The organism is Gilliamella sp. X-46, from assembly GCF_057063525.1.
The window spans coordinates 57,672-115,342 of sequence record NZ_JBXSQH010000003.1; the positions used below are offsets into that span (position 1 = coordinate 57,672).

General features: G+C 35.5%; 49 protein-coding genes and 1 pseudogene (2 of these 50 cut by a window edge). 21 read left to right on the forward strand and 29 right to left on the reverse strand.

The window, feature by feature from the left end:
- The 3 genes from ACYIAJ_RS04645 to ACYIAJ_RS04655 all read left to right on the forward strand — a co-directional run.
- On the forward strand, window positions 1-391 hold the 3' portion of the coding sequence (locus ACYIAJ_RS04645) for a hypothetical protein (RefSeq protein WP_483560435.1). 53 nt of this gene lie to the left of the window's left edge; the window shows 391 of its 444 coding nt (coding positions 54-444); its start codon lies beyond the left edge, outside the window; its stop codon occupies window positions 389-391.
- Window positions 392-760: 369 nt separating this feature from the next.
- The gene (locus tag ACYIAJ_RS04650) at window positions 761-1,648 is read left to right on the forward strand and encodes an SDR family oxidoreductase (protein ID WP_483560436.1); all 888 of its coding nucleotides are present in this window, start codon (window positions 761-763) and stop codon (window positions 1,646-1,648) included.
- 143 nt (window positions 1,649-1,791) lie between these two features.
- On the forward strand, window positions 1,792-2,421 hold the full coding sequence (locus ACYIAJ_RS04655; protein ID WP_483560437.1) for a hypothetical protein: 630 nt from the start codon (window positions 1,792-1,794) through the stop codon (window positions 2,419-2,421).
- A 77-nt stretch (window positions 2,422-2,498) separates the two neighbouring features.
- Here ACYIAJ_RS04655 and ACYIAJ_RS04660 read toward each other — a convergent pair whose 3' ends face one another.
- The 7 genes from ACYIAJ_RS04660 to ACYIAJ_RS04690 form a co-directional block, all read right to left on the reverse strand.
- Complete coding sequence (locus tag ACYIAJ_RS04660) at window positions 2,499-3,707, reverse strand: aminotransferase-like domain-containing protein (protein WP_483560438.1); 1,209 nt, start codon at window positions 3,705-3,707, stop codon at window positions 2,499-2,501.
- Window positions 3,708-3,953: 246 nt separating this feature from the next.
- Window positions 3,954-5,195 (reverse strand): MFS transporter, encoded by a 1,242-nt coding sequence (locus ACYIAJ_RS04665; protein ID WP_483560439.1) that lies wholly within the window; start codon window positions 5,193-5,195, stop codon window positions 3,954-3,956.
- 185 nt (window positions 5,196-5,380) lie between these two features.
- The gene (locus tag ACYIAJ_RS04670; protein ID WP_483560440.1) at window positions 5,381-6,493 is read right to left on the reverse strand and encodes a ribosomal protein uL16 3-hydroxylase; all 1,113 of its coding nucleotides are present in this window, start codon (window positions 6,491-6,493) and stop codon (window positions 5,381-5,383) included.
- Window positions 6,483-7,268: a YchF/TatD family DNA exonuclease gene (locus tag ACYIAJ_RS04675; protein WP_483560441.1), complete on the reverse strand. Its 786-nt coding sequence runs from the start codon at window positions 7,266-7,268 to the stop codon at window positions 6,483-6,485. Before ACYIAJ_RS04675 ends, ACYIAJ_RS04670 begins: the two co-directional genes overlap by 11 nt.
- Before the next feature lie 13 nt (window positions 7,269-7,281).
- Window positions 7,282-8,460: a lipopolysaccharide assembly protein LapB gene (gene lapB, locus ACYIAJ_RS04680; protein ID WP_483560442.1), complete on the reverse strand. Its 1,179-nt coding sequence runs from the start codon at window positions 8,458-8,460 to the stop codon at window positions 7,282-7,284.
- A 13-nt stretch (window positions 8,461-8,473) separates the two neighbouring features.
- Window positions 8,474-8,779 (reverse strand): LapA family protein, encoded by a 306-nt coding sequence (locus ACYIAJ_RS04685; RefSeq protein WP_483560443.1) that lies wholly within the window; start codon window positions 8,777-8,779, stop codon window positions 8,474-8,476.
- 164 nt (window positions 8,780-8,943) lie between these two features.
- The gene (locus ACYIAJ_RS04690; RefSeq protein ID WP_483560444.1) at window positions 8,944-9,663 is read right to left on the reverse strand and encodes a phosphatase PAP2 family protein; all 720 of its coding nucleotides are present in this window, start codon (window positions 9,661-9,663) and stop codon (window positions 8,944-8,946) included.
- 101 nt (window positions 9,664-9,764) lie between these two features.
- Between ACYIAJ_RS04690 and ribA the strand changes: the two genes are divergently transcribed.
- On the forward strand, window positions 9,765-10,376 hold the full coding sequence (ribA, locus tag ACYIAJ_RS04695) for a GTP cyclohydrolase II (protein WP_483560445.1): 612 nt from the start codon (window positions 9,765-9,767) through the stop codon (window positions 10,374-10,376).
- A gap of 121 nt (window positions 10,377-10,497) precedes the next feature.
- Here the strand turns inward: ribA and ACYIAJ_RS04700 are convergent, their stop codons facing one another.
- The 4 genes from ACYIAJ_RS04700 to zipA form a co-directional block, all read right to left on the reverse strand.
- Window positions 10,498-10,686, reverse strand: a complete 189-nt coding sequence (locus ACYIAJ_RS04700; protein ID WP_267353069.1) for a 2-hydroxymuconate tautomerase — start codon at window positions 10,684-10,686, stop codon at window positions 10,498-10,500.
- A 9-nt stretch (window positions 10,687-10,695) separates the two neighbouring features.
- A complete protein-coding gene (luxS, locus tag ACYIAJ_RS04705; RefSeq protein ID WP_483560446.1) occupies window positions 10,696-11,211 on the reverse strand; it encodes an S-ribosylhomocysteine lyase in 516 nt (171 codons plus the stop codon).
- Window positions 11,212-11,277: 66 nt separating this feature from the next.
- On the reverse strand, window positions 11,278-13,308 hold the full coding sequence (gene ligA / locus ACYIAJ_RS04710; protein WP_483560476.1) for an NAD-dependent DNA ligase LigA: 2,031 nt from the start codon (window positions 13,306-13,308) through the stop codon (window positions 11,278-11,280).
- A gap of 230 nt (window positions 13,309-13,538) precedes the next feature.
- Window positions 13,539-14,438: a cell division protein ZipA gene (gene zipA, locus ACYIAJ_RS04715; protein ID WP_483560477.1), complete on the reverse strand. Its 900-nt coding sequence runs from the start codon at window positions 14,436-14,438 to the stop codon at window positions 13,539-13,541.
- 410 nt (window positions 14,439-14,848) lie between these two features.
- Between zipA and ACYIAJ_RS04720 the strand changes: the two genes are divergently transcribed.
- Window positions 14,849-16,045: an efflux RND transporter periplasmic adaptor subunit gene (locus ACYIAJ_RS04720; protein ID WP_483560447.1), complete on the forward strand. Its 1,197-nt coding sequence runs from the start codon at window positions 14,849-14,851 to the stop codon at window positions 16,043-16,045.
- A 19-nt stretch (window positions 16,046-16,064) separates the two neighbouring features.
- A complete protein-coding gene (locus ACYIAJ_RS04725) occupies window positions 16,065-19,274 on the forward strand; it encodes an efflux RND transporter permease subunit (protein ID WP_483560448.1) in 3,210 nt (1,069 codons plus the stop codon).
- A gap of 127 nt (window positions 19,275-19,401) precedes the next feature.
- On the opposite strand, the gene ruvC is transcribed toward ACYIAJ_RS04725, so the two are convergent.
- Both ruvC and ACYIAJ_RS04735 read right to left on the reverse strand, forming a co-directional pair.
- Entirely contained in the window at window positions 19,402-19,890 is a 489-nt protein-coding gene (ruvC, locus tag ACYIAJ_RS04730) for a crossover junction endodeoxyribonuclease RuvC (protein ID WP_483560449.1), read from the reverse strand.
- Window positions 19,890-20,633, reverse strand: a complete 744-nt coding sequence (locus tag ACYIAJ_RS04735; RefSeq protein WP_483560450.1) for a YebC/PmpR family DNA-binding transcriptional regulator — start codon at window positions 20,631-20,633, stop codon at window positions 19,890-19,892. Before ACYIAJ_RS04735 ends, ruvC begins: the two co-directional genes overlap by 1 nt.
- 527 nt (window positions 20,634-21,160) lie before the next feature.
- On the opposite strand from ACYIAJ_RS04735, the gene rbsD reads away from it, so the two are divergent.
- Genes rbsD through rbsR form a run of 6 tightly spaced genes read left to right on the forward strand, consistent with a single transcriptional unit; the run spans window position 21,161 to window position 26,983 of the window.
- Window positions 21,161-21,580, forward strand: coding sequence for a D-ribose pyranase (gene rbsD, locus ACYIAJ_RS04740; protein ID WP_483560451.1), 420 nt, complete (start codon window positions 21,161-21,163; stop codon window positions 21,578-21,580).
- A gap of 33 nt (window positions 21,581-21,613) precedes the next feature.
- Entirely contained in the window at window positions 21,614-23,128 is a 1,515-nt protein-coding gene (gene rbsA / locus ACYIAJ_RS04745) for a ribose ABC transporter ATP-binding protein RbsA (protein ID WP_483560452.1), read from the forward strand.
- Window positions 23,115-24,065 carry a ribose ABC transporter permease gene (gene rbsC / locus ACYIAJ_RS04750; protein ID WP_160431084.1) on the forward strand — a complete coding sequence of 317 codons (951 nt, stop codon included), beginning with the start codon at window positions 23,115-23,117 and terminating at the stop codon, window positions 24,063-24,065. The genes rbsA and rbsC overlap by 14 nt, the downstream gene beginning before the upstream one ends.
- Before the next feature lie 37 nt (window positions 24,066-24,102).
- Window positions 24,103-24,990 carry a ribose ABC transporter substrate-binding protein RbsB gene (gene rbsB, locus ACYIAJ_RS04755; RefSeq protein ID WP_483560453.1) on the forward strand — a complete coding sequence of 296 codons (888 nt, stop codon included), beginning with the start codon at window positions 24,103-24,105 and terminating at the stop codon, window positions 24,988-24,990.
- A gap of 55 nt (window positions 24,991-25,045) precedes the next feature.
- On the forward strand, window positions 25,046-25,975 hold the full coding sequence (rbsK, locus tag ACYIAJ_RS04760; RefSeq protein ID WP_483560454.1) for a ribokinase: 930 nt from the start codon (window positions 25,046-25,048) through the stop codon (window positions 25,973-25,975).
- A 15-nt stretch (window positions 25,976-25,990) separates the two neighbouring features.
- A complete protein-coding gene (gene rbsR / locus ACYIAJ_RS04765) occupies window positions 25,991-26,983 on the forward strand; it encodes a ribose operon transcriptional repressor RbsR (protein ID WP_483560455.1) in 993 nt (330 codons plus the stop codon).
- A gap of 113 nt (window positions 26,984-27,096) precedes the next feature.
- Here rbsR and fis read toward each other — a convergent pair whose 3' ends face one another.
- From fis to ACYIAJ_RS04790, 5 genes are read right to left on the reverse strand one after another with little or no spacing between them, the layout of a single operon-like run.
- Complete coding sequence (gene fis, locus ACYIAJ_RS04770; protein ID WP_034883623.1) at window positions 27,097-27,393, reverse strand: DNA-binding transcriptional regulator Fis; 297 nt, start codon at window positions 27,391-27,393, stop codon at window positions 27,097-27,099.
- A gap of 7 nt (window positions 27,394-27,400) precedes the next feature.
- Complete coding sequence (dusB, locus tag ACYIAJ_RS04775; RefSeq protein ID WP_483560456.1) at window positions 27,401-28,408, reverse strand: tRNA dihydrouridine synthase DusB; 1,008 nt, start codon at window positions 28,406-28,408, stop codon at window positions 27,401-27,403.
- A 36-nt stretch (window positions 28,409-28,444) separates the two neighbouring features.
- On the reverse strand, window positions 28,445-29,311 hold the full coding sequence (gene prmA / locus ACYIAJ_RS04780) for a 50S ribosomal protein L11 methyltransferase (RefSeq protein ID WP_483560457.1): 867 nt from the start codon (window positions 29,309-29,311) through the stop codon (window positions 28,445-28,447).
- Complete coding sequence (panF, locus tag ACYIAJ_RS04785) at window positions 29,286-30,737, reverse strand: sodium/pantothenate symporter (protein WP_483560458.1); 1,452 nt, start codon at window positions 30,735-30,737, stop codon at window positions 29,286-29,288. Before panF ends, prmA begins: the two co-directional genes overlap by 26 nt.
- Window positions 30,738-30,744: 7 nt before the next feature.
- On the reverse strand, window positions 30,745-30,981 hold the full coding sequence (locus tag ACYIAJ_RS04790; RefSeq protein ID WP_483560459.1) for a YhdT family protein: 237 nt from the start codon (window positions 30,979-30,981) through the stop codon (window positions 30,745-30,747).
- A 172-nt stretch (window positions 30,982-31,153) separates the two neighbouring features.
- On the opposite strand from ACYIAJ_RS04790, the gene ilvC reads away from it, so the two are divergent.
- Window positions 31,154-32,632 carry a ketol-acid reductoisomerase gene (gene ilvC / locus ACYIAJ_RS04795; protein ID WP_483560460.1) on the forward strand — a complete coding sequence of 493 codons (1,479 nt, stop codon included), beginning with the start codon at window positions 31,154-31,156 and terminating at the stop codon, window positions 32,630-32,632.
- A 248-nt stretch (window positions 32,633-32,880) separates the two neighbouring features.
- Window positions 32,881-33,453, forward strand: a complete 573-nt coding sequence (locus ACYIAJ_RS04800; protein ID WP_483560461.1) for a cell division protein ZapC — start codon at window positions 32,881-32,883, stop codon at window positions 33,451-33,453.
- Window positions 33,454-33,494: 41 nt separating this feature from the next.
- On the opposite strand, the gene ACYIAJ_RS04805 is transcribed toward ACYIAJ_RS04800, so the two are convergent.
- The gene (locus ACYIAJ_RS04805) at window positions 33,495-34,601 is read right to left on the reverse strand and encodes a YcbX family protein (RefSeq protein ID WP_483560462.1); all 1,107 of its coding nucleotides are present in this window, start codon (window positions 34,599-34,601) and stop codon (window positions 33,495-33,497) included.
- Window positions 34,602-34,667: 66 nt separating this feature from the next.
- Window positions 34,668-35,153 carry a transcription elongation factor GreB gene (gene greB, locus ACYIAJ_RS04810; RefSeq protein ID WP_091347290.1) on the reverse strand — a complete coding sequence of 162 codons (486 nt, stop codon included), beginning with the start codon at window positions 35,151-35,153 and terminating at the stop codon, window positions 34,668-34,670.
- 44 nt (window positions 35,154-35,197) lie between these two features.
- On the opposite strand from greB, the pseudogene ACYIAJ_RS04815 reads away from it, so the two are divergent.
- Both ACYIAJ_RS04815 and ACYIAJ_RS04820 read left to right on the forward strand, forming a co-directional pair.
- Window positions 35,198-37,364, forward strand: a pseudogene (locus tag ACYIAJ_RS04815) (Tex family protein); the annotation flags it as partial.
- A gap of 334 nt (window positions 37,365-37,698) precedes the next feature.
- Window positions 37,699-39,321 carry a hypothetical protein gene (locus ACYIAJ_RS04820; RefSeq protein ID WP_483560463.1) on the forward strand — a complete coding sequence of 541 codons (1,623 nt, stop codon included), beginning with the start codon at window positions 37,699-37,701 and terminating at the stop codon, window positions 39,319-39,321.
- 207 nt (window positions 39,322-39,528) lie between these two features.
- Here ACYIAJ_RS04820 and ushA read toward each other — a convergent pair whose 3' ends face one another.
- The 8 genes from ushA to ACYIAJ_RS04860 form a co-directional block, all read right to left on the reverse strand.
- The gene (gene ushA, locus ACYIAJ_RS04825; RefSeq protein WP_483560464.1) at window positions 39,529-41,211 is read right to left on the reverse strand and encodes a bifunctional UDP-sugar hydrolase/5'-nucleotidase UshA; all 1,683 of its coding nucleotides are present in this window, start codon (window positions 41,209-41,211) and stop codon (window positions 39,529-39,531) included.
- A gap of 29 nt (window positions 41,212-41,240) precedes the next feature.
- Window positions 41,241-42,542: a pyrimidine-nucleoside phosphorylase gene (locus ACYIAJ_RS04830; RefSeq protein WP_483560465.1), complete on the reverse strand. Its 1,302-nt coding sequence runs from the start codon at window positions 42,540-42,542 to the stop codon at window positions 41,241-41,243.
- A 95-nt stretch (window positions 42,543-42,637) separates the two neighbouring features.
- Window positions 42,638-43,033, reverse strand: a complete 396-nt coding sequence (locus ACYIAJ_RS04835; RefSeq protein ID WP_091347280.1) for a cytidine deaminase — start codon at window positions 43,031-43,033, stop codon at window positions 42,638-42,640.
- Between the two features lie 33 nt (window positions 43,034-43,066).
- Entirely contained in the window at window positions 43,067-45,040 is a 1,974-nt protein-coding gene (locus ACYIAJ_RS04840) for a bifunctional 2',3'-cyclic-nucleotide 2'-phosphodiesterase/3'-nucleotidase (RefSeq protein WP_483560466.1), read from the reverse strand.
- A gap of 29 nt (window positions 45,041-45,069) precedes the next feature.
- On the reverse strand, window positions 45,070-46,242 hold the full coding sequence (add, locus tag ACYIAJ_RS04845; protein ID WP_483560467.1) for an adenosine deaminase: 1,173 nt from the start codon (window positions 46,240-46,242) through the stop codon (window positions 45,070-45,072).
- Window positions 46,243-46,522: 280 nt separating this feature from the next.
- Window positions 46,523-47,776: a nucleoside permease gene (locus tag ACYIAJ_RS04850; RefSeq protein WP_483560468.1), complete on the reverse strand. Its 1,254-nt coding sequence runs from the start codon at window positions 47,774-47,776 to the stop codon at window positions 46,523-46,525.
- Window positions 47,777-47,905: 129 nt separating this feature from the next.
- The gene (gene deoD / locus ACYIAJ_RS04855) at window positions 47,906-48,622 is read right to left on the reverse strand and encodes a purine-nucleoside phosphorylase (protein ID WP_091347273.1); all 717 of its coding nucleotides are present in this window, start codon (window positions 48,620-48,622) and stop codon (window positions 47,906-47,908) included.
- Between the two features lie 48 nt (window positions 48,623-48,670).
- Window positions 48,671-49,903 carry a phosphopentomutase gene (locus tag ACYIAJ_RS04860; RefSeq protein ID WP_483560469.1) on the reverse strand — a complete coding sequence of 411 codons (1,233 nt, stop codon included), beginning with the start codon at window positions 49,901-49,903 and terminating at the stop codon, window positions 48,671-48,673.
- Between the two features lie 437 nt (window positions 49,904-50,340).
- Between ACYIAJ_RS04860 and murB the strand changes: the two genes are divergently transcribed.
- The 3 genes from murB to birA are packed head-to-tail and all read left to right on the forward strand — an operon-like array spanning window position 50,341 to window position 53,481.
- Entirely contained in the window at window positions 50,341-51,351 is a 1,011-nt protein-coding gene (gene murB, locus ACYIAJ_RS04865) for a UDP-N-acetylmuramate dehydrogenase (RefSeq protein WP_483560470.1), read from the forward strand.
- A 59-nt stretch (window positions 51,352-51,410) separates the two neighbouring features.
- Window positions 51,411-52,553: an MFS transporter gene (locus ACYIAJ_RS04870; RefSeq protein WP_483560471.1), complete on the forward strand. Its 1,143-nt coding sequence runs from the start codon at window positions 51,411-51,413 to the stop codon at window positions 52,551-52,553.
- On the forward strand, window positions 52,528-53,481 hold the full coding sequence (birA, locus tag ACYIAJ_RS04875) for a bifunctional biotin--[acetyl-CoA-carboxylase] ligase/biotin operon repressor BirA (protein ID WP_483560472.1): 954 nt from the start codon (window positions 52,528-52,530) through the stop codon (window positions 53,479-53,481). The genes ACYIAJ_RS04870 and birA overlap by 26 nt, the downstream gene beginning before the upstream one ends.
- Window positions 53,482-53,549: 68 nt before the next feature.
- On the opposite strand, the gene ACYIAJ_RS04880 is transcribed toward birA, so the two are convergent.
- On the reverse strand, window positions 53,550-55,874 hold the full coding sequence (locus ACYIAJ_RS04880; protein ID WP_483560473.1) for a zinc/cadmium/mercury/lead-transporting ATPase: 2,325 nt from the start codon (window positions 55,872-55,874) through the stop codon (window positions 53,550-53,552).
- 610 nt (window positions 55,875-56,484) lie between these two features.
- Here ACYIAJ_RS04880 and ACYIAJ_RS04885 point away from each other — a divergent pair.
- Window positions 56,485-56,631, forward strand: a complete 147-nt coding sequence (locus ACYIAJ_RS04885; RefSeq protein ID WP_483560474.1) for a hypothetical protein — start codon at window positions 56,485-56,487, stop codon at window positions 56,629-56,631.
- A 167-nt stretch (window positions 56,632-56,798) separates the two neighbouring features.
- Window positions 56,799-57,671, forward strand: the 5' portion of a protein-coding gene (locus tag ACYIAJ_RS04890; protein ID WP_483564415.1) for a hypothetical protein. 753 nt of this gene lie beyond the right edge of the window; the window shows 873 of its 1,626 coding nt (coding positions 1-873); it begins with the start codon at window positions 56,799-56,801; its stop codon lies off the right edge, out of view.

The following is a 57,671-nucleotide window of genomic DNA, read 5'->3' on the forward strand; positions in this document are numbered from 1 at the left end:
TTGTGATAATGTTAAGAATCCTTCGCAAAATGTGTCTGCTACGGACTCGCAAAATAGTGATCTTGATGATGCTCAAAATTCAGTGATTGAACCAATAAAAAAAGCGTTACCAATTGATATTGATGAGCTTACTACGTTAGTAGGTATATCAAGAGATCATGATACGATTAACTATACCTATAGTGTTAAAAACACACCTGAACAAGCTCTATTATTGCCAAGCACTATTGATACTATTCGCCAAAAATTACTCAAAGCGTATTGCAAAAATAGTGATGAAATGAAAGAGCTAAAAAACGATTTTCCTGATGGTGTTAACTATCACTACGATATTAATAATAAAGAAATTATAATAATCGAATTAAAATCAACAGATTGCAAGATTGATTAGCCATTTTTTTTATTCGAGATCGCTAGCTTAGTTAATTTTAATTTGCTACACTAAATCATATAAAAAATTATGCAGTATAAATGGCTTTGATATGACTAATTTCACCAATTTCACCAAGCCCAATCAAAGTCACCTTTCATGAATTTTTAGTCTTGATTTTTAATTTATTTAAAAATTTGGAGGATGTTACCAGGTAGCTGAATTCAGTTCTAAAAATAAAAGTCCCAACCTTAAGTCATATAATTTATTAAATTTATTAATTATTTTTAATATTGATATAAGTACACATAGGAATTTGTGAGTATTAATCGATTTTATTTAAATCATATGGAAGTATCATGAAAATATAGATTAAATTAGGAGCAAATTATGCGTAAACAAATCTATAATCCACTTACAAAATATCATCATGACAAGTTCCCAAAACAAAAACAAGTTGCACCAGCTTTACAGTGCGAAATGAATCCAATTCCTGATTGCGGTGAAAAGAGTTATGAAGGTCACGGTCGCTTAGAAGGGCGTAAAATGCTTGTGACTGGTGGTGATTCCGGAATTGGGCGTGCAGCGGCGATTGCTTATGCTAAAGAAGGTGCCGATGTCGCAATCAATTATCTTCCTTTTGAACAAAAAGATGCAGAAGAAGTTGCTAAAGTTATCGAAGCCGCGGGGCGTAAAGCCGTTTTAATTCCCGGTGATCTAAGTGATGAGGCTTTTTGTAAAAAATTAGTTGATGAAGCACACCATAAATTAGGCGGATTAGATAATTTGACATTGGTTGCAGGTAAGCAAACTGCAGTTGAAGATATTATGGAGCTTACCACCGAGCAAATTAAAAAAACTTTTGAAGTGAATGTGTTTTCACTTTTTTGGGTCACTAAAGCGGCTTTAGGATATTTAAAACCGGGTTCAACAATCATTACAACTTCGTCTGTTCAGGCTTATCAACCTAGTGGTAATTTATTAGATTATGCTGCAACTAAAACAGCTATTATCGCGTTTACTCGAGGCTTAGCTAAGCAATTAGCGCAAAAGGGCATTCGTGTAAATAGTGTGGCACCAGGTCCAGTTTGGACACCACTACAAATCTGTGGAGGTCAGCCAAGTGATGTTATCCCTGAATTTGGTAAACAAACTCCACTACAAAGAGCTGGACAACCGGTTGAGCTTGCTGGCGTTTATGTGCACTTAGCGTCAGAAGAATCAAGCTATACAACTGGCGAAACCTATGGTGTTACAGGTGGTATGCATATTAACTAATTAATATTTGTTAGCGCAAAATGGCTTGACTAAGTCATTTTGCTGACAGTGCTATATTCGATTAATTTATTTTAAATAAACGGACTATGATAACTTGATTCATTGTAGTCCTATATAAAATAGAAAACCAAAAGGATAATAAAATGAAACTTTTTAAAGTGATCACTTTAGCTGTGTTGGGACTTTTTTTAGTTAATTGTGATAATTCAAAATCAACAACTAATGATATGAAACAAAAAGCGGAACAAACAGGTTCAGGAATTAGCGATAAGACCAATCAAATGGGATCAGACGCTAGCGAAAAAGCCAAACAAGTGGCCTCGGAGCTTAGCGATAAAGCTAAGCAAACAAGCGCTGCCGTTAGTGATAAAGCCAAAGATTTGTATGAACAAACAAAATCGGAAAGCGAAGAAATTATGAACAAGCTAAAAGATGGCAATTATAGTTTTGCTCAAGATTTGGTGGTTAAAGCGATTAAAACAAAATTGCCTGTAGTTATTGATCAAAACACGACTTTAGTTGATGTGTCAAAAGGTAATAATGTTATTGATTATAAATATACAGTAAAAGATATAACTAAAGATGCGTTACAAACCGAAAGCAATCAAAAAAATATACGCACTAATTTGCTTGGGATTTATTGTAGTAATAATGCCAATATGAATACACAAAGGTTAGTATTCCCTGAAGGTGCTAGTCATAGTTACTATATTAACAACGAAAAAGTCTTGACGTTAGATGTAAAACCAAGTGATTGTGGTGCTAATCAATAATGATTGATTAATGACAAGAACGTTTAATTTATTGGTAATAAAAGGGCTCTATTTGAGCCCTTTTTTATTGGTATGAGTTACATTATGGTTGGGTTTTCTTCTAGTATGTCTGACCAGTTGGTTATTAATTTAGCTAGGATTTTGATGCCTTGTTCTATTCTTTCTTCTGGTACGGTGACAAAAGCAAGTCGCATACAATTAGTTTGAATAGCATTGGCAAAAAAGGTTTCACCGGGTACAAAAGCGACTTTATGTTCAATGGCTTCGCTGAGTAGTTCAGTTGCATTAATATTTTGAGGCAATTCAACCCAAATAAACATGCCGCCTTCGGGTTTGTTCCAAGCAACTGTGGTTGGCATGTATTTTTGTAATGCCTTTAACATTGCTTGGCAGCGATGGCTATATAATTCACGGATAGTGGGGATATGGCTATCAAGAAAACCATCTTTTATCACATGGTAAGCAATACGTTGAGTTAGGCTTGGTGTATGTAGATCGGCAGCTTGTTTTAGTTGTACTAATTTGTTGATTAATTTTTCATTGGCTACGATATATCCAAGGCGTAGTCCAGGTGCTAAAATTTTCGAGAAAGATCCTAAATAGATGGTATTTTCTGGTGCTAGTTTATATAAGCTTGGTAAACGGTGACCTTGATAATCTAACTCTCCATAAGGATCATCTTCGACCAAGGTGAGGTTGTTACGAATTGCCTTTTCCGCTAATTGTTGTCGTCGCTCTAATGATAAACGACGTCCTGTAGGGTTTTGAAAGTTAGGAATGATATACATAAAATTGGCATCGGATGCAGTTTTGTCGTTAAGTTTTTCTGGAATAATGCCTTTTTCATCACTTTCTAACGAAATATACTCGGGTTCATATTGGGTAAAAGATTGTAATCCACCTAAATAGGTTGGGGTTTCAACTAGGACTTTGCTTCCTTTGTCTATCAATGCTTTACCGATAAGATCTAAGGCTTGTTGAGAACCTGTTACAATCAAAATTTGATTAGGTTTAATGTTGGTGTGATCGCGTCGAGATAAATATTCAGCTAACCAGATGCGTAACGGTGCATACCCTTCAGTTGGACCATATTGCAAAGAGCCACTCATTTCGTCAGCAGTAATAATATGGTTAAAGGCATCTTTTATTTCTTGGATCGGAAAGGTATTTGGCGAAGGTAAGCCCCCAGCAAATGAAATTACATCAGGTTGTTCGGTGATTTTTAAAATCTCACGAATAGCGGAGCTTTTTAATGCTATAGCTCGGTTAGATAGTTTCCACAACATAAATACACACCTTAATTTTTATTGATAGTTAGTTTTATTAGTTCATCACTATATCTTGACCAATATGCTTCTGTTTAAAATGGTTTGAATATCGACAATATAATAGTCACAGTATCGTTTTAATCTTCACTATAATATCAGGTGTTTAATTTGTCATTAAAACAAATTAAACAATTTAAGAGTGTTTGAGGTAGTTAATGTGTCTGGCATAAAGAAACAGGGCAATTGCCCTGTTTGTTTCTAATTTTATTCGAGTTCTTTGCCTTTTGTTTCAGGTATTAAAAAGACAAATGCAGCGGCCGATAATAAATAAGCAGCTGATAGTAAAGCTAATGCGTAGCTAATTGAGTAAACGGTGGCTAAATAAGCAATTAGTACTTGTGATGCACCGGCAATGCCTCGACCGACATTAAAAATAATATTTTCAGCACTTGAACGAGCATCTGTTGGGTAATGTTCAGCAAGTAATGCGCCATATCCGCCCATCATGCCATTGACAAAAAAGCCAATTACTGAGCCAAAGATAATTAATATAAACATATCGGTTTGATGAAAATAGAACCAAATTGAAACAGCCGAGATGAATAAAAAGAAGATATAAGAAGGGCGACGACCAAACTTATCACATAACCAACCAAAAATTAGAATTCCTAATGACATACCTATAGTGGTTGAAATAGTCCAAAACATGGTATTTTTAAATGGCAATTTGAGCTCAGTTGCAATCATATTTGGCATCCAAATCATGAGTCCATAAAAACCGAAGTTTTGTACTGCACAAGCGATGGTTAATCCTATTGTGGTTGCTATGGTTCTTGGGTTTTTAAATAATTTGCCAACGGCTATTTTGTTTTTGTTTTGGTCTTTTAGATTTTGCCAGATTTCTGGTTCTTTTAGACCTTTACGTGTCCATGCAACAAATAGAGCAGGTAGCACACCCATCGCAAAAGCCCAGCGCCAACCATGAATTTCGCCAATAAAGTTGACCGTTAATGCAGCTAAAATAATGCCGACTTGAAAACCTAATGCAACAATAGAGGTTGCTCTTGAGCGTTTATTTTTAGGCCAGCTTTCAGAAACTAAAGTCATTCCTATCCCAAATTCACCGCCAAGTCCAAGTCCACTTAAAAAGCGAAATATTAAAAAGCATTCGTAATTAGGTGAAATTGCACATAATCCAGTAAAAAGAGAAAATATTAAAATAGTCCATGAAAAGACTCTTACTCGACCATATTTATCGGCAAGTATACCAAATAAAATGCCACCTAATACGGCGCCAAGTAAGGTTACTGAGGTTAAAGTGCCTAAATCTGTTTTTGTTAAGTTGAAGCTGACTGAAATTAGACTAAAACACACACCTAAAATCATCATATCCATGCCATCTAGTGCGTAACCAACGGTGGATGCAAATAGAGTTCTTTTTTGATATGGGGTTGTGCATTTGCTTTCACTTTCTGCTTGCAGGGCTGCGTTTGCTTCGGTTTTCATGTATACCTCTAGTTTTTAAAATTAGATAGTTACTTAAAATTTCCATTTTATGATGTTTAATTTTTGATTAAACGGCGGGTAAATTAAAGCGGGGCAAGTATATCCTTAAAAGTTAAAAAAAGCCAAGCTTAAAGCTCTAAATAGTCGTTTTATCTGCCGATTTTATTATCGGCAGAGATGTGATGTTATTCTTCGGCAAAGTACCAATAGCCTTTGTTAACAAGATCAAGCATGACTTGAAGCGTGTTTGTATCTTGTAACTGTTGGTAAGAGAGTGTTTCAGTTTTACAAAGAAGATCAATGACGGGCATTGGTAGATCAATTTTTTCGCCATGGATGTAGCCACAATCGCCCACCTTAAGGATTCGAATACTTTGTACTCGGTTTAGTTCTGCTCCATTTTTTAGTAGCGATTCAAATTCGTTATAATCGTATGGTGGTTCAACTGGCAGAATATTTAAATCGTGCATTGGTAGTGTAATGTGTTTACCGAACCAATCGTTAAATAACTCTGGTTTTTTGATTAAATCGATGATTTGATCTTGTAGTTTTGTTAGTTCATAAGGCTGAACTTGGTATGGATCTTTAGGTCGTTTTAAATCTGGATCTTGATAATAAATACCATTTGGCAGATTATCAATGACATAATCTGCAAAGCTACTTAATAGCTCTTGTGAGGTTCGTGTCATAAAACCAACAGAATAACTGAGTGATTCACCAATGGATGTGCCATTATGCGGGCAACCTAGTGGAATGTATAAGATGTCGCCAGCAGTGATTTCTTCATCAATGATGGGTTGATATTCTTCAACATGCAATAATGCTTTGTGTGCATTAAATTGTTTATAATGTTGGTTGCGATCGCCAACTTGCCAACGTCTGCTGCCCATGCCTTGAATGATAAACACATCATAATTATCGATATGGGGTCCAACGCCAGCACCTTGTGTTGCGTAAGAAATCATTAGATCATCAAATTGCCATTGTGGCATGCATTTAAAAGGCTCAAGTAGTGTGGCAGCTTGTTCGTGCCAGTGATCAACAGCTTGTACTAGCAAACTCCAATGATCTTCTCCTAAGTTATCATATTGAGTAAATGGCCCAAATCTAGCATCCCAAATACCATCTTTATTAGAAACAATCCGGCTATCGATTTCTTCTTCCATTGCTAAACCCGCTAGTTCATCGGGTGTGATGGGATCAATAAAATGCGCAAATGCTTTGCGTAGGATTACCGGTTTTTTTTGCCAATAGTTTGTTAAAAAATCATCCCAATCAATGGCTAACTTATAATTCATTTAATTTTCCTTGAAGATTGAATAATTGACAAAAGTTAGATGTGGTCTTTTGCGCTATCTCTTCTAAAGAGACACCTTTTAGAGCAGATAAATATTGTGCCACTTCACGAACATAAGCGGGTTGGTTTTCTTTGCCTCGATATGGAACGGGGGCAAGATAAGGTGAGTCTGTTTCGACCAAGATACGATCAAGTGGCACATATTTGGCAACTTCGCGTAGGGCTTCGGCATTTTTAAAGGTGATTATTCCTGAAAATGAGATATAAAAACCGATATCTAATAGTTGTTTTGCTGTTTCGATATCTTCTGTAAAACAGTGCAATACGCCCGAATGAACATGCTCATTTTTTAAGATTTTTAAGGTATCTTCTTTGGCATTACGTGTATGGACAATGACGGGCTTACTTAGTTTTCGACCTAATCGAATATGCTCTTTAAAATTCTCTTGTTGTTGCTCTAAATTGTCTTGTTGGTAATAATAGTCAAGACCTGTTTCACCTAGTGCTACGACGTTATCTTCTTGGGCTAACTTTTGAAAACGCTCTGCATCGTATATTTCGTCATCAAGGTTAAGTGGGTGAATTCCACACGAAAAAGAGCATTGGTTTTGATAAGGTGTAAGCTTATGTTTCATGGTTTCATAGCCCGACAGCGTTGTTGCCACGCTTAGGCAATGTTTAACGTCGTTGTTGGAAGCTTCTTGTAACACATCTTTGATAGATTTAGTACTAAGGTCTAAACTATCTAAATGGCAGTGAGAGTCAATTAAAAACATAAAAATCTCTTTTTTATTTATCTGAATGTTGTTCAAAATCACGAACAGGTTTTATTGTAGACCACGAACGGCAAGCAGGGCATAACCAGTAGATTGAGTTAACTGTGAACCCACATTTTTGGCATCGGTAATTGGGCACAGTTTTTATTTGTTCGCCAACCATGTTTCTTAAAAGTAAAAGGCTTTCTTTAGCTTTACCTTGTTCTGCATCGGCAACATGATAGTTCATTAATCGATAAAATCCTTTTAAGTTAGGATGTTTAAGTAATTCACGATACATGAAGTATTGTGCAGAATCTAAACCTTTTTGTTTTTCAATAAGATCAGCAAGCATCAGCTCAGCTACATTACCGGTATCTTGATCGACACATAATTGTAAAAATTGCTGAAATTCATGTTGGTTATTGAGTTTTAAATAGCACTCTTTTAATAAAGGTAGTGCTTCGCCAACAAAGGCTTTGTCTTGTTGCAATATTTGTTGAAAAGATTGGATAGCTTGCTCTGTTTTATCTTGTACCATAAGAACTCGCCCCAACATGAGTGAAGTACGAGCACATTTATTATCTGCCATTGCTGATTTTTGTAATAGGCTATTTGCCTTATCAAGATCATCATTAGCAATAGCTTGTGATGCTAATTCACAATAAAATTGTGCGATATCAGTTTTGTATTTTTCATTGCCAAGCTTTACTAGTTTTGTTGCCGCGTGAATGGCATTTATCCATTCACTGGTTGATTGGTATATAATGATAAGTTGCTGTAATGCATGTTGTTGAAAGTCTTCTTCATCGATTAATTGCAAAAACATCTCTTCGGCTCGATCGTAAAGGCCTGCAACCATGTAATCCCGACCCAGTTGTTGAATAGCTAATAATCGTTGTTCAAATGTTAAAGACGAGCTTTCTAAAAGTGCTTGATGAATGTGTATCGCTCTATCAAGTTCGCCTCGAGAGCGAAATAGGTTTCCTAATGTTAAATGTGCCTCAAGTGTGCCATCGTCTTCTTTTAACAGGTCTAAGAAAAGATCAACAGCTTTGTCTTTTTGGTTAGACAATAGGAAATTTAAACCATCTACATATTCACGAGATAGTCGGTTAGATTCATTTAGATGTTTTTGTTTTGCATTTCTGTCACCCATATACCAACCGTATGCGGCGGCAATAGGAAGTAGCAGAAATAACAGTTCAAACATAGTAATCTAATTCTTAATTGGTTTTAGTTAAGTTTGTTTGTTGGTGATTGGTTACGCCTTCATCATATTTTTTTTGTAATTTGTTTAATTTACGTTTTGTTGATGAATGTTGGAATTTAGATTTTAAAAAGAACACGCCTGTTAATATCCAACCAACAATAAAACCTGAACCAAATAAAATGGCTAATAATACCGATAAACGGATTTCAGTTTTAGCCACCAAATAATTAAAAGTTACTATTTGATTATTAGCTGAACCTATTGCTATTGAGATAGCAAAGATGATAATTATCAGTAAAATTGATATAACAAATTTCATAATGTTGACCTTTCTTTTTATTTTTAGTTTTAGTTAAACGTTTTTATTTATTATACTAGACTGTTCATAACAATTACTTTTATTAGTTAAACAGTTATCAATGACATTCAAAAATCAAATTCGTCCATTGTTAATGGCAGTTTTTCAAAATTAGTATTTAAAAATTATTCATCTACTATATGCCATTTTCTAGCATAAAAATAGCTGATTAATGAAATTATCCAAGCGATTAATATGCTTGTTATTAGATCAATCGGGCTGTGCATGCCTAATAATAGCCGGCTAATTTCAATTAATATCGACCAAATAATGGTAATTGATACTATCACATAATGCTGCTTAAATTTAAGTAATGTTAAAGCTAAAAATGCCCAAGTTACAGCAAATAAAGTATGTCCAGAAGGAAAAGCAAATCCAGTTTCATTTTGCCAATGGCTAGATAACCAACTTGGAATTATGGGTGAATTTTTAAATAGCTGCTGAATAAGTTCTTTTCTTTCTAATTCCGATTTAGAATAAAATTGTTGGTTACTAATATTAAATTCTTTTGCCATCCAAAGTACATAAGGTCTTGATTCGGCTGTCTGCGATTTTAAAAAACTTTTAATTGTCTGCCCACTTAATATTGCACTAACAAGAAGTAACCATAATAATATAATTTTTTTTTTCGTTTTACTGGGTGATAATAGACAAAATACTAAGAATAAAATTGTCGATGTAATTATTGCCCAAGGAAAACTTGCTGTTTCAGTTATTACGAATAAATATTTAGATGTGTCATTTAATGACGCTGGTTGCCAATGCCAATTTATAGCTATAATAACTAAAGGCACAACTAAGAAAATAGCCAATATGGCTATTGTTTTTTTTATTACTAACCCCATTTATAAACTCAATTAAGTACAAATTGCTTAATATTTTAGCATAGAAGATAGATTTATTTTTATAAAATCTTAGCTATGTTTTATTTAAAACGGAGACAATAATGCAATTAAAACGCGTTGCACAAGCGAAACTGCCAACGCCATGGGGATGTTTCACTATTGTTGGATTTGAAGAAATTGCAACAAAAAAGGATCATGTGGCATTGGTATTTGGCGATATATCTGGCGATACATCAGTTCTTACAAGAATTCATTCTGAATGCTTAACAGGTGATGCGCTTTTTAGTTTACGCTGTGATTGTGGCTTTCAGTTAGAAGCAGCCTTAAAACAAATTGCAAAAGAAGGTAAGGGCATTTTAATTTATCATCGTCAAGAAGGGCGTAATATTGGGTTACTGAATAAAATTAGAGCTTATGCATTGCAAGATCAAGGCTTAGATACGGTTGAAGCTAATGAGCAATTGGGGTTTGCAGCGGATGAACGCGATTTTACCTTATGTGCAGACATACTAGCTTTATTGGGTGTATCACAAATTCGCTTATTAACCAATAACCCAGAAAAAATAAGAGTGCTTGAGCAGTCTGGCATTAAAATTACACAACGAGAGCCATTGGAAGTTGGCGAAAATCCAGATAATGAACACTATTTAGAAACCAAAGCTAATAAAATGGGTCATTTACTTCATTTACATCACTGTCATTGTAATCATTGATTATTTAAGTAAATAACAACTTAAAATCTCAAAATATATTTTGTATTTTGAGATTTTAAGAGTCTTAGATATCTAAAATATTGTTTTAACTTGTTTTGCCATTAATTTGGCTATGTTAAAATCAGTCTTTATCACAGCGTAGCACGCCACCATTAGCAATCTGATCTTTTGATATTTCATGCATGATGATTTGTACTGCTTCGGGTTTGCAGTTAAGGGTTTCGACAATGGCATCTGTTACGCGTTTTGCCATTTCTCTTTTTTGTTCTATAGTACGACCCTCTAAAAAATCGATAACAACATTTGGCATAGATATCTCCTAGTGATTAATTTTAGTAAGCTGTTCATCCGTCAATGCGATCTCATCATTATGGCATATTCCAATACCGCATTTTATAATTTTTTCGGCGATGGTTTTGGCTTCATCTAATGAATGCATTTTATAAGTACCACATTGATATTCATTTAATTCTGGGATCTGATTTTGCGATTTAACATTTAATACATCATGCATTGATTTTAACCATGCATCAACTATTAATGTTTCGTCCGGCTTGCCAATTAAGCTCATATAAAAGCCTGTACGGCATCCCATCGGTGAAATATCTATTATTTCAACTTTATCACTGTTAAGATGGTCGCGCATAAAGCCTGCAAATAAATGTTCTAATGTATGAATCCCTTTTTCAGGTAGATTATCTTTGTTTGGAATAGTAAATCGTAGATCAAATACAGTAATATTATCACCTTTTGGAGTTGCCATTGTTTTTGCAATTCGTACAAAAGGGGCTTTCATTTTGGTGTGATCAACTTTAAAACTATCTAGTAAAGGCATAACTTCCTCCTTATTTTTTGGTACTTTTTTAATCAATCGATTAACGAGTACCAGTGGGGTTTATTTTTACTGAGCAAGTAAATTTAGCATTTCTTGTTCGTCAATAACTTTGATGCCCAGTTCTTGGGCTTTATTTAGTTTCGAACCAGCGGCCTCTCCAGCAATGACTAGATCGGTATTTTTCGATACACTGCCCGTTACTTTGGCGCCAAATTGTTTTAATTTCTTTTTGGCTTCGTCTCGAGTTAAAACTGATAATGTTCCAGTTAATACTATAGTTTTACCAAAAAACGGCGAGTCAGTATTAAGTGGTTGCATCTGTGGATTGATATCTTGCCAGTGAATACCAATTTCATTACTTGTTAATTGTTCGATGACATTGCGATTATGCGGTTCTTGAAAAAAGTCTATAATGCTTTCTGCAATGACAACGCCGATATCGTTTACCATTTGTAGCTGTTCAAGTGAGGTGTTTTCTATTGCCGATAAATTGCCGAGTTGGTTAACTAGGTTTTCGGCAGTCACTTCGCCCACATTTGGTATACCGAGTGCAAATATAAATCGGCTTAATGTGGTATTTTTAGATTCCTCTAATGCATTTAATAAATTATTGGCAGATTTTTCACCGATTTTATCTAAACTACATAACATTGGTAGATTTAGTTTATATAAATCAGCAGGAGTTTTTACATAGTCTTTATCAACGAGTTGCTCAATGAGTTTGTCACCCATTCCTTCTACGTTCATTGCTTTTCGTGAAACAAAATGTTTTAAAGCTTCTTTACGTTGAGCTGGACAAATTAGACCTCCAGCACAACGAGATATAGCTTGACCTTCATCTCGAACTATTAGTGATCCACAAATAGGACAGTGTGTTGGGAATATGATCTCTTTTGTGTCTTTAGGTCTTTTATCCAATATAACGGCTACAATTTTAGGAATTACATCACCTGCTCGGCGTATTGTTACATAGTCGCCTTCTCGCACACCTAATCGAGCGATTTCATCAATATTATGTAGTGTTGCGTTACTTACAATAACACCTGCGACTGAAACAGGTTCAAGTCTTGCAACTGGTGTAATTGCACCAGTTCGTCCGACTTGGAAGTCTACTTTGTTTAATTGTGTAATTTGTTCTTGAGCAGGGAACTTAAATGCGGTAGCCCATCTTGGTGCACGAGCAACAAAACCAAGTTCGTTTTGTTGTTCAATGCTATTAACTTTGATGACCACTCCATCAATATCAAAACCAAGCGACATGCGTTGTTCGCCAATTTTTTTAAAGTAGGCTAAAGCAGCTTGTGCACCTTGGTGTTTTTGCACTTTATCGCTAACTGGTAGACCCCAAGCTTTGAATTGCATCAAACGGTCATAATGGGTATTTGGCAATGTAGCGCCTTCAACAATACCAACACCATAACACAAGAATGTTAATGGTCGTTTAGCTGTAATTTTAGGATCTAACTGTCTTAATGATCCAGCCGCTGCATTACGTGGGTTGGCAAAGGTTTTTTCGTTATGCTTTTGGGCATCGGTATTAAGTTTTTCGAAGCCTTTATGCGTTATAAATACTTCACCGCGGACTTCTAGTCGAGTTGGAATGTTGTCTCCCCTTAGAGTGAGCGGAATTGTTTTAATGGTTCTTACATTTGCTGTTATATCTTCCCCTGTTGTTCCATCACCTCGGGTTGCAGCCTGTATAAAGTGTCCATTTTCGTAAAGTAGGCTGACAGCAAGTCCATCAAGTTTGAGTTCACAGCAATATTCAACTTTCTCAGTATCACTTAAATGAAGACGATCTTTAATTCGTTTGTTAAATGCAATAAAACTAGCTTCATCAAAAACATTATCAAGTGATAACATAGGTATTTTATGTTTGATCGATGCAAATTGAGCTAATGGGACTCCACCAACTCGTTGGGTGGGGGAATCGGGTGTAATAAGGTCTGGATATTGTTGTTCTAGTGTTTGAAGTTGTTTTATTAATTTATCATATTCAACATCGGGAATTTCTGGCGTATCAAGTACGTAATAGCAGTATTCATGATGCCTAATTAGGTTCCGTAGTGAAGTCAATTGTTTTGTTATATCTTTAATTGATTCAGATAGATTTGTTGAGTTTTCGGATTTATTAGATATTGACATAATAATCGGCTCTTAAATTAAAACGTAGGGTTTGGGGAAATCATTACAATTGCATTAATTTAACTGTGAATAATGCATAGCCAAATTAAGTCATTTAAATAAATATGTTATATTAATATTTATTTGTAGCCACCAACCTAGATTGGTGGCGTTTTGTTAAAGATTTGCTGAAAATACTGTGGCTAGATTTCGTTACAGGCCTTTTTTATTCGATCTTTATAGCTGTCAATTTTTTGCGGAGTTAGCATGTGATGTTCATCATCTAATACCACACCGTTGACATCATCTGCTATGCGTTGCGCTGTTTGTAACATTAATTTAAAATTTTGTTGGTTGTTACCTTCTGTCGGTGCAACCATGAAAATAGATACTCCAGGAGTAGTAAACTCATGCATTGTTTCAGGGTCCAAATAGCCTGGTGTAACCATATTGGCTAAACTAAATAATATTGGACCATTACCAGCAGGATCCACATGGCGGTGGAAAATTCGCATATCGCCAAACTGAAAACCAGATTGCATAATACTAGCAAGTAACACATCACCTTGTAGTAATTTTCCGTTAAGACCAGTGACATTTAACACGATAATTTCGGTTTTGGATTGTTCTTCGTTAGTGTTTAATGTTTTTGGTTTATCGCTATTAGTATGAACTTGTTTTTCTTTTGTTACTTGCGTTGGCTCAAGTTCTTTTTCATCTTCAAAAAGATCACGATTAACGTTAATAACAGGTTCTTGCTCTTTGTCTGCATGAATTTCTTGTTGATCGTCGTTATCAACAAATAAATCTTTTTGTTGAGGCTTATTGTTTTGTTTTTCTATCGCTTCATCTATAACTACACTACTTTCAACGATCTCATTATTTTTTGTTGTTTTAGGTTTGAGTAAAATGACATCATCATCTTCTATTTCATTCATAGATAAATTTTGATTTTGTTGAATTTTTTGCCCGAATTCTCCTTTTTTATTTGAACTAAAAAGAGAAGAACGTTCTTTTTTATTGATCCAAAATCCATGGATAAGCAATGCAATAATGACCAAGGATGCAACAACAATTAGAACAATACGTAAATTATCCATAATAACCATCTCTGTATTAAATTAAATATAGACTCATTAATTATTTAATCATATTTTAAAAAAAATGATTACGGAGCACTGCAATGTAAATTTTTACTTTAATCTTAGCAATTTTCATTAAAGCAACCGTATTTGATATTGGTAGTATAACATTTTCTTTAAGATACTTTATAGCACAAAAAATTAGTTAGTCTATATTACTTTATTTATAGCAATAATCATAATTATCAATATACTTTTTTTTATATGATGACTCACTTAGTTATTTTTTAGAACTCTGTGCTATTAAGCGGTAAAGCTACTTACAATCTATGCATATTTTTTGTAAAATTGCCGATTACTTTTAAATAAGAACTGTTATTTAATTTTAAAAAAAATAAAATAATTATTAAGTTTACTGAGGTCATTTTTATATGAGATTTAACAAGCTGTTATTAGCCTTGCCTGTGGCGTGCGTCGGTCTGCTTTTATTAACAAGCTGTGATAATGGTAAATCACAAAACGGTAATAATAATTTACCGAAAGTAACTGTGTTTAAAGTTGAACCGTTAAACTATACCCTAAAAATTAGTTTGCCGGGTAGGGTTGTTGCATCTCAAATTGCTGAAATTAGACCTCAAGTCGGTGGTATTGTTTTAAAGCGTGAGTTTGACGAAAGTTCAAATGTTAAGGCAGGACAGTCACTTTATCAAATCGATCCAGCTATTTATCAAGCTAATTATGATAGTGCTGTTGCTAGTGTTGCTAGTGCCAAAGCAAATGCGAATATTGCACAGCTTACACTAAAACGTTATGCTGGGTTACTAAATACCAAATCAATCAGTCAACAAGATTACGATAAAGCAGCTGCCGATGCTAAACAGGCAGAAGCCGCTGTATTAGTTGCACAAGCTGCTGAGCATACAGCTAAAGTTAATTTAGAGTATACGAAAGTGTATTCACCAATTGATGGATATATAGGTAAATCAAGCGTAACTGAAGGTGCATTAGTCGCAGCTGGTCAGTCAACACCGCTTGCATTAGTTCAACAACTAGATCCGATTTATGTCGATATGACAGAAGCGGCTACTCGTTATAATAAGTATCTTCAAGATGAAAATGTTATTTATGAGCCAGCAAAAGGAAATAATGTAGAATTATTTTTTAACGATGGTTCAAAATATGCTCTACCTGGTAATATTAAATTTTCAGATATGACTGTAAACGAAACGACAGGTACAGTGACATTACGCTCTCAATTTGCCAACAATGAAGGCAAAATTTTACCAGGTATGTTTGTTAAACCACAAGTGACATTAGGTTATATTAAAAATGCTATACTTGTTCCACAACAAGGTATCACCAGTAATAAACAAGGTCAGTACACTGCAAAAATTTTGAAATCCGACAATACAATTGAATATCGACAAGATATTCAAGTTTATACTGGTATAGGTGGTTATTGGGTTGTGACAAAAGGTATTGATGTTGGTGAACAAGTCATCGTGACAGGCTTACTTAATTTGACGGGTGTTGAAATGGGGAAAACCATGAAAGGTGAAATGGTTGGCGATCCGACAACGCTTACTCAAGGACAGTTAGATAGTATCATCCAAAAAAGCATGAAATAAAACAGGGGTAGATTGAATTATGGCTAAGTTTTTTATTGATAGACCTGTTTTTGCATGGGTGATTGCTATCATGATGATGCTAGGCGGTGCTTTATGTATAAAGCTGTTAGCCGTTGAACAGTATCCTGATATTGCACCACCAGCTGTGACTGTTAGTGCAACCTATCCTGGTGCCGATGCGCAGACTATCGAAAACACTGTTACTCAGCTGCTTGAGCAGAATTTAACTGGATTAGATAATCTCATTTATATGAAATCAACCAGTAGCGCTCAAGGTTTTGTACAAACAACGTTAACTTTTGCGCCTGGCACTAATCCCGATTTTGCGCAAGTGCAAGTGTTAAATAAAGTAGAAAGTATAAAATCCCGTCTGCCTGAAAGTGTGCAAAAAAATGGGGTATCAGTCGCTAAGAATAACACTAACTTTTTAAAGGTTGTTGGTTTTTATTCGACAAATCCACAAAAAACACAAGCCGATATCGCTGACTTTGTCTATTCAACTGTACAAGATCAAATTCGACGAGTGCAAGGTGTTGGTGATACACAATTATTTGGTTCTGAATATGCTATGCGTATCTGGCTTGATCCAAATAAATTAACTTATTACAATTTATCCATTGAGGAAATTATAACTGCTATCCAAGCGCAAAATGCACAAGTAACGGCAGGTCAATTAGGCGCTTTGCCATCAACCGAAGGACAAGAACTTAATGCAACAATTACCGCACAATCGCGTTTAAAAACGCCTGAACAATTTCAAAATATTCTTGTTCGAGTTAATACTAATGGTTCTAATATCTTATTAAAAGATATTGCTACAGTTGAAATTGGTGCATCTGATTACAACTTTATTTCTCGTTATAACGGTAATGCATCAGCTGGTCTTGGGATATATTTGGCAACAGGTGCTAACCAATTAGATACATCTGATAAGGTTGATAAAAAATTAGAAGAGTTATCTAAAATCTTCCCTGAAGATATTAAATATGCTTTTCCATATGATACAACTCCATTTGTTAAATTATCAATTAGTAATGTAATTCACACTTTAATTGAAGCAATTGTTTTGGTTGTTGTTGTAATGTATGTGTTTTTACAAAACCTACGTTCTACACTTATTCCGACTATTACTGTACCTGTAGTATTGTTAGGTACATTTGCGATTCTTTATATTTGTGGATTTACTATTAATACCTTATCTATGTTTGCGATGGTACTCGCTATTGGATTGTTAGTAGATGATGCTATTGTTGTTATCGAAAACGTTGAACGGATTATGCATGATGAAGGGCTGTCACCTTATGATGCAACCGTTAAGTCGATGGAACAAATTACATCAGCGTTAGTGGGTATTGCGGTTGTATTATCTGCTGTATTTGTGCCGATGGCATTTTATGGCGGGGCAGCAGGTGGAATATATCGTCAGTTCTCGATTACCATTGTAACAGCGATGGGATTATCAGTATTGATGGCAATTGTATTGACACCTGCTCTTTGTGTACAGATTTTAAAAGCTCCATCAAAAAATAAAATTAGAAAAATTTCATTGGGCGAAAAATTAGAATCAGTACCGCCATTTAGTTGGTGTTCAAAAGGAACTAAGTCTTTTTTTAAATGGTTTAATAGTTTTTATGATAAAAGTTTACGTTCTTATGAAAAAGGCGTTATTAAAGTTATTCGTAATCCAATAATTGCTTTTGGCTGTTATGCTTTAATATTGGTTGGATTATTATTTGGATTTAACCGTTTACCTACAGGTTTCTTGCCGAGCGAAGATCAGGGAGTTCTTTTAGTTATGGTTGAATTACCTCCAGGCTCAACATTAGAACAAACGATGTCAGTATTAAATAAGGCATCTGATTTTTATACCCAAAAAAAGGCAGATTCTGTTGATGAAATTTTTACTGTTGCAGGTTTTAGTCCGGTGGGACGTGGGCAAAATATGGGGATGGGTTTTGTTCGATTAAAAAATTGGGAACAACGTAAACGAACTGATCAAAAAATTGATGCTTTGGTTAAAAGTGGCGGAGAACTTACTTCTAGTACAACTGAAGGACGGGTAATTGTTGCCAATTTACCTGCCGTACCTGCATTAGGTATGGCCAATGGCTTTTCATATGTACTGAAAGATACTGCTGGTTATGGGCATGATGCGTTGGTTGGTGCATTTTTCCAAATGTTGGGACAAGCGTCTGATCATCCAGAACTACAACAAGTTAGACCAGGGAGTATGCTTGATATTCCACAGTACAAAATTAATGTTGATTTTGAAGCTGCACAAGCATTGGGTGTTTCGGTCAATTCAGTCAATACGGTATTGTCGACAGCGTTAGGTTCTGCTTATATTGATGACTTTGTTTACAATAATCGAGTTAAAAAAGTGTACCTACAGTCTGATGCTCCATATCGTATGTTACCTGACGATTTTGGTTATTGGCATGTTAAAAATCGAAATGGTGAAATGGTTCCATATGATGCATTTGCTACAACGACAAAAACTTATGGTTCACCATCACTCGTTCGTTATGATGGTGTATCAGCAATGGAAATAAGTGGTTCGCCTGCTCCTGGAATGAGTTCTGGACAAGCAATGGCTGTAATGGAAGAGCTATCAAAAAATTTGCCTAAGGGTTTTACCTTTGATTGGACTTCTATTTCTTATCAAGAACGCCAAACAGGCTCACAAACTACAACCCTTTATTTTATTTCTATTATCGTTGTATTTTTATCATTAGCGGCATTATACGAAAGTTGGACCGTTCCTATTTCGATTTTATTTATTATTCCACTTGGTATTTTAGGCACAGTTTATGCAACTATGTTTAGAGGTCTTGATAATGATATTTACTTTATTGTAGGGCTATTAACGACAATGGGTCTATCTGCAAAAAATGCTATCTTAATTGTTGAATTTGCTAAAGATGCTATCGAAAAAGAAGGAAAATCATTAATTGATGCAACGCTTGAAGCTTGTCGCTTGCGTCTACGTCCAATATTAATGACATCATTTGCCTTTATTCTTGGTGTATATCCGTTAGCCTCTAGTAGTGGTGCTGGGTCTGCTGGTCAAAATGCAGTAGGTACAGGTGTAATTGGTGGCATGTTAGCCGCAACATTTTTAACCATATTTTATGTTCCACTGTTCTTTTTGTTTGTAACAAAACTATTTACTAAACATAGAAATAAAGTCGTATTATTGACTAACCGTTCGAAAGTGAAGTCTGAATAGTTGGTTTTATATGCATGAGTTAGATTGTATCGCTTGTGCTGAAAATTAAGATATTAAGAAATAAAATGCGCCAATTTAATGGCGCATTTTTATTTATAGATGTTTGTTAAAAATTAATATTAAGTTTTTACTTACGAGACTTTATTAGTTGTTGGCTAGTGTGAGCGTGGGTAATTGCTATAGCTAATGCGTCAGCAGCATCAGCTTGAGGGCTAGCTGGTAATTTTAATAGTAATTTGACCATATGTTGCACTTGGGTTTTATCGGCAGCACCAGTTCCCACTACAGATTGCTTAACTAAACGAGCGGCATATTCAAATACTGGTAGATCATTATTTACTGCTGCGACAATGGCCGCGCCTCTTGCCTGACCTAACTTTAATGCAGAGTCGGCATTACGGGCCATAAAAACTTGTTCGATTGCAAACATATCAGGTTGGAATTGTAAGATAATTTCACTGACACCAGCGTATACGCGTTTTAACCGGGTTGGTAAATCATCAATAGCAGTTCGAATACAGCCACTGCCAAGGTAAGTGAGTTGACGTCCCGTTTGTTGGATTACGCCGTAACCCGTCAAACGAGAGCCAGGATCGATGCCAAGAATAATGGCCATTAGAGTGCTGCTGCTACCTCGTCTGAAACTTCACCATTATGGTAAACTTCTTGAACATCATCACAATCTTCAAGCATATCAATTAAACGTAATAGTTTTGGTGCAGATTCAATATCAAGATCAACTTTTGTTGACGGAATCATAGATACTTCAGCTGCTTCGGCAACTAAACCTGCTGCATCAAGTGCATCTTTAATTTCACCAAAAGTTTCTGGTGTAGTAAATACATCAATAGCACCATCATCATAAGTTACAACATCATCGGCACCAGCTTCAAGAGCTTCGTCCATGACTTTATCTTCATCTGTGCCAACAGGGTATGAAATAACCCCTTTTTTAGTGAATAAATATGAAACTGAGCCATCAGTACCTAAGTTTCCACCTGATTTAGTAAAGGCATGACGCACTTCTGATACTGTACGGTTGCGGTTATCACTTAAACATTCAACCATGACAGCTGTACCTGCGGGACCATAGCCTTCATAAATAATTGTTTCCATATTGCTATCATCTTCACCACCAACACCGCGAGCAATGGCTCGATTCATGGTATCACGAGTCATATTATTCGATAATGCTTTATCCATTGCAGCACGTAGTCGTGGATTTGACGCTGGATCGCCACCACCAAGTTTTGCTGCAGTTACCAACTCACGAATAATTTTGGTAAAGATTTTTCCGCGTTTTGCATCTTGTGCTGCTTTGCGGTGTTTGGTATTGGCCCATTTACTATGACCTGCCATAAAATTCTCCAGATAATAATTTAAAAATCGCTATATTTTAGCAAATATTTACCTAAAATTCATCATCAATATACCTATAAGTTTTTATGTTCTGTAAAATTATTATTTAACAACAATGATAATATTTTTATCTATATGTAGGAGTTACTCGCGTTGTTTACAGTAATTAGGTAAGCTACTGTACTGAATATACATAAAAAAACAAAGTTAATCTTCAAAAGAATAGAATAGTAGAAAGTGATACCTACTTTAATGGAAAAGCAACATAATTAGCAAAATAATTAGCGATTAACAGATAAAACACCTTATAAGTTTTTTAAAGGGTTATTTTAATTATGATGTGAAAACAACTTGGTGTTTCCCTACATATTATAAATTTTTAAAACTGTATGCTTAGCTGAATCATTTCACATTGATCAAGATCACAAGTTTAATTTTTATATATTGCAGTCATAATCTATCCGATAGATGATAAGCATCGAAACGTTTCGATATTGGTTATTATTCATCTATCCAAGGATTACATTATGTATAAAGGTCAATTGTTTAATTCTGAAATTATTCATGTCTTATCCAAAATGGGGCATACAGATCAAATTGCGATAGGTGATGCAGGCCTGCCCATTGCTAGCGATACTCCACGCATCGATTTAGCCGTGACTTACGGTGTACCATCATTTATTCAAGTTTTCAAAACAGTTTCAAAAGATATGCAGATTGAAAAAGTGATATTAGCTGAAGAAATTATTAAACGAAATTGTGAAATGCATAAGCTAATACTAGAACAAATTAAGAAAATTGAACAGGCTCAAAATAACAGTATAGAAACTATTTATGTCAGTCATGAAAAACTAAAACTTCAAACTCGTCATTGTAAAGCTGTTATTAGAACCGGTGAATGTTCTCCGTTTGCTAATATAATTTTACAATCTGGTGTTATTTTTTAAATCTCAGCTACAAAGCTAAATAATGAGTGATTTATGAACGATAATCTTTTACAGCTTATAAATATTCACAAATCCTTTCCTGGTGTAAAAGCTCTTGCCGGAGTTAATTTAACTGTACGCGCAGGCCAAGTTATGGCTTTGATTGGTGAAAATGGTGCGGGTAAATCAACTTTGATGAAGGTTTTAACCGGAATTTACCCAAAAGATGAAGGTAAGATTATTTATTTAGGTAATAAAGTGAACTTTCATGGGCCTAAATCTTCACAAGAAGCTGGGATAGGTATTGTCCATCAAGAATTGAATTTAATTCCACAGCTTAGTATTGCTGAAAATATATTTTTAGGGCGTGAATTTACCAATAAATTCGGTTGTATAGATTGGAGAAAAACATACGCTCAAGCCGATAAATTACTTGCTGAACTTCACCTGAATTATGATAGCCGTCGTTTAGTTAGTGACTTATCTATTGGTGAGCAGCAAATGGTTGAAATAGCTAAAGTTCTTAGTTTTAACTCCAAAGTAATTATTATGGATGAACCTACTGATGCGCTTACAGATACTGAAACAATGTCTCTTTTTGAAGTAATAAAAAAACTTAAAAAACAAAATTGTGGTGTGGTTTATATATCGCATCGATTAAAAGAGATTTTTGAAATTTGTGATGAAGTGACTGTATTACGTGATGGGCAATTTGTTGGTGAAAAAAAAATTGATCAATTAAATGAAGATATGTTAATTGAAATGATGGTTGGTCGAAAGCTCCAAGAACAATATCCAAGAATTAATGTACCTCGAGGTAACATTGCATTAGAGGTTAAAAATTTAAAAGGTGTAGGCGTAAATGATATTAGTTTTAGTCTTCATGAAGGCGAAATACTTGGTATTTCAGGTTTAATGGGGGCTGGGCGAACGGAATTAATGAAAATGATTTATGGTGCTAACCCTGCAAAGTCAGGTGAAATAATATTAAATGATAAATCAGTTAAAATTAGTTCACCGCGTGAAGGTTTAACAAATGGTATTGTTTATATTTCTGAAGACCGTAAAAAAGATGGACTAATTTTAGGCATGTCAGTGAAAGATAACATGTCACTTAATGCTCTAAATTATTTTGCCAGCAAATTTAAGAAATTACGGTTAACTGAGGAACAAGAAGTAGTTAAAGACTTTGTTGGATTATTTAATATTAAAACACCGTCAATTAATCAAACAATTGGCTTCTTATCTGGCGGTAATCAACAAAAAGTTGCTATTGCTAAAGGTTTAATGACTCGCCCAAGTATATTAATTTTAGATGAACCGACACGAGGGGTAGATGTTGGAGCTAAAAAAGAAATTTATCAACTCATTAATCAATTTAAAGAGCAAGGTTTAAGTGTCATTTTAGTTTCATCAGATATGCCTGAAATACTGGGTATGAGTGATCGTATTTTAGTTATCCACGAGGGAAGAGTGACAGGACACTTTTTAAGTTGTGAGGCAACACAAGAAAAACTTATGGCAGCAGCCGTTGGAAAAACACAGGAGAGCGCTGATGTTGCAAAATAAAACATTTAAGAACATATTAATTGAACAAAAGTCCTTAATCACTTTACTCGTTTTAATTGCTATTGTTTCTTGTTTAAGTGATAACTTTTTTACGTTAAATAATTTTTTCAATATATTACAGCAAACTTCAATTAATGCGGTTATTGCTGTTGGGATGACTCTAGTCATTTTAACTTCTGGAATTGATTTAAGTGTGGGATCAATATTTGCTTTAACAGGTGCAATTACTGCTTCTATGATTGGTGCAGATATTTCACCTTTTATTGCTATTTTTGTCTCTTTGACTTTAGGGTGGTTATTGGGTGCTTTTTCGGGGCTTATTATAGCTAAAGGGAAACTTCAAGCCTTTATTGCCACCTTAGTTATGATGCTTATTCTACGGGGGGTAACACAGGTCTACACTAAAGGTAGTCCTATTTCTACTGGTAGTAATGATAATTCTGAATTATTTGAATGGGTTGCATTTGGTCGAGTACTAGGCATTCCTGTGCCAATATTAATTATGACTATTGTTTTTATCTTTGCATGGTACCTATTAAAATATACTCGCTTGGGTCGCTATATCTATGCACTTGGTGGAAATGAGGCTGCAACTCGTCTTTCAGGAATTAATGTTGATCGGGTAAAAATTATTGTTTATGCCATTAGTGGCTTACTTTGTGCTGTTGCGAGTACTATTGAAGTGGCACGATTATCTTCAGCACAACCTACAGCGGGTACAGGTTATGAAATGGATGCAATAGCTGCTGTTGTTCTTGGTGGTACTAGTATGTCTGGGGGACGAGGAAAGATTATCGGAACACTGATAGGTGCTTTAATTTTAGGCTTTTTAAATAATGGATTAAATATGTTGGGTGTGGATGCTTACTACCAAATGATTGTAAAAGGTGTTGTTATCTTATTAGCAGTTTTAGTCGATAAAAAGACCAATAAATAGTTGCTTTAAACTAGGTGTCTTATTTTAGGAGAAAGTTATGAAATTCGGAAAAATTTTTACAGCCATTGTTGCCATTACATTAAATTTTTCTTTTGCCTCTCAAGCTTTAGCAAAAGAAAATATAGCTTTAGTTGTTTCAACCCTTAATAATCCTTTTTTTGTTAATTTAAAAGAAGGTGCAGTAAATAAAGCTAAGGAGCTGGGTTATGAATTAGTGATATTAGATTCACAAAATAATCCAGCTAAGGAACTTGCAAATGTTGAAGATACTATTGTTAAAGGGACTAAAGTAATTCTTATCAATCCTACTGATTCTGAGGCTGTTGGTAATGCAGTGCTTGCCGCAAATAAAGCGGGAATTCCTGTTATAACACTTGATCGTGCTTCCGTTAAGGGAGAGGTTATTAGCCATATTGCATCCGATAATGTTGCAGGAGGTAAAATGGCTGGTGATTTTATTTTTCAAAAATTAGGTGCTAGTGCAAAAGTGATTCAATTACAAGGTATAGTTGGTACTTCGGCTTCTCGTGAACGTGGTGAGGGCTTTACCAACTCAATGAAAGATAACCAATTTACTATTTTAACTGCACAACCAGCTGATTTTGATCGTGCCAAAGGTATGAATGTTATGCAAAATTTATTAACTGCTTACCCTTTAGTGCAAGCGGTATTTGCAGAGAATGATGAAATGGCATTAGGTGCTGTGCGTGCAATTCAAACTGCTGGACGAAATGATATTTTAGTGGTTGGCTTTGATGGTACTGAGGATGGCATTAAATCTGTTGAACGTGGAAAAATGGCAGCAACGGTAGCTCAACAACCAGAAAAAATAGGTTCAATGGGTGTTGAAATTGCAGATAAAGTTATAAAAGGTGAAAAAGTTGATACAAAAATCCCTGTAGAATTAAAACTTATCACTAAATAAACTTTTTTAGGACGCATTCTAGCGTCCTATTGCTATGTGATTATGGAGTAGTTATATGAATTTAAATAAATTAATTGTGATTGGTAGCGTAAATATTGATCATATCTTAAATGTAAATGAATTTCCTAAACCAGGCGAAACATTAAAAGGTTCAAACTATAAAATTTCATATGGAGGTAAAGGTGCTAATCAAGCTGTTGCTGCTGGGCGTTTAGGTGCTAACGTTCAGTTTATTGCAGCGGTGGGGGATGATGATTTTGGTAAGAAATTTAAGCAACAATTAGAAAGCGATCATATAGATACCCATACTATTGCTGTAGTTGAAAGCAAAAATACCGGTGTTGCATTGATTCTAGTCAATAAACAAGGAGAGAATCAAATTGCTATCCATGAAGGAGCAAATTCAGCGGTTACACCTGAATATGTAGGTCAATTTGAAGATGATATAATAAAAGCAAATGCGATTTTAATGCAACTTGAAACACCATTACAAACTATAAAACATGTAGCAAAATTAGCTAAACAAAATAATACCCAAGTAATTTTAAATCCAGCGCCTGCACAAAATTTATCAGATGATTTACTTAAACACATTGATATTATTACACCAAACGAAACAGAAGCCGAGTTTTTAACAGGTATAAAAATTGTTACAGAACAAGATGCACAAAAAGCATCATTATTTTTACATAATAAAGGTATTAATACCGTTATTATTACACTGGGTAGTAAAGGGGCTTGGGTAAGTTATTGTGGTGAGGGCAAAATTGTTTCAGGATTTCATGTTAAAGCTGTTGATACTATTGGTGCTGGCGATACATTTAATGGAATGTTAGTAACTGCCTTATTAGAAGGAAAAACACTCAATCAAGCTGTTAGATATGCTCATGCCGCTGCGGCACTATCGGTGACTAAAGCGGGAGCACAGACATCAGTGCCAACACGTAATGAAGTAGAAGATTTCATTAAATTACAAGGTTTATAGAAGAGCAATAAAAATTTGGTTACAATAAAGGATGTTGCAAAATCTGCGAATGTATCGACTTCAACTGTTTCTCATGTCATCAATAATGATCGTTATGTTAGCCCAGCTATACGTGAAAAAGTTGAGCAGATAATCAAACAACTAAATTATACCCCTTCAGCTATTGCTCGCAGTTTAAAAAGCAATAAAACTTATACTATTGGTATGTTGGTGACAGCAAGCAATAATCCTTTTTTCTCTGAAGTAGTGCAAGGTGTTGAGCGTAGTTGTTATGAGCTTGGTTATAATTTGATTTTATGTAGTACCGAAGGTGATCATCAGCGTATGCTTGATAATATTGAACATTTACTGCAAAAGCGTGTTGATGGTTTACTGGCTATGTGTACTGAAACTTATTCAATTCCAAAGCAGATATTCGCTCGATACCCTAAGCTTCCTATAGTAATGATGGATTGGACACCATTTGATGGTATGTGTGATATTATTCAAGATAATTCTTTTTTTGGAGCAATGATTGCTACACAATATCTGATTAAGCAAAACTACAAACAGATAGCATGCATCACAGGTCCTTTAAATAATACTCAAGCACAATCGCGCCTACAAGGATATCGGAAGGCTATGCAAAATGCTAGTTTAACAATTTTAAGCAAGTATGAGGCACAAGGTGACTTCCAATTTGCATCAGGAATTGTTGCTATGCAAAATTTATTAAAACTATCTATTCCCCCACAGGCTGTGTTTTGTTCTAATGATGCTATGGCTATCGGTGCTTATCAAGCACTTTATCAAAATGGTCTTGAAGCAGGAAAAGATATTGCAATTATTGGTTATGATGATATTGAAATTGCACAATATATGACGCCACCTTTAACTACTATCCATCAACCAAAAGAAGAATTAGGACAATTGGCTGTTGAAACATTATTAAATCGATTTCATAACCCTACAGATTCACTCCATACATTAACTTTAACACCTACATTAATTAAACGTTTATCTGCTTAGTAAGTATTATAAAAATAAAGCATTGAATGAATTTTGTAATTGTGCTTTAAAATGGAAAAAAGCACCTTATATTAAGGTGCCTTTTATATTATAAAATGTTAAATAATAGACGATTAACTCATTCCGTATTGTTTTAATTTTTTGCGAAGTGTACCGCGGTTGATACCAAGCATATTTGCTGCTCGAGTTTGATTGCCACGTGTATATTGCATAACCATATCAAGGAATGGATGTTCAACTTCAGCTAACACTAATTCATAAAGATCTGTAGGATCTTCACCATTTAATTGCGATAAATAGTTTTTTAAAGCTTGCTTTACGGAATCTCGCAATGGCTTTTGTGTTATTTGGTCCTGAGAATTTACAGTTGTAAATTTAAGTGCTGCAGCTGTAACGCGTTGTTCTGACATAGTATTCTTAACTCTTTGGGTTGTTTCTAATTTGACTAAAAAATGCTTTTAGAGTGTTTACTTGCTCACTTGTATTGCTAAGTACACTAAATAAGCGCCTGAATTGATCGCTGTCAGCATAATTCTTGGTGTACCAATTTACATGCTTTCTGGCAATCCTTAATCCTTTGTATTCTCCATAAAATTGATAAAGTTCATCAAGATGTGACAATACAACTTGTTCTACTTCATCAATACTTTTATTTTTCTGTAACTGTCCATGTGTTAAATAGAATGCAATTTCTTCAAATATCCAAGGTCGCCCCTGTGCCGCTCGGCCGATCATTATAGCATCAGCTTGCGTATATTGAAAAACATCTTTTGCCTGTTCAGGTGTACAAATATCCCCATTGGCAATTACAGGAATTGTAACGTTTTCTTTAACTGCCTTAATAGAATCATATTCAGCCACACCATTGAATAAGCAAGCACGTGTTCTTCCATGAATAGTAATTGCCTTTATGCCACAGTCCTGTGCAATTTGTGCGATTTCTATGCAATTTCTATGATCTTTATTCCATCCAGTCCGCGTTTTTAATGTTACCGGAACATCAACTGCACCGACAACTTTCTGCAAAATTTTTTTAATAAGTTCTGGATACTGCATTAAAGCAGATCCTGCCAATTTTTTATTGACCTTTTTAGCTGGGCACCCCATATTGATATCAATCAATTGAGCGCCATGTTTGACATTAAATTCTGCAGCTCTAGCCATTTCGTCGGGATCAGAACCAACAATTTGTACTGCACGAACACCCATATCCTCGCTTGCAACCATCCGCAAAGCTGATTTATCGGTATGCCAAACATCCGAATTTGCTAAAAACATTTCTGAAACTGTCATACCAGCACCAAACTGATAGCACAAATTACGAAATGGTTTATCGCTGATTCCAGCCATTGGTGCAGCAATTAAATTATTTCTTAATTTAATCTCACCAATGCTAAGCAAATTAAGGCCGGCTATATTACGCATTTTTTCTCTAACTTAAAAGGGGGTAACGTTATTTTTTTAAATTTTTTTACCAGTGATACGGCACCACTCCTCCTGTTCAACAACAGGATCTAGTGTAAAATGAGGTTTATAAGCCATACAAACACTTGGTGATTGAGTTGCTAAAATACCCGATAATCCTAGCTTACCTTGCGGTTTTACTAATTTACTTATATGTGGTTCAAGTTCTTTTAATGGACCAGCTAAAATATTGGCAACAAGGATATCTGCTTGTAAATTATCAGGGATATCTTTTGATAAATAAAGTTCTAACTTTTCGCTGACATCATTACGTTGAGCATTGTCACGGCTAGCTTGAATGGCTTGAGGATCAATATCGATACCAATTACTCGCTTTGCGCCTAATTTAAGTGCTGCAATTGCCAAAATACCAGACCCACAACCGTAATCAATTACTAATTTATCGTTCAGATCTAAACTATCTAGCCAAGTTAAGCATAATGCAGTGGTTGGGTGAGTACCTGTTCCAAATGCTAAACCAGGATCTAACATAACATTGACTGCGTTTGCATCGGGTACATCGCGCCAACTTGGACAAATCCAAAGTCGTTTACCAAATTGCATAGGATGAAAGTTATCCATCCATTCTCGCTCCCAGTCTTTATCTTCCAATTGTTCAAATTTATAAGAATATTGCTCAAGATTTAATATTGCTTTTAATTCATTGATATCTGTTTGAGCATCATATAAGCCAATGACATCGGTGTTACCCCAAAGTTTAGTTTCGCCGGGTAGTGGTTCAAATACAGGAGTATCATACGTGTCTTGAAATGTCACAGATACTGCGCCTGATTCTTCTAATTGCTCGCTAATTTGTTCAGCAATATCACTAGTTGTATTAATTTTGAGTTGAATCCAAGGCATAATTTTCCCTTTTATTGCCAAACATATTGGCTATAATAAAAACAATAAATCCAATAGCTAGAGACGGTACTATTGGGTGGAGAGCTAATAGTTTAATATCATAACTCGCTAATAATGTATAACTCACAGCGCCAGTAAGCATTGAGCAAAGCGCCCCTGTAGCGTTGGCATTTTTCCAGTATAATCCAAGCACTAACGGCCATAGAAAAACAGCTTCAAGCCCTCCAAAAGCAAGTAAATTTAACCAAATAATCATGTCAGGAGGAGTCCATGCAGCTAAAATAAGCAATCCACCAAAAATAAAAGTGATAGTGACTGATATATGAGTGAGAAATTTATCGCTAAAATTAACATGAGTTTTGATTCTTAAAAATAGATCTTTAATAAGAACTGATGATACTTGTAATAACTGAGCATTAATAGTGGACATAATCGCTGCAAGAGGTGCTGCCAAAAAGATACCTGCTGCAAAAGGAGGTAATACATTTATGATCAATGTTGGCACTATTTGATCTGGAATTGTTAAATCACTAATAATAGCACGACCTAAAGCGCCAGATAAGTGCATGGTTAGCATAATCACAGAAACAACAATAGTACCGATAATAATTCCTTGATGCACGGCTTTGCTATCTTTATAGGCCATACAACGCACTGCAGTATGAGGCAAACCAACCACACCAAAACAAACCCAAATCCAAAATGACGCCATAAACGGTAAATCTATGAAATCATTGGGCCCTTGTGGTGTTAAAAGTGCAGGATCAATTTCCATTAATCGATCAATTATTGTCGTAATTCCCCCACCTGCATAAATAATCGCACCAAGTAATAATATCGCGCCAATTATCATCACTAAACCTTGAAATGCATCATTTAAAATGCTGGCTCTAAAACCACCAAATGCAGTATAGATAACAGTACCAATACCGAATATTAATAGCCCGGTATGATAAGGAATACCTATTGATGATTGTAGCAATCGAGCCCCGCCGACAAATTGTACCGTCATCGCACCAATAAAGGCAACGACAAGAGTAATACTTGCAAACCAAACAATGGTTTTACTTTTATAGTGAGCATAAAGCATATCACTTAAGGTTATTGCATCATATTTGCGTGCTAAAATGGCAAATTTTTTGCCTAAAATACCAAGTGAAAGTAGTACTGTTGGGACTTGGATCATCGACAATAGTACCCAACCAAGACCAAATTTATAGGCTGCACCTGGGCCACCAATGAAAGAGCTGGCACTAATATAAGTTGCAGCTAATGTCATGGCGAGTAAAAATCCTCCCATGGTTCGATTACCGATAAAGTAATCAGTAAATTGATTCACCTTTTTGCGTTTCATATAGGAATAAATTGATAACGCAAACACGAAAATAAGATAGATGACAAGAGGTACAATAATATCCAAATTCATTGTTTTATCACTTAGTTTGTTCTAATGAAATATTTTTGAATTGAAATTTTACAACCATCCAGCAGAGTAATACAAAACCAACAGGTACCATGATGCAAGATAGTTCAAACCACAATGGAAGACCTAAAAATCCTAGATTATCGTTAACGCAGTAAGCACAAACAACCCATCCAAGAAGATAAATAAAAGTTAACAATAACGAAAGTATAGCTTCTTTATTAGCTTGCTTATATCGAGCATCCATATTGATTGATTGGTGAATTGAGGGTGGTTTAGATTAAAAGAAAGTAATTAACTTAGCAAGTATGTTGCAATTTATGCAACATTATATTTTAAATATATCAATTTTAGCAATATAAAAAGTAATATATATTGTCGATATTCGATTATGAATAACTCAACTATTGGAGAGAATAATGTCAAACTATTTTAATACACTTAATCTACGTGAAAAATTAGAACAACTAGGTCAATGTCGTTTTATGGCTCGTGATGAATTTGCATCAGAAGCTGATTTTTTGAAAGGTAAAAAGATTGTCATTGTAGGTTGTGGTGCACAGGGCCTTAATCAAGGTCTTAATATGCGTGATTCGGGTTTAGATATATCTTATGCATTACGCAAAGAAGCCATTGCCGAAAAACGTGCATCTTGGAAAAAAGCAACTGAAAATGGTTTTAAAGTAGGAAGTTATGAAGAATTAGTTCCAACTGCTGATCTTGTGATCAACTTAACGCCTGACAAGCAACATTCGGCTGTGGTGCAAGCTGTCCAACCACTAATGAAACAAGGTGCAGCACTAGGTTATTCACACGGTTTTAATATTGTTGAAGTGGGTGAAAAGATTCGTTCTGATATCACTGTTGTCATGGTAGCACCTAAATGCCCAGGGACTGAAGTACGTGAAGAGTATAAACGTGGCTTTGGGGTACCGACACTGATCGCTGTCCATCCGGAAAACGATCCCAAAGGTGAGGGTTTAGCAATCGCTAAAGCATGGGCAGCAGCAACAGGTGGACATCGTGCTGGTGTTTTACAATCTTCATTTGTTGCTGAAGTTAAGTCAGACTTAATGGGTGAACAAACAATACTTTGTGGTATGTTACAAACTGGATCGTTACTTTGCTTTGATAAATTGGTTGCAGATGGTGTCGATCCTGCTTATGCATGTAAATTGCTTCAATTTGGTTGGGAAACAATCACTGAAGCGTTAAAACAAGGTGGAATTACCTTAATGATGGATCGTTTATCAAATCCAGCTAAATTAAGGGCAAACGCTTTAGCAAAAGAATTGAAAGTGATTATGACTGATCTTTATCGTAAGCATATGGACGATATTATCTCTGGCGAGTTTTCATCAACCATGATGAAAGATTGGGCAAATGATGATGTTAACCTACTTAAATGGCGTAAAGAAACGGGCGAAACTGCATTTGAAAAGGCCGCTGAATATCAAGGTAAAATTGATGAGCAGGCTTACTTTGATCAAGGGGTAGTGATGATTGCAATGGTGAAAGCTGGTGTTGAGTTAGCATTCGAAACTATGCTTGAATCTGGCATTTTACCTGAATCTGCTTATTATGAATCATTACATGAATTACCACTTATTGCTAATACTATCGCTCGTAAACGTTTATATGAAATGAATGTTGTAATTTCTGACACGGCTGAGTATGGTAACTATCTATTTGCTAATGCTGCAGTTCCATTATTAAAAGAAAAATTTATGCCGATGTTACAATCGGGAGATCTTGGTAAAGGGATCCCTGAAGGGAGTGTAGATAATGCCCAATTACGTGATGTAAACGAAGAAATTCGCAATCATCCAATAGAAAAAATTGGACGCAAACTCCGTAGCTATATGATTGATATGAAACGTATTAATGTAGCAAGCTAAACTGTAATTTACAGCTAAAAAAGGTGCTTAAAAGCGCCTTTTTTTATGTTTAAAAAATTGATCTAAAAGGATCCAAATGGATCTGAATCAGATCTAACTTAGATTTTTTGGATCCTTTCAGTCATTATTTAAAATTTTTAAAAATTATATAATTAAATAATTTTTATTTTAAATTTTTATTTATTTTTTATCTAAGTTATGTTATCTTTTTGGCTAAATTTGGTTCAATTAACGAGGATAATACATCAATGAAAATGGCTTTTCGGCCGACTGATTGTTGGCGTTGGTATTTTGACAGCGAATACGATAGCCTAATGCTTGAAGTTTCATCTGAAATGTTATTTCGTTCTTGTTATCCAAGTAAAATGTTAATTCCTGATGTTTTTGGTGAATTTTCATTTTCTGTTAGCGATGCAACATCTTATTATCAATTTCATGATAGTTGCCAGTTGCTTAACCTGTCTGACTCACAAAAAATTGAATTATCCATTAACGCTATTGTTGCGGCTAATTTTTTAAAACCTCAAATGCCTAAAAGCTGGTACTTTTCTCAACAACCAATGTTATATACTCCTAAAATAGCCGATATTGTTGAGGTAAATTTACAAGAGGGTGGTCAAAAAATTTGTTTGATGGTTGTCGAAGCTGGAAAAAATGCCTCACTTTGTGTTATTGCACAGCCTTCGTTTATTGCAATGAACAAAACTTTTTATTTTGCCGAAGCAATTAAAGTTATGAATGACCGATTGCAGCCTATGTGGCAACCTTTATCTGAGCAGATGAGATTGGTAGAACATTTTGAATTAGAAGCTATTTCTTAATATCAAAAACAGAAATCAGTAAAATAGTTGTCATATTAATTTTATTCTTTTTTGGATGATTCGATAGTAATATCTCCTTTGGGAACGCAGCTACAGGCTAAAATTCGATTATTAAGTTTTATAGCTGACTGAGTTAATGCACTTATTTCTCCCTTTTTTAAAACAACTGAGCAACGTCCACAAACACCCGAACGACAGGAATAAGGTAATGCTATTTTATGTTGTTCTAACTGTTCTAAAATGGTTTGCTTATTGTTACCTTTAATAGTTTTATCTTCAAAAGTAATTGTGCAAAGTTGTGTTTCGCTTTTTATTTCTGGAGGAAAGTTTTTTATATAGTTTTTGGCTATTTGCTTTTCCAATATCTCTATTTTATCGTGAATTGAAATGGTGCCATGATTTCGGGCAATCATATTCATACCAAAATCAATTTGGCCTTGCTCATCGGCTCTAAAATACCGTAATGTTTTAAGCGGTTCATTATTAGCAAATGGTTTTGATGAATTGACATCGATTGTTGTTAGCACACAGCGAGTACAAGGTTTAACAATATCAAAAATTACCTCGCCAATTTTGATTGTCTTCCAACCATCTTCAGCAAAAGGGAGTGCACCTTGAATAATAATATTACCTCGAAATTGCCTAATATCGAGTTGTTCTGGGCATTGATGTTGTAAATAATTAAATGAAGCCTTGTTCAATAACAAATAAGGATAACCGTCAGCAAAACTAACAGGTACTTCTGGGTAGCGTTTTGTTCGACGAGTTAACTGTTGCCCAACCCATCGTAATTGTACGTCTTTATGTAGAATTTGGCTGAAAAATTGATTTACTCGTATGGGAGCAATTTGCGAGGTGAAATGATTTCCCCAAACTTCGGTTGGCTCATTACTTAATGAAAACTCATCAAGATTGAATTTTATCATTTTTGTTGGAGATATCGAAACGTATACTTCATTTTTTACTATTGATGTTTTGAATTTCAAAAGTTCAGGGTATTGCCTTGCAGTAATAAATGAACCATTGGGTTCACTAAGCATAAAAATACGATCGTGTTCAAAGCCCCCATCGCCAGTATTTGCCTTTGTCAGCGGTATGCCTTGCATCGATTTGATTGGATAGATATAGATCTGATCAATGGAAATCATAATAAATTAAATTAATTATCAATATGTTAGTATGATTATATACTTAATGCTTAATAATTTATATAGTTAAACCTCTAACTTTGTGTAGCTGATCTCTACAATGTAATAAAACGTTTTTCCATTTGGAGTGATAACGGTTATTTCATCATCAACTTTATGTCCTATTAATGCTCTTGCCACAGGGCTGTTGATAGATATCCAATTTTTTTTAGGATTAAACTCATCAGCCCCCACAATGCGATAAACGTGTAGATTTCCATTTTCATCTTCTAACTTTATCCATGCACCAAAAAATACTTTACCCTCTTGTCTTGGATCTGGATCGATAATAGTCAATGATTCTAATCGTTTGGCAAGAAAACGAACTCGTCTATCGATTTCTCTAAGTCTTCGTTTACCATAGATATATTCGGCATTTTCACTGCGATCACCAAGCGCAGCAGCATCTGATACCGCTTGGGTAACTTTAGGCCTTTCTTCTTTCCATAAATATTTTAGCTCACGATCGAGTGCTAAATAGCCCTCTCTTGTTATATAATTAGCTTTTTGCATGTTGAAGATAAATTCCGTTAATTGACAAAATATTCAGAGATACCATGGTAAATAATCAAATTAGTCATATTATAGCTGGTGAACTTATAGTAAAACCAGAACAAGTTTTAGCTGCGATTCAATTATTAGACGAAGGCAGTACTGTTCCATTTATTGCGCGATATCGAAAAGAGGTTACTGGTGGGCTTGATGATACCCAATTACGTAATTTAGATAGCCGATTGAATTATCTGCGTGAGCTTGAAGATCGTAAACAAACAATTTTAAAGTCTATAGAAGATCAAGGAAAATTAACGCCAGAATTAAGTGAACGCATTGTATCAACGTTGAGTAAAACCGAACTTGAAGATCTTTATTTGCCATATAAACCGAAGCGTCGTACTCGAGGTCAAATTGCCATTGAAGCAGGGCTTGAACCACTTGCAGATGACTTATGGCAAAATCCTTCATTAAATCCAGAAATCGAAGCAGAAAAATATCTCAATGTAGATAAAGGTATTATTGATACAAAATCAGCATTAGATGGTGCGCGTTATATTTTAATGGAAAAATTTGCTGAAGATGCGACATTACTGGCAAAAGTACGTCATTATCTTTGGAATAACGCTCATTTAGTTTCACAAGTGGTGAGTGGCAAAGAAGAAGAAGGCGCAAAATTCCGAGACTATTTTTCGCAAAGTGAACTTATTTCTAAAATTCCATCTCATCGTGCATTAGCGATGTTCCGAGGGCGAAATGAAGGCTATTTACAGCTCTCGTTAAATGCCGATCCACAATTCGAAGAGCCACCAAAAGAAAGCTATTGTGAACAAATTATTACTGAATATTTAGGTGTCCATTTTAATGATCAGCCAGCGGATAAATGGCGTAAAGCCGTTATTAATTGGACATGGCGCATTAAAATTTTAATGCACATGGAAACCGAATTAATGACAACATTACGAGAACGCGCCGAAGAAGAAGCGATTAATGTATTTGCTGCCAACTTGCATGATATGTTAATGGCAGCTCCGGCGGGTATGAAAGTGACTATGGGTATGGATCCAGGATTACGTACTGGGGTCAAAATAGCGGTTGTTGATGCAACTGGTAAATTAGTTGCGACTGAAACAATTTATCCACATACTGGGCAAGCCGATAAAGCAGCTATGATGGTGGCAGCGCTTTGTATCAAGTACAAAGTTGAATTGGTTGCTATTGGCAATGGTACGGCTTCGCGCGAAACTGAGCGTTTTTATCTTGATGTTCAAAAAAAATACCCAGAGGTCAAAGCGCAAAAAGTGATTGTTAGCGAAGCTGGAGCGTCAGTGTATTCAGCATCCGAACTTGCGGCGCAAGAGTTTCCTGATCTTGATGTGTCGATTCGAGGTGCGGTATCTATTGCTAGGCGTTTACAAGATCCATTAGCAGAGCTTGTTAAAATTGATCCTAAATCAATCGGTGTTGGTCAATATCAGCATGATGTAAGCCAAACTCAGTTAGCTAAAAAACTTGATGCTGTTGTTGAAGATGGTGTAAATGCCGTTGGTGTTAATTTGAATACCGCCTCAATGATGCTACTTGCACGTATTGCTGGACTTAATAAAGTGATTGCCCAAAATATCATTGATTGGCGTAATGAAAATGGGCAATTTACCGACCGTAAGCAGTTATTAAAAGTATCACGTTTAGGCCCTAAAGCATTTGAGCAGTGTGCTGGTTTTTTACGGATTATGGATGGTAAAAACCCACTTGATGCATCAGCGGTTCATCCAGAGGCTTATCCTGTCGTAGAGCGAATTTTAGAAAAAAATCATAAATCATTAAAAGAGATTTTAGGTGATACAAATTACTTAAAATCGCTTAACGCAGTTGATTATGTTGATGACCATTTTGGCGTTCCTACTGTAACTGATATTATTAAAGAGCTCGACAAACCAGGACGTGATCCAAGGCCTGAATTTAAAACCGCTCAATTTGCTGATGATATCGAAACGATGGAAGATCTAAAAGTTGGCATGATTATGGAAGGTTCGGTAACCAATGTAACCAACTTTGGTGCTTTTGTGGATATTGGGGTTCACCAAGATGGTTTAGTGCATATTTCGGCACTCTCAGATAAGTTTGTTGACGATCCAAGAACAGTGGTAAAAGCTGGTGATATTGTTAAAGTGAAAGTGATTGAAGTTGATATTCCACGCAAACGTATCGCTTTATCAATGCGGTTAAATGATCCTGCTATTTCGAAAGCTGACAATCGTCAATCTATTAATAAAGGGAGCGTCAATAATACCCAAAAAACGCACACATCGTCGAGTGTCAATAATGCGATGGGTAATGCATTTGCTGCCGCGTTTAAAAAAAAATAAATAAACAACATGTTAAAAATTAAGGGACGATTGTCCCTATTTTTTTATTAAAGTCCTTCCGATATATAGCTATTTTAATATTGAATATTATCAATATGAATTTTAGTTTTTTAGCAAAAATCATCAATAATAATCTGTCCAAATATTGATCTAGAACAGATAAGAAAAATGAGCAAACTTATCACCTTACCTAAATCATGTTACAATCAAAAATGGATTATTTCTTAAAAGATTTATCAGAAATAAAAATAATAGGAAAAGGACTATCAAAAACAATGAAAAAATATTTTAATGTTGTTCCACTGACATTATTGGTTATGCTGTCAGGATGTGATAAAAGTAAAGTAAAATTAACGGAAGAAATTAAAGCAACACTGGAAGATCAAGACAAACCAATTTGTTTCTATCTAGGCAAAGTAACATTCCCTTACCTTAAAAAAGATCTCAGTTATCCAGCAAACGAACGATCGGAAGTGTGGATAAATAACGAATTAAATCGGCGATTAGAAGTTTTTACAAGCTTAGGTTTATTAGACCGTTCATTAGATGCTAACAACCAAACCACAACCTATCAATTAGCTAAATTAAACAGCGACACAAAATTTAAAAAAGGTAGTTTTTGTTTTGGACAAGTGACTTTAGATAAACTATTTTTTTTAGGTATGAGCAATAATGTAAATTCATTTGCAACAGTCACTTATAATATTGAACAAATTCCTTCTTGGGTTAATAATGATATCTTTAAACAATATTTTTATGCTGGAGAGTTAGACGAAAATAAAAAAGATGCACATTTTGCCTATAGTTACCCTAAACTCATCGATGGGCAATTTCCAAATCAAATATCGTCTGATATTAAGTTAGCTAAATTGGTCAATGGTGAGTTTATCTTTGATAACGATGATTCAATAAGACAGTCATTTTTTTATAGTGAAGATGAAAACAAATGGGATCAGGAACATTTTACTTATGCATATTACGATAAAGAAAAAGTAGCAAAAATAAGAAAATATTTTTTTTCATATAATCGCATCATTAATGATTGGGGTATAGAATCAGATCCCGTATTATTTGCAAAAGCAAATCCTTCAGAAAATTTAGCTCGCTCAACTAACCAAGTTGTAATGTATTACTTTTTTGATCATGCCCTTACCCAAAATCGTATTAAGTCTGCAACAGGCGATATAAAAAACAAGTTATTGGGTCAATATCAAAATTTGCTAGATAATGGCGGCAGCTCTGTTTTTGAAATGAATTTCGATGATAGTGGGTTAGTTACTTCTTTTGTTGAGACAACTAAAAGTTATAATTATGGACTGAAGCGTAGTATTGTCGCTTCTGACGATTTAGAAACAGAAAGAACGAGCTGGAAATTTTATGATTATTTTACCATGTCTTTGCCTAGCCTAAATCAAAACTATACGAATCCGTTTGCAACCGATAATTATAATAAAACCGATTTATTTGATATTTTCCAAACAGACTATAGAACAAAATTTGTTCAAAAAATGGGTGAGTTAGATAAACTTCGCTCAGTTTCTGTCGGCTACGATGATGAAGATAAGATACTATTTTTTGATAATAATATGACATTTCAATATAATAATAAAAATCAGTTGATTTCTAGAGTGATCGGTAATGAAACATATGCTATGGAGTATAATAAACAAGGTCAGCTAATCAAATTAAAAAAATATGTTGATAACAACAAGAAAGCAACTCTTGAGTGTCAATTTTCTAAACATAATGGAAAAGGTGATTGGATAGTTAAAGAGTGTGATGATCACATGATAACTACACGAACTATTGAATATTATTAATAAATTTCATGATATTTTAATAAGTTACTAAATAAAAATCATTCAATATTAAACACTATAAAAAACTGTAGTGCCAACAATAGGGTATAAACCTTGAACACGGCACTACAGCTATGTTAGCTTAGTTACGATTACCGAATAATATGGTGATTATTCTCGAACAATGTATTCCTAATAAACATTTACGCTCAGGCATTCTTAAATAATTTAATTGTGTATAAATTGTGTTGGTTCATAATCAGAGGCATTAATTGGCGAATGTTCCTCAAAATATTGTTTTACGACATCAGCATCTCGATAACCTGTATCCACATAAGTTGGTGAAGTATTGGTTATTGGATAACCATCACCGCCTGCAGCTAAAAAATCTAGTGTAGCAATACGATATGATTTTTGTAAATCAATGGGTTCATTTTTAATTTTTACATCTTTAATATTATCACCAGATCGTGTTAGAGTGATATTTTTCAGGTGTGGATATCCACCCGAACCTTGTTTTTTATTGAGTGCTATTTTTAGGTAATCGATTAATTCGCTACCAGTCAATTCAAAATAAACAACACTATTACCAAAAGGCTCAACTTTTAGGATGTCGCGATAAGTAATATTGCCTTCAATTAATGAATCACGAATCATGCCACCAGACATAATACCAATGTCAGCCTTGGTTTTTTCAATAAAAGCGCTGAGTAATAATTGTCCCATATTACTTTGTTGATATCTTACAACACTGCGATCTCCTTCAAGGCGACCGATTAATTCACCACTTTTAACCAGTAATTGTTGTTTACCTTGTTCTTGATAAGGTTTTAAATTTTCGAGTAATGTTTTATCTTGTAAGATCTCTTTAGTGTAATATTCAAGGCGTTTTGTCCCGTCACCATTATCTACTTCTTTTTTTAGATTGATTGGAATTAACTGGTAATTTTGTAAAGTTATTTTGCCATTTAAAAAGACAAAATCAGCACGCCCAACATATTTACCCCATTCATGGGCTTGTACAATCCATGTGCCATTTTGTTTATCGGGTGCGCATGGAGTACCGGGTACATATTCGGTAATGCGTTTATTCGGGCTAGCCATACAAACGGGATTTTGCGAATGACCACCGACAATCATATCTAATTCGCCACTTTGCAATCCTCGGGCTAATTCAACATCACCCGGTGCCATCGATCCATGTTCGCCATTTTCGTAATGTCCCATATGTGTAACGGCAATAATCATATCTGGACTTTCTGTCTTTTTTATTTGGGCAATAACTTTTTGTGCTTCGGGTAATGTTTTTCGAAATTCAACGCCATCAGTATTTTTGGGAGAGGCTAAAAAAATGGTATCATCTGTGGTTAATCCAAATACCGCTACTTTAATGCCATTTAAATCAAACATTTTATAAGCATCAAAAACACGATTATCAGTACCTTTAAAGTAAGTATTGGCAGATAAAAATGGAAAATGGGCCCATTTTTGTTGCTCACGAATAACGGTTAAAGGGTGATCAAATTCATGATTACCCACCGCCATCGCATCATATCCAACTTCATTCATACCCAAAAAATCTGGTTTAGCTTGAAGTACATCTGATTCAGGAACACCAGTATTGATATCACCACCAGATAGAAGCAACAACTTTCCACCTTTCGTGGCTACTTCCTTTCTTATTTCATCAACAACTGTTTTTTGTGCAGCAAGACCATATTCACCGATATCATTTTGCCAAAAACGACCATGGTGGTCGTTAGTATGTAAAATAGTAAATTGATAAGGCTTGTTTTTCTCCCAACTTGGTGTTGTTGATTGTATTGTTGAAGCAGCCGCTATAGCGTTAACTGAAAATAGCCCCAAAACAACAAGCAGTGATATTTTTTTATTCAAATTTGAGTTATACATGGTGCCTCCTAAATCCTTATTGCCAATGATTACTCAGTAATCACTTTATAAATCAATTGTGGTTCATTGGCACAATCACTAATAATAATATTGTTATACAATTTTTGCTTAATCGCATCAAGCTTATCTGTACTAGCATGAATGGTTAACAATGCTTCGCCTTCGGCAACTTGATCGCCCACTTTTTTATGTAACACGATTCCAACCGCGGGATCAATAATATCCTCTTTGGTTGCGCGCCCAGCGCCTAGCTGCATTGCCGCAATACCAATTTGATCTGCAATAATTTTTGATACATAACCTGATTTAAGAGCCGGTAGGGCAATTTGGTAAGGTGCACTAGCCAGTTTTTCAGGATGATCAACAATTGAACTATCACCACCTTGTGCTTCAATTAAAGTTTTGAACTTCTCGATAGCTTTGCCATTTTTAATGACTTCTTGAAGTTTTGCTCTAGCTTCTTCCAATGTCTTGGCTTTATTGGCAAGCACAACCATTTGGCTACCTAATGTTAAAACTAATTCAGTTAAATCAGCAGGGCCATGACCTTTTAAAGTATCAATGGCTTCTTTTATTTCAAGCGCATTACCAATTGCAAAACCAAGCGGTTGTGACATATCTGAAATAATTGCCATGGTTCTGCGGCCAATTTGGTTACCGATATTTACCATTTCATGGGCTAATTTTTCGGAGTCCGCCATCTCTTTCATTAGTGCACCATCACCAGTTTTGATATCTAGCACAATGGCATCAGCGCCAGCGGCTAATTTTTTGCTCATAATTGAGCTTGCAATAAGCGGAATAGAATTAACTGTCCCAGTTACATCTCGTAAAGAGTATAGCTTTTTATCTGCTGGTGTTAAATTTCCAGATTGGCCAATCACGGCAAGACCGCTATGATTAACTTGATTAATAAAATCTTGTGTACTTAATTCAATTTTAAATCCTGGAATAGACTCAAATTTATCGGTGGTACCACCGGTGTGCCCAAGTCCACGCCCTGACATTTTAGCTACAGGTACATCTAAAGCAGCAACTAAAGGGGCAAGCACTAATGTCGTTGTATCGCCCACACCACCTGTTGAATGCTTATCCACTTTAATACCTTTAATTGAAGACAAATCTACTGTATCGCCCGAATGCATCATTGCGTTAGTTAAATCTGCACACTCTTTTGATGTCATACCTTGATAGTAAATTGCCATTAATAAAGCGCTAACTTGATAATCGGGAATTTTTCCGTTAGTGTAGTTTGTAATAAAAAATTGTATTTCCTCGGTTGATAGTGCTTTTCCGTCGCGTTTTTTTTCAATAATATCAACAAATCTCATAACGATACTCTCTTATATTGATAATAGGGTGAATCTTTAATTGTTAAATCACCCTAAGTGTTAATGGCTTAATTAGGAAAATAATTGAGACTAAATTAGTCCAAATCACTTGGTGAAAAAGACCAGGGTAATAATTCTCCAACAGTGGTTTCCTGAATTTTACCGTTCATATTGGTCAAAATAACTGGCATATTTTTAGCACAAAACTCGCTAATAACTTGACGACAAGCACCACAAGGTGAAATTGGTCCATCGGTATCGCCAATTACCACCAATTTTTTGAACTTACGTTTACCTTCTGATACCGCTTTAAAAATCGCCGTGCGTTCTGCGCAGTTAGTTAAGCCGTAAGAAGCATTTTCAACATTGCAACCTAAAATTGCTTCATCATCTTCAGTAATGAGCACTGCGCCAACTTGAAATTTAGAATAAGGCACATAAGCTTTAGAACGTGCTGTTTTAGCAAGCTCAATTAGTTTTTCTATTTTCATATTGATAAATCCTTTGGGGCATAATAATACTAATTAATTTTGGAGCTGAGTGTTAATCAATGATTGTAAATCAAGTCGATAAACCCCAAAACCTGAGTCATCTTTTTCGATAAAGTGAATAGGGTATATTGAATGTTTTTCAATATAATCTTTAGCTTCATCAGTTGGTGATGATTCAAAACGAATATCCAAATTGGTATCGCTAGTAATTGGGGCAATTCGCCAATTATTGTCGACGGTAACCTCCACAGCGCCGTATTTTTGGGTGGTGTTGGTGATATAAGCTGAAAGAATCACTCTTAAATCATCAGGTGAATTAAATTTGACATTTTTTTCACCTGTTCCCGGAAATATACCGCTATAAGCACGATAATTATTGGTGGCAATTAAAAATGTTTGGTTAGGATCAATTGGTTTTTGTTGATAAGTAAGATTGTTAATTCTTTCTGATGAAGGATTAACTAGCTGACAATTTGCATCATAACGTGGTGGTTTAGTGACATCTATTTGATAATTGACCCCGTCAATCGTATCAAAATTATAGGTTCTAAATTTGTCCCAATTAATCAAATATTGTGTTTGGGATGAATGGGGATCGATTTGGTTATAGACACCAGCTGAGCATTCTAACCACTCTTTAACATCTTTACCTGTCAATTTTATGGCAGACAAAATATTCGGATAAAGGTAGATATCTGCGGCATTTCTAAATGACAAATTACCCTTTTTAACATCAACAAAAGCGCTAGGATCGTTTTTCCTGCCGCCAGCTTTAAATGGTGCAATGGCCGATAAAACAGGTAATCCATCAAGGTCAGGATCGCCTTGAACAAACTGCTTAACATAATCGATCTGTGCATCGCTAATAATTTGTAAGGCAGAGCTATCTTCAACCAAGGCTAAATAGCTGGTAATATCAGTTAAAACCTTACCAATTGGTTTACCAACAAATTCACGCGTACCTTGGTGATCTTTGGTTAGAATATCAACAATTTTTGGGTCTGCTTCAACTAGTGCTTTTTTATTTTTGACATCATAAATCGGTCTAGCTTCAGATTTGCCTGACGTCACTTGCCAATTAGATTTATCGCCATCAAGCACTAAATCCACCACGCCCAAATGGTTACCCCAATGTCCGGGCATAACAGCAGGCACATGATTAATGTTACCAGTTTTGATATCGGTATTTGGTAATGATTTAAACTCCTCGCTCGGGAACACACCATGGGCGTGGCCAAACATAATTGCATCAATACCTTTAACCTGACTTAAATAATAAACCGAATTTTCGGCCAAAGCTTTATAAGGTTCAGAAGAAACCCCCGAATGGGGAATAGCAATAATGATATTAGCACCTTGCTTTTTCATTTCTGGAATCAAGTGCTTGGCTGTTTCGGTAATATCTTTAACCACAACTTTACCATCAAGATTAAGTTTGTCCCATTGCATAATTTGCGGTGGTACAAAGCCAATGTAACCAATTTTTATTGTTTGCTTATTGCCGCTTCTATCAATGACGGGGGTATCGACAATAAGATATTGCTTAAAGAACGGCTTATTGGTTTTAGCATCATAGACATTTGCATTAACATAAGGGAATTTAGCGCCAGCAAGGCTTTTTTGTAAAAATTCCAAGCCAAAATTAAATTCATGATTACCAATATTACCAACAACATAATCAAGCGTATTGAGAGCTTTATAAACTGGATGAATATCGCCATCATTAAGGCCTTTATGCACTGCATAATCAGCCATTGGGCTACCTTGAATCAAATCGCCATTATCGACAAGCACACTATTTTTTACTTCACGTCTTGCTTGGTGAATCAAATTAGCTGTTTTGGCTAATCCAAAAGCATCGATGGATTGATCTTTAAAATAATCATAATTCATCATATTACCGTGCAAGTCGGTTGTTTCGATAATCCTTAAATCAACCGTTTCAGCACACGCCGCGCCAGAAATAAATAGGGCTAAAAAGGTGAGGGATAACTTAGTTTTTTTCATGCAAATCTCCTATTATTCTGACAACTAATTTAGTTAATGGGTATGGCTAGCAACAATTTTTGGTATTCTAACAAGCGTTCAATAATTGCTGGGTGATATTTTTGGTCACTGATGCATGTTTCTAATAATTGCTTATCATCAGATGTAAAATATGCCAGAACTTTGCCAATCAATTGATTTTTAACTTCGTTTTCAACAAATGCCGCCTGAACACCACAGAGCGTGATATCAAGCAATTCTAATCGTGAAAATGCGAAAATCGATTGGGCAATGTGATACTCTTTTTCGATATCAGTGCCAAAAATCCCTGCATCATCGGTATTTAGCGTAATACGAACGCCTTGGTCGTAAAGCTGCCTAATGGGGTGCTTATAAATATCGCCATGCAGCTCATTAACTAAAATTCGATTGCTTGTTAAGGCAATTTCAAGGGTGACTTTTTTATCGATCAGTTCACGAATGAGCGCTTTGTCTTCAATGGCGCGAATACCGTGCCCAATTCTGTTTGCACCATGTTTAAGAGCTTGAATAATACTTTCGGCTGAATCTATTTCGCCTGCGTGGTACGATTTTTTTAAATTAAGCTGAGCGGCTAATTCATGGGCGGCTTTAAAATCATCAAAATGGCCAGCTTTTTCATTACCTGCGATATTGAAACCGGTAATCAACGGATGAGAGTTATTTTGAATAAATTGCAGAGTATCATAAACCACATTCGCACCAAGATGTCTAACACCAATTACATGATATCGCACAGTAATATCATATTGCTGACTAACGTCAATAATAGCCTTATCCATCTGCTTTAGCGTTTGGTGAAATCTATCTTGATTCCAAATAACTTGCCCGTCGTGGGATGGTGTTGCACAGATATGAAAAGGGGAGATAAACAGCTCGCAATAAATTAACCCTTGTTTAGCATTTCTAAAAAGAAAATCATAAGTAATGTCATAATAATCTTCAGGATTTTTTAGAAAACTAGAAACGATATCATACGTTTTAATAAACTCTTCAAACTTAGATTCGTCGTACGAATATCTACCATTTTTATACTCATTAGCATCATATTGGCCCGGTAGATAACATAAAGTTGTAGGGAACGGAATATTGTTTTTTTGGGCTAACTGGCGAGCCATCATTGGGGTAATACTCCCTTCAATGTGCTCATGTAATATGACTTTGGGTATTATTTGATTTTTCATTAGAAATTTAATCTATTTAAATAAGCTAAATGGGCTCTGGTAATAATGATATAAACACTTATCAAAAAGCTCAAAATAGCATACTAACATTGTGAATTATAAACTCAGTTAGTGTACCTTGATCAGATACCTTTCAGCCATTTATTTTGTATTACTGATTGATTTTTTGTGTGGTAAATCATATTTCTAAAGCTGACTGATTGATAATTAAAAAGGCAACAACCTATATTGTTGCCATTATATTGGTAGTGCTAAATTTAATCTACCACACAATAAATGATTAATTAATAGCTTGAGCTGTTTCTTTGTTTGAATGTTCGTTTTTAAAAATCAACATAAACACAATAGCTAAAACTAAAGCATAACCTGAAAAAACAAGCCAAACAGCATGCCAGTTTACGGTTTTCCCTGAAGTATAATAATCGACCACGAAACCACTAGCCATTGTTCCTAAATAAGCGCCGATCCCATTGGTCATCATCATAAATAACCCTTGTGCACTATTACGGATATCGGGTGAAACTGTTTTTTCAACATACATGGAGCCTGAAATGTTATAGAAGTCAAAGGCACAACCATAAACAATCATTGATAGAAGTAATAATACAAAACCGAAAGGAGAAGGATCGCCGTAAGCAAATAGTCCAAAGCGAGCAACCCAAGCAAATATACTAATTAACATAACATATTTAATACCAAGGCGCTTCATAAAAAATGGTACAAATAAAATAAATATCACTTCTGAAATTTGTGAAATAGAAAGTAATACAGCAGGGTATTGAATTGCTAAGCTATCTTTGAATTCTGGAATATCATCAAAACTATGCAAAAATGAATTACCGAAGGTATTGGTAATTTGTAAAATACCGCCTAAAAAAGCTGCAAATAGAAAAAAGATAACCATTTTAGGTTGTTTGAATAACACAAACGCATCTAACCCTAATGAGCTAATAAGTGATCTTTTTTTATCTGTGTTTTGTGATGTCGAAATAAATGGAAGTGTTAATGAATACAAACTTAGTAAAAGAGAACCCGCAGCGGCGATATAAAGTTGTGTATTGCTAGCTTCTAATTTCAAAAAGCTAACTATCCACATTGCAACGATGAAACCGATAGTACCATATATCCTAATTCCTGGAAACTGAGTGATAACATCAAGTCCTTGAGAGTTCAAACATGAATAAGAAATTGAATTTGAAATAGCGATGGTAGGCATAAAGGCTAAACAATGAATTAACATAACAATTGTCATCATTAACGGTGATGTAATAGATGCAGCAATAATTAGTGTTATAGCACCAATTAGGTGACAAAGAACATAAAGGCGATTAGCTGGTATCCATCTATCGGCAACAATACCGAGTAAACTTGGCATAATTAGTGAAGCAATTGCCATCGAACCATATACAGAAGCTACCTCAATACCAATAAAATTTAATTGATGCTCAAGATAATAATTTAAGGTGATTAACCAGCTTCCCCATATGAAAAATTGCAGAAAAAATATTATTTTAAGTTGTAACTTGGTGTTCATTTTGTTTCCTTATTAAACAAGATTTTTATAACCTACTACACATAAATATGAATAACGCATTTTAAAACTGCTATCGCTATCAATATTGATTAGCTAAAAAAAATGGCAGTTATTCTGCCATTTTTAGTTTCAGTTTTGATTTAATAATACCGACTCTAGTGCAACGGTGATCATTTCTTTAAAGCCTAATTGTCTTTGCTCTGCCGACATTGCTTCGCCTTTTCGAATATGATCCGAAACCGTGCAAATGGCCAGTGCTTTAGCGCCATATTCGGCAGCAACCCCATAAATCCCAGCTGCTTCCATTTCAACACCTAAAATATTATATTTTTCCATTACGTCAAACATATCAGGCTCAACGCTATAAAAAAGATCGGCAGAAAAAATATTACCCACTTTCACATTTACACCTAACTTTTTAGCTGCATTAACGGCATTACAGGTCAAATCAAAATCAGCGATAGCGGCAAAATCATGATTTTTAAAACGTAAGCGGTTAACTTTTGAATCGGTACATGCGCCCATTCCAACAATAACATCACCCACATTAACATTAGGGCTAATTGCACCACATGAACCAATACGAATAATGTTTTCAACACCATAAAATTTAATCAGTTCGGTTGCATAAATAGAGCAAGATGGAATACCCATACCATGCCCCATAACTGAAATCTTTTGGCCTTTATAATAACCTGTAAAACCTAACATCGATCTTACATTAGTTACTTCTTGGGCATTTTCTAAAAATGTTTCTGCAATAAATTTTGCCCGTAGAGGATCGCCAGGCATTAAAACGGTTTTTGCAAACGCATTATCAATGGCATTAATATGCGGGGTAGACATTAACTTCTCCTGATATTTATTACTAAGTCGGTATGACTCAAATTTAAATTACTTCTTTTTTATAAACGATTTACCGTAATCCATTGGCGATAAATCAAAATAATCGGCAACACTTTGTCCAATATCGGCAAATGTTTCACGATGACCTAAAGATCCTACAGGTACACTGTCGCCATAAACAATGACAGGGATATGTTCGCGAGTATGATCGGTACCAGCCCAAGTTGGATCGCAGCCGTGATCGGCACTGATAATAAGCAGATCGCCGGGTTCAATAAGTGCTAACATTTCAGGAAGACGACGATCAAAATATTCTAACGCAGCAGCATAACCCGAAACATCACGACGGTGGCCATAAGAAGAGTCAAAATCGACAAAATTGGTAAAGACAATAGTATTATCTTTAGCTTGTTTGATTTCTTCAAGTGATGCATCAAACAGTGCTTCAAGACCGGTTGCTTTCACTTTCTTGGTGATCCCAACGTGAGCATAAATATCGGCAATTTTACCAATTGATACTACTGTGCCGTGTTTTTCATCAACCAATTTTTTAATCATCGTTGGTGCTGGTGGTTCAACAGCAAGATCGTGACGGTTACCTGTACGTACAAATTCTCCCGTTTTTTTACCTACAAATGGCCTTGCAATAACACGGCCAATATTGTAATTACCCTTATTTAGCTCATCGCGAGCAATTTCGCAAACTTCATACAGTCTATCTAAACCAAAAGTCTCTTCATGACAGGCAATTTGGAATACTGAATCAGCAGAAGTATAAAAAATAGGCTTATTAGAAGCCATATGCTCTTCACCCAATTCATCAAGGATAATGGTACCAGATGAATGACAATTACCAAGGTAACCAGGGAGTTTAGCGCGGGAAACAATTTTATCTAAAAGATCTTGAGGAAAGCTGTTGGTGGTATTGGTAAAATAGCCCCAATCAAAAAGCACTGGCACGCCGGCGATTTCCCAATGTCCTGACGGCGTATCTTTACCAGAAGAAATTTCACTCGCATAGCCATATGAGCCAATAATTTCACCTTCAGTTTGCATACCTTTGGGATAATGGCCAGTCGATTCGTACGCCGCTTTGATTAAACCTAATTTACCTAAATTTGGCAATTTTAATGGTCCACTACGGCCTTGTTCAGCTTGACCTAAAGCGCAAGCCTCAGCAATATGTCCTAAAGTGTTAGCCCCTTCATCGCCATATTTTTTGGCATCTTCAGCGCCGCCGATCCCAAACGAATCTAGGATCATAATAAATACTCTTTTCATAATATCCTCTAACTGATAAACAACACTTAACTCAAGTACAATCGATATAATCAATCACTGCTAATCAAATACCGACGACTATTTTGGGGCTAACAATAATTTATAAAATATCACTCGTATATTTGCCATATATAATAACAAAAAACAAAAAAGATTTAAGCATTGCTTTAATCAAATAGTTGAATATTTGTTTAAATAATGTCATTAATTTGAATTGATTCATACTTTTTATAAAAAAATAACATCGTTTTAGTAAAATGCAGACAACAGCAAATTTATAAAAAATTCAAATGCATTCATGACCAAATAAATCATCAAATAACATCAACCCTGTGATAATATAGAAAGCAAGTACAATAGAGCCCAAACTATAACAATAACAGATAAAATCGAATTGAACTTGGGCATCTACTTTCACAAAATAAAGGTAATGATTAATGAAACAAAAAATTCCTAACACATTTGGTCTAACTGTTTTTGCTCAAAAAGTTATTACTGTCACAACAGTCGAACAATTACAACAAATTTGGCAAGATAACTTGTCGCATTTACCTATTATGATTATTGGTGAAGGCAGTAACACTCTTTTTACCTGTGATTTTGATGGTATTGTGGTTGTTAACCGCATCAAAGGCATCACAATAACCGAAACCGACCAAGCGTGGCATTTAAAAGTTGGTGCAGGTGAAATTTGGCACGATATTGTATCGCAAACGATAGAACAAAATATATCAGGACTAGAAAACCTCGCATTAATTCCGGGGTGTGTTGGTTCGGCACCTATTCAAAATATTGGTGCTTACGGAGTTGAATTTCAAAAAGTAGCTGATTATGTGGAATTGCTTGAGCTTGCCACAGGTAACATCATCACAGTCACCGATGGTCAATATGGTTATCGTGAAAGCATCTTCAAAAAAGCATATTTGCAAGGTTATGCGGTTATCAATGTTGGTATTAAACTACCCAAACAGTGGCAACCAGTATTAACTTACGGTGAATTACGAAATTTTGACCCCCAAAATGTCACCCCAAAAATAGTCTTTGATAAAGTGTGTGAAATTCGCCGCAGTAAATTGCCCGATCCCAAAGTTCTTGGCAATGGTGGAAGCTTTTTTAAAAACCCTGTGATCGACAAAATTGAGGCAGACAAATTACTTGAAATTTACCCAAGCATGCCAATATATCCACAAGTTAACGGGCAAATAAAATTAGCAGCAGGTTGGCTTATCGAACAGTGTGGTCTAAAAGGCTATCAAATAGGCGGAGCGGCGGTACATCAACAACAAGCGCTGGTATTAGTCAACAAAAATCAAGCAACAGCACAAGATGTAGTTGAATTAGCTCGTTATATAAAAAAATGTGTATTACAAAAATTCTTGGTGAGTTTATCGCCAGAAATCCGATTTATCGGCAACAAGGGCGAAATTGAAGCAGACAGTTATTTGTAATTAACTCTAAATTATCATTGTCCGCAAAACATAGCCCATAAATTATATGCGATAACATTATGAAACATTCGTATTCATTTCCTATTTTATTGACGAGTTTACTTTTTGTAACTATCTCGTTGTCAGCACTCAACACACAAGTACCATTGTGGTTAGTGCGTAATGAGTTTTCGCTTGAGCAAATTGGTCTTGTGGGATCAAGTTATTTTACTGGTAACTTGATTGGTACTATTTTTGCCAATTGGTTTATTAGTAAATTTAATGCTCGTCACACTTATACCTATAGTTGTATTATTTTTGCCATAGCAACTATTGGCTTAAGTTTTTCAATAAATTTTTATAGCTGGATAATGTGGCGCTTTTTTATTGGCATTGCTTGTGCTGTCACTTGGGTGGTGATTGAAAGTTGCATATTACTCACTGGCCCAGTGCATACACGTGGACGGATGCTTGCAGTTTATTTAACCACTTATTATTTAGGCACGGTTTTGGGGCAAGCTTTGTTACAGTATTTTCCACAAGATGTACTGTATTTTGGATTGGTTATTATGTTACTCATGGGGCTTGCGATTTTATTTATTTTACGCACACATTATAAATTACCAAAAAGAAAAAAAAGCAGCTTTAACATTATGCCAATGATATTGAATAAACCTTCTCGGCTTGGATTAACCGGCTGTGTTATTGCAGGCATGTTAATTGGGTCGTTATATTCACTATTACCAGTTTATTATTCACACTTGGGTTATAGTGATACTCAAGTTGCTAATTGGATGATTTTACTTATTTTATCAGGAGTGGCGGCACAAATGCCTGCCAACTGGTGTGCTGACAAATTTGGACGGCAAATGGTATTGCTAATTGAATCGCTACTCATGTTGGCCGCATGTGTCATGCTGGTATTCAACTGGTTTGATGCGTTGGCGATTATCTTATTAGGCGCAACGATTTACACCATTTATCCTATATCTATGGCTTGGGCTTGCTCGTGTGTTAAAAAGCAAAATATTGTGGCTATGAATCAAGCAATGCTCTTAACCAACACCTTAGGTAGCTTAGTTGCTCCTGCGGTGATAGCTTTTATTATGGATAAAACGAGTAATACTTATTTATTTGTCAGTTTTGCTATAATTTCGTTATACTTCGTGATCTTATTAGTTAAAAAAAGAGGAACGGATGCGCAGCCACAAAAATCCACTTAAATTAATAGAAATACTCGCTGATGGCAAATACCATTCAGGTGAAGAATTAGCAGCAATATTTGGAATAACACGCGCAGGCATCAATAAATACATCAAACAACTGCGTGAGTGGGGGGTAGACTTAACTTCAGTGCAAGGTAAAGGCTATTGCTTGGCAGCGCAACTTGATTTGCTCAACAAAAACAAGATTGATCAGCACTACCAATCCGACAGCCACTGCGAAATATTACCGATTATTGATTCAACCAACCAATATCTACTTGATCGAATAGGTCAATTAACATCGGGTGACTGCTGCGTGGCTGAATTTCAATCAAAAGCACGAGGCCGAAGAGGACGAAAATGGTTTTCCCCTTTTGGAAGCAATTTATACTTCTCAATGTATTGGAAGCTAGAACAAGGCGTGGCCGCGGCAATGGGATTAAGTTTGGTGGTAGGGATAGTACTTGCCGACACTTTACGCACATTATCAGGTCAAAATATCAAAGTTAAATGGCCAAATGATCTTTATCTTAATGACCAAAAGTTAGCCGGTATTTTAGTTGAGCTCGCCGGTAAAACTGGCGACTGTGCCCATGTAGTGATTGGTGTTGGAGTCAATCTAACCATGACAAATCCTGATACCAACATAGTTAACCAAAAATGGGCTAATTTAGGTAATGTTGATCGTAACTTACTTGTTGCACAAGTGGCTAAAGTCTTAAAAAGTAAATTAATCGAATTTGAAAAACATGGTTTAGGGCCATTTATTAATGATTGGAATAGACTTGATAACTTTGCCAATCGACCAGTAAAACTATTAATTGGTGATAATACCATCCGCGGCATTGCAAAAGGCATCAACGAGCAAGGTGCTTTATTGTTAGAACAAAACGGTAAAATTAATGCCCATATTGGTGGCGAAATATCATTAAGAATTGATGAATAATAAACCCAAAATGATTTAACAAAACTATTCCGCTTGTAACAAGCGGAATAGATTAAGCAAACATATTCTTAACTTTTATTTTTAAATTTCAAAACTCGAAGAGCATTAGCGGTCACAATCGCCGTCGTGCCTGAATCAGCCAACACCGCTAGCCACAGTCCAGTAAAACCAAACAAACTGGTAATCAAAAAGATCAGCTTAATGCCTAATGCAATGGTAATATTTTGTTTAATATTACGACTCGCAAAGCGAGTTAAACGAATTAACTTAGGTAAACTGAGTAAGCTATTTTTAGTTAATGCGGCATCGGCAGCTTCTAACGCAACATCAGTGCCACTTCCCATGGCAATACTCACAGTTGCGGCTTTCATGGCTGGTGAATCATTAATACCATCGCCCACCATAGCAATTGACGTTGTGTTGCGGATCTTTTCAATGGCAATCAACTTATCGGCAGGCAACAATTCAGCGCGGTAATCCATACCTAACTGATCGGCAATAGCTTTAGCTGCTCGCGCATTATCGCCTGTTAGCATCAAAGATTTAATACCCAGCTGATTAAGTTCATTCATTGTAGTCTTTGCATCTGACCGCAACATATCTTGCAGAGCAATAATGCCCATCAGTTGTTGATTTGTTGCCGCAACTACCACGGTTTTACCTGCACTTTCAAATTCCGCAATGATTTTAGCGTGTTCATCATTTAAAGGCGTTGAAACAGTTGCAACTTTGTTTGGAGAAACAATATAAAAAGTCTGATTATCAATCTTGCCTTGAATACCAATTCCCGCAATTGCTTTACGATTATCGGCCTGATTAATGCTTAACTGATTTTGTAATGCGTAATCAACAATAGCTTTACCTATAGGATGATGCGAACCACTTTCAATTGAGGCAACCATTGTTAATAATTGCTCTTTGGAAATATCTTGAGGAATCACATCGGTTACTTGTGGTTTACCTTCAGTTAAGGTACCAGTCTTATCAAACGCAACCAGTTTAACCGAACCAATATGCTCTAATGCTGCTCCACCTTTAATTAACACCCCTTGCTTTGCCGCATTCGACAAGGCAGATGTTATCACCGCAGGGGTTGAAATCACAAGCGCACAAGGGCAACCAATTAATAACAACGTCAAGCCACGATAAAACCAAGTATACCAATCAGCATTAAGCAACAAAGGTGGCACAACAATCACCAATAGTGCAAATAAAGCAATTGTAGGCGTATAGTAACGGCTAAATCTATCAATAAAACGTTCAATAGGCGCTTTGCGCTCTTCGGCATCTTCAATCATCTGTAAAATACGATCAACCGCATTTTGCCCGACTTCTGATACCACTTTAAGTTGAATTGTATTATCAACCACCAGCGAACCAGCCATAATTTTGTCGCCTGAAAGATAATTAACAGGAATGGACTCGCCAGTTAATGCGCTTTCATCAATATTGGCTTGCTCACTCATTAAAATGACATCAGCAGGCAACCGCCCTCCAGATGAAATTTCTATAATGTCCTCGGGTTTTAAACTATGACTGGCAACGGTTTTTCTTACACCGTCAATGATTATCACGGTCTCTTCTGGCATGAGCTGAGCAAGCGAGGAAATGCCTTTTTTTGCTTTACTTGTTGCAACACCTTCTAACATTTCACCAATCATAAATAAAAATATCACCATGGTGGCTTCTTCGGCAGCGCCAATAAATAAAGCACCAATAGCCGACACGCTCATTAACGACTCTATCGCAAATGGTGTACCACTGCGCGTTAAAACCAATGCTTCTTTCAAAATAGGAATGAGCCCAACAATTGCCGTCACCATAAAGGCATATTCGCCAACGGTTTGATTACATAACAAAAGGATATAACTCATAACAATTAAAGCGCCTAACACTGCTAAAGGGATTAATGCTTTATTATCAAAACGATGGGAATGCTCATGATGATGTGAATGTTCGGGGGATGATTCAAAAATGGGCTTATAGCCTAACTCGATGATTTTATCTTCGATCAATTTAATCGTTTTTTCATTCTTTTGTGGAACAAAAACGACTAATTTTTCGGTAGAAAAGATAATCTTGGTTTGGCAAATATTGGGTAATGTCTTTAAACTATTTTCAATTTGTTGCGCACAGTTTGCACAATCCATGCCTTTTATTTTCCATGTTAATTTAGTTTGATTGATTTGCCTGTCGGGGTCATCAGGGGGATCGCCAAACTCATTTTTGGGGTTAGTCTTATGGGTACTACCGCCACAACTCTGGGTTGATTCTTGATGACAATTTACAACATGAGAGAAATTTGCATGATTATGCGCCAGATTTTGACAATTATCATGACAACATTCATGGCGGTGATGTTTGTGACACATTGATTTGTTATTATATAACATAACGTTACCTCTTTTTGTGGATGATTTTGATTGTACGCTAAAAAAGAAAAAAATAAATTAATTTATTTTTATGGAATTTTTTAAATTAAAATTAATGCGTTAAAAACGTTAGCAACGTGATGACATCTAACAAATCAGTAACAAATAGATCACTTTAATAGCAGCCATTTAATTACTCAAAAATCAGTCAGAAAAGGTATTGATTTTATTTGATTTTTTTCTGTTTATTTTTTAACAAGAACCGCCTTATAAAAACACAAAAATCCTTCCCAAAAACGATGGCTATGTTGTTTGCCATATTCCGGCGTCAGAATGTGCCGACAATAGATCGAAGTTAGCACGCCAAACAAGGATGTTTGGCGAGTTTGTGTTGCGTCTGATAAATTTGTCTGGAACAAATTTGAACACCTGAGCATAGCGAAGGTGGCCTCGTAGAGGCGAGTATCAGGATGATACGAGTAATCCCACAAATGGTGCGTTAAGACTGAGCGACGGCGGAGGATAGCCGAAGGATACATTCTGCAGCCAGAGCGTGAGTTGTAAGGGAGTTCGCTTTAATGAACAGCCCCCAAAAGTTGGATTGTTTAAATCTACTTTTGGGAACAAAATTATGGCAAAAAAATATACATTCGATTTTAAAAAACAAGTTTGTTCACCAAAGGTCAAAACTTCCGAAACCACCACACCTAATTCATTTTATACACCAACCCAAAAGGCTTATTTTCCACCAAAACCATTTCCCAAAACAGGCCAATAATAGATCAATCTTATCATTAACAAAACTTTACGATTTTTTAACAAAAAAAAGTAGCTATTATTAATCAACTGGTTATAATTTAATCGCCTTCAAAGCAAGGGAATGCTCATTAGCTGAGCGGTAAATCATAAAAATAAAACAAAAATTTACTTAACTGGATGATCGAAATGTACTACCATTCTTTGGCAACTGGCCTGCTAAATTTATGCCTAAATCTTTTTCATTTCCACTATAGTCGAAATCAAACTCAATTCTTATTTTTATTACCGAAGTTATCAAGTTTAGCGAAATCGCCGTGTTTATCGGCAGGGATATCGTCGAGGTCGAGGTGCTTATTTTTTCTATCTAAATTATTGTTGTTCTTCGTGCCATTGTTTTTGTTGTCATATACACAGTGTTCTATGGCATTAACAGCGTCTACATCAAGGTATATTGAGGGTAGTGCGCCATATTTAACGTTAGACGGTGGTCAAACAAGGACAACTTCAACGGATAGTTTCTTGTTTATTAAGTTGCGGGATGGTACAAGGTACACACCGTCAACTAATCCATCAAGTGCTACAAATCCAATAAGATTACCTTATGCAGGGAGTACTTTGGGTCATATAGATATGATAGTCCCATCAACAGCTAGTTCAGTGAGTTTAAGTGATTTAGTTACTAGGTATAATTATTGGGGAGATGATGATGGAGATGGTCAGGGTATAAATGGTGTTACTGCTACAGGGGATATATCGGTATCGTTTACGGATAATGCTGGTCGAACAGTAAGTCGTAGTGATACATTAGATATTTGTAATGCACCTTATAAGGTAACATTAAGTTATACAGGGGGATATTTACAGACAAGGTACGGAGTTCCTAATATAATCTATTTTAATAGTAGTACAGTGACGTATTATATCAATCCATATAATACTGTTGCTCGTATTTGTTACGCAAGGCCGAGTTTGTTATGGGGTGGTTCTAGTCGCACCAATTCTAATGGTGATCCTCGCTACGCAGGCCCAGTTAACATATGGAGTCCAGATAAGGGTTTT

Excerpts from the sequence above, each read along its gene's own strand:
- add (WP_483560467.1), bottom strand. The coding sequence starts at position 46,242 with ATGAAAAATCAAATAATACCCAAAGTCATATTACATGAGCACATTGAA.
- greB (WP_091347290.1), bottom strand. The coding sequence starts at position 35,153 with ATGCAAAAAGCTAATTATATAACAAGAGAGGGCTATTTAGCACTCGAT.
- ACYIAJ_RS04655 (WP_483560437.1), top strand. The coding sequence starts at position 1,792 with ATGAAACTTTTTAAAGTGATCACTTTAGCTGTGTTGGGACTTTTTTTA.
- rbsA (WP_483560452.1), top strand. The coding sequence starts at position 21,614 with ATGAACGATAATCTTTTACAGCTTATAAATATTCACAAATCCTTTCCT.
- ACYIAJ_RS04885 (WP_483560474.1), top strand. The coding sequence starts at position 56,485 with ATGGCAAAAAAATATACATTCGATTTTAAAAAACAAGTTTGTTCACCA.
- rbsK (WP_483560454.1), top strand. The coding sequence starts at position 25,046 with ATGAATTTAAATAAATTAATTGTGATTGGTAGCGTAAATATTGATCAT.
- ACYIAJ_RS04650 (WP_483560436.1), top strand. The coding sequence starts at position 761 with ATGCGTAAACAAATCTATAATCCACTTACAAAATATCATCATGACAAG.
- ACYIAJ_RS04835 (WP_091347280.1), bottom strand. The coding sequence starts at position 43,033 with ATGAAAATAGAAAAACTAATTGAGCTTGCTAAAACAGCACGTTCTAAA.
- rbsD (WP_483560451.1), top strand. The coding sequence starts at position 21,161 with ATGTATAAAGGTCAATTGTTTAATTCTGAAATTATTCATGTCTTATCC.
- ACYIAJ_RS04665 (WP_483560439.1), bottom strand. The coding sequence starts at position 5,195 with ATGAAAACCGAAGCAAACGCAGCCCTGCAAGCAGAAAGTGAAAGCAAA.
- lapB (WP_483560442.1), bottom strand. The coding sequence starts at position 8,460 with ATGTTTGAACTGTTATTTCTGCTACTTCCTATTGCCGCCGCATACGGT.
- ACYIAJ_RS04670 (WP_483560440.1), bottom strand. The coding sequence starts at position 6,493 with ATGAATTATAAGTTAGCCATTGATTGGGATGATTTTTTAACAAACTAT.
- ACYIAJ_RS04685 (WP_483560443.1), bottom strand. The coding sequence starts at position 8,779 with ATGAAATTTGTTATATCAATTTTACTGATAATTATCATCTTTGCTATC.
- birA (WP_483560472.1), top strand. The coding sequence starts at position 52,528 with ATGCGCAGCCACAAAAATCCACTTAAATTAATAGAAATACTCGCTGAT.
- ACYIAJ_RS04840 (WP_483560466.1), bottom strand. The coding sequence starts at position 45,040 with ATGAAAAAAACTAAGTTATCCCTCACCTTTTTAGCCCTATTTATTTCT.
- ACYIAJ_RS04800 (WP_483560461.1), top strand. The coding sequence starts at position 32,881 with ATGAAAATGGCTTTTCGGCCGACTGATTGTTGGCGTTGGTATTTTGAC.
- ACYIAJ_RS04805 (WP_483560462.1), bottom strand. The coding sequence starts at position 34,601 with ATGATTTCCATTGATCAGATCTATATCTATCCAATCAAATCGATGCAA.
- luxS (WP_483560446.1), bottom strand. The coding sequence starts at position 11,211 with ATGCCTTTACTAGATAGTTTTAAAGTTGATCACACCAAAATGAAAGCC.
- ACYIAJ_RS04720 (WP_483560447.1), top strand. The coding sequence starts at position 14,849 with ATGAGATTTAACAAGCTGTTATTAGCCTTGCCTGTGGCGTGCGTCGGT.
- ACYIAJ_RS04820 (WP_483560463.1), top strand. The coding sequence starts at position 37,699 with ATGTTACAATCAAAAATGGATTATTTCTTAAAAGATTTATCAGAAATA.
- ACYIAJ_RS04870 (WP_483560471.1), top strand. The coding sequence starts at position 51,411 with ATGAAACATTCGTATTCATTTCCTATTTTATTGACGAGTTTACTTTTT.
- ACYIAJ_RS04880 (WP_483560473.1), bottom strand. The coding sequence starts at position 55,874 with ATGTTATATAATAACAAATCAATGTGTCACAAACATCACCGCCATGAA.
- murB (WP_483560470.1), top strand. The coding sequence starts at position 50,341 with ATGAAACAAAAAATTCCTAACACATTTGGTCTAACTGTTTTTGCTCAA.
- prmA (WP_483560457.1), bottom strand. The coding sequence starts at position 29,311 with ATGCCTTGGATTCAACTCAAAATTAATACAACTAGTGATATTGCTGAA.
- ruvC (WP_483560449.1), bottom strand. The coding sequence starts at position 19,890 with ATGGCCATTATTCTTGGCATCGATCCTGGCTCTCGTTTGACGGGTTAC.
- ushA (WP_483560464.1), bottom strand. The coding sequence starts at position 41,211 with ATGTATAACTCAAATTTGAATAAAAAAATATCACTGCTTGTTGTTTTG.
- ACYIAJ_RS04675 (WP_483560441.1), bottom strand. The coding sequence starts at position 7,268 with ATGTTTTTAATTGACTCTCACTGCCATTTAGATAGTTTAGACCTTAGT.
- ACYIAJ_RS04735 (WP_483560450.1), bottom strand. The coding sequence starts at position 20,633 with ATGGCAGGTCATAGTAAATGGGCCAATACCAAACACCGCAAAGCAGCA.
- ilvC (WP_483560460.1), top strand. The coding sequence starts at position 31,154 with ATGTCAAACTATTTTAATACACTTAATCTACGTGAAAAATTAGAACAA.
- fis (WP_034883623.1), bottom strand. The coding sequence starts at position 27,393 with ATGTCAGAACAACGCGTTACAGCTGCAGCACTTAAATTTACAACTGTA.
- ACYIAJ_RS04850 (WP_483560468.1), bottom strand. The coding sequence starts at position 47,776 with ATGAACACCAAGTTACAACTTAAAATAATATTTTTTCTGCAATTTTTC.
- ribA (WP_483560445.1), top strand. The coding sequence starts at position 9,765 with ATGCAATTAAAACGCGTTGCACAAGCGAAACTGCCAACGCCATGGGGA.
- panF (WP_483560458.1), bottom strand. The coding sequence starts at position 30,737 with ATGAATTTGGATATTATTGTACCTCTTGTCATCTATCTTATTTTCGTG.
- dusB (WP_483560456.1), bottom strand. The coding sequence starts at position 28,408 with ATGCGTAATATAGCCGGCCTTAATTTGCTTAGCATTGGTGAGATTAAA.
- rbsB (WP_483560453.1), top strand. The coding sequence starts at position 24,103 with ATGAAATTCGGAAAAATTTTTACAGCCATTGTTGCCATTACATTAAAT.
- ACYIAJ_RS04660 (WP_483560438.1), bottom strand. The coding sequence starts at position 3,707 with ATGTTGTGGAAACTATCTAACCGAGCTATAGCATTAAAAAGCTCCGCT.
- ACYIAJ_RS04690 (WP_483560444.1), bottom strand. The coding sequence starts at position 9,663 with ATGGGGTTAGTAATAAAAAAAACAATAGCCATATTGGCTATTTTCTTA.
- rbsC (WP_160431084.1), top strand. The coding sequence starts at position 23,115 with ATGTTGCAAAATAAAACATTTAAGAACATATTAATTGAACAAAAGTCC.
- ACYIAJ_RS04790 (WP_483560459.1), bottom strand. The coding sequence starts at position 30,981 with ATGGATGCTCGATATAAGCAAGCTAATAAAGAAGCTATACTTTCGTTA.
- ACYIAJ_RS04725 (WP_483560448.1), top strand. The coding sequence starts at position 16,065 with ATGGCTAAGTTTTTTATTGATAGACCTGTTTTTGCATGGGTGATTGCT.
- ACYIAJ_RS04860 (WP_483560469.1), bottom strand. The coding sequence starts at position 49,903 with ATGAAAAGAGTATTTATTATGATCCTAGATTCGTTTGGGATCGGCGGC.
- ACYIAJ_RS04700 (WP_267353069.1), bottom strand. The coding sequence starts at position 10,686 with ATGCCAAATGTTGTTATCGATTTTTTAGAGGGTCGTACTATAGAACAA.
- deoD (WP_091347273.1), bottom strand. The coding sequence starts at position 48,622 with ATGTCTACCCCGCATATTAATGCCATTGATAATGCGTTTGCAAAAACC.
- ACYIAJ_RS04830 (WP_483560465.1), bottom strand. The coding sequence starts at position 42,542 with ATGAGATTTGTTGATATTATTGAAAAAAAACGCGACGGAAAAGCACTA.